54 protein-coding genes (2 of these 54 running past the window's edge) are annotated in these 56,234 nt (G+C 60.1%); 25 read left to right on the top strand and 29 right to left on the bottom strand.

Annotation, left to right across the window (positions count from 1 at the left end; translation table 11 throughout):
- The 5 genes from GLP43_RS08545 to GLP43_RS08565 form a co-directional block, all read right to left on the bottom strand.
- Positions 1 to 1,176, bottom strand: partial view of a pyruvate dehydrogenase complex dihydrolipoamide acetyltransferase gene (locus GLP43_RS08545; RefSeq protein ID WP_237278976.1) — the 5' portion only. 171 nt of this gene lie to the left of the window's left edge; the window shows 1,176 of its 1,347 coding nt (coding positions 1–1,176); it begins with the start codon at positions 1,174 to 1,176; its stop codon lies beyond the left edge, outside the window.
- Between the two features lie 12 nt (positions 1,177 to 1,188).
- The gene (locus GLP43_RS08550) at positions 1,189 to 2,586 is read right to left on the bottom strand and encodes a pyruvate dehydrogenase complex E1 component subunit beta (protein ID WP_237278977.1); all 1,398 of its coding nucleotides are present in this window, start codon (positions 2,584 to 2,586) and stop codon (positions 1,189 to 1,191) included.
- A 3-nt stretch (positions 2,587 to 2,589) separates the two neighbouring features.
- A complete protein-coding gene (pdhA, locus tag GLP43_RS08555; RefSeq protein WP_237278978.1) occupies positions 2,590 to 3,600 on the bottom strand; it encodes a pyruvate dehydrogenase (acetyl-transferring) E1 component subunit alpha in 1,011 nt (336 codons plus the stop codon).
- 177 nt (positions 3,601 to 3,777) lie between these two features.
- Positions 3,778 to 4,077: an FtsB family cell division protein gene (locus tag GLP43_RS08560; RefSeq protein ID WP_237278979.1), complete on the bottom strand. Its 300-nt coding sequence runs from the start codon at positions 4,075 to 4,077 to the stop codon at positions 3,778 to 3,780.
- A 181-nt stretch (positions 4,078 to 4,258) separates the two neighbouring features.
- A complete protein-coding gene (locus GLP43_RS08565; protein ID WP_237278980.1) occupies positions 4,259 to 5,452 on the bottom strand; it encodes a phosphoglycerate kinase in 1,194 nt (397 codons plus the stop codon).
- Positions 5,453 to 5,583: 131 nt separating this feature from the next.
- On the opposite strand from GLP43_RS08565, the gene GLP43_RS08570 reads away from it, so the two are divergent.
- Both GLP43_RS08570 and GLP43_RS08575 read left to right on the top strand, forming a co-directional pair.
- Positions 5,584 to 6,090 carry a peptidylprolyl isomerase gene (locus GLP43_RS08570; RefSeq protein ID WP_009826761.1) on the top strand — a complete coding sequence of 169 codons (507 nt, stop codon included), beginning with the start codon at positions 5,584 to 5,586 and terminating at the stop codon, positions 6,088 to 6,090.
- Entirely contained in the window at positions 6,083 to 6,637 is a 555-nt protein-coding gene (locus tag GLP43_RS08575; RefSeq protein ID WP_237278981.1) for a peptidylprolyl isomerase, read from the top strand. The genes GLP43_RS08570 and GLP43_RS08575 overlap by 8 nt, the downstream gene beginning before the upstream one ends.
- A gap of 139 nt (positions 6,638 to 6,776) precedes the next feature.
- Here GLP43_RS08575 and GLP43_RS08580 read toward each other — a convergent pair whose 3' ends face one another.
- From GLP43_RS08580 to GLP43_RS08595, 4 genes are all read right to left on the bottom strand, one after another.
- Entirely contained in the window at positions 6,777 to 7,277 is a 501-nt protein-coding gene (locus tag GLP43_RS08580; protein WP_005852949.1) for a bactofilin family protein, read from the bottom strand.
- Positions 7,267 to 8,595, bottom strand: coding sequence for a DUF5930 domain-containing protein (locus tag GLP43_RS08585; RefSeq protein ID WP_237278982.1), 1,329 nt, complete (start codon positions 8,593 to 8,595; stop codon positions 7,267 to 7,269). The genes GLP43_RS08580 and GLP43_RS08585 overlap by 11 nt, the downstream gene beginning before the upstream one ends.
- Positions 8,596 to 8,784: 189 nt before the next feature.
- Complete coding sequence (locus GLP43_RS08590; protein ID WP_005852952.1) at positions 8,785 to 9,594, bottom strand: ferritin-like domain-containing protein; 810 nt, start codon at positions 9,592 to 9,594, stop codon at positions 8,785 to 8,787.
- A complete protein-coding gene (locus GLP43_RS08595) occupies positions 9,591 to 10,052 on the bottom strand; it encodes a peroxiredoxin (protein WP_237278983.1) in 462 nt (153 codons plus the stop codon). Before GLP43_RS08595 ends, GLP43_RS08590 begins: the two co-directional genes overlap by 4 nt.
- A gap of 99 nt (positions 10,053 to 10,151) precedes the next feature.
- Between GLP43_RS08595 and GLP43_RS08600 the strand changes: the two genes are divergently transcribed.
- From GLP43_RS08600 to uvrA, 6 genes are all read left to right on the top strand, one after another.
- Complete coding sequence (locus GLP43_RS08600) at positions 10,152 to 13,508, top strand: YhdP family protein (RefSeq protein ID WP_237278984.1); 3,357 nt, start codon at positions 10,152 to 10,154, stop codon at positions 13,506 to 13,508.
- A 9-nt stretch (positions 13,509 to 13,517) separates the two neighbouring features.
- Positions 13,518 to 14,582 carry a tRNA preQ1(34) S-adenosylmethionine ribosyltransferase-isomerase QueA gene (queA, locus tag GLP43_RS08605; RefSeq protein ID WP_237278985.1) on the top strand — a complete coding sequence of 355 codons (1,065 nt, stop codon included), beginning with the start codon at positions 13,518 to 13,520 and terminating at the stop codon, positions 14,580 to 14,582.
- A gap of 74 nt (positions 14,583 to 14,656) precedes the next feature.
- Positions 14,657 to 15,919, top strand: a complete 1,263-nt coding sequence (locus tag GLP43_RS08610; protein ID WP_237278986.1) for an MFS transporter — start codon at positions 14,657 to 14,659, stop codon at positions 15,917 to 15,919.
- Positions 15,920 to 16,001: 82 nt separating this feature from the next.
- On the top strand, positions 16,002 to 16,568 hold the full coding sequence (locus GLP43_RS08615) for a DUF924 family protein (RefSeq protein WP_237278987.1): 567 nt from the start codon (positions 16,002 to 16,004) through the stop codon (positions 16,566 to 16,568).
- Positions 16,569 to 16,675: 107 nt separating this feature from the next.
- Entirely contained in the window at positions 16,676 to 18,070 is a 1,395-nt protein-coding gene (lpdA, locus tag GLP43_RS08620; RefSeq protein ID WP_237278988.1) for a dihydrolipoyl dehydrogenase, read from the top strand.
- Positions 18,071 to 18,259: 189 nt separating this feature from the next.
- On the top strand, positions 18,260 to 21,142 hold the full coding sequence (gene uvrA, locus GLP43_RS08625) for an excinuclease ABC subunit UvrA (RefSeq protein ID WP_037944026.1): 2,883 nt from the start codon (positions 18,260 to 18,262) through the stop codon (positions 21,140 to 21,142).
- 88 nt (positions 21,143 to 21,230) lie between these two features.
- Here the strand turns inward: uvrA and GLP43_RS08630 are convergent, their stop codons facing one another.
- From GLP43_RS08630 to GLP43_RS08650, 5 genes are all read right to left on the bottom strand, one after another.
- Positions 21,231 to 21,671 (bottom strand): hypothetical protein, encoded by a 441-nt coding sequence (locus GLP43_RS08630; RefSeq protein WP_237278989.1) that lies wholly within the window; start codon positions 21,669 to 21,671, stop codon positions 21,231 to 21,233.
- A 98-nt stretch (positions 21,672 to 21,769) separates the two neighbouring features.
- On the bottom strand, positions 21,770 to 22,645 hold the full coding sequence (mmsB, locus tag GLP43_RS08635; protein ID WP_237279945.1) for a 3-hydroxyisobutyrate dehydrogenase: 876 nt from the start codon (positions 22,643 to 22,645) through the stop codon (positions 21,770 to 21,772).
- 2 nt (positions 22,646 to 22,647) lie between these two features.
- Entirely contained in the window at positions 22,648 to 23,691 is a 1,044-nt protein-coding gene (locus GLP43_RS08640) for an enoyl-CoA hydratase/isomerase family protein (protein WP_237278990.1), read from the bottom strand.
- The gene (locus GLP43_RS08645; protein WP_237278991.1) at positions 23,688 to 24,830 is read right to left on the bottom strand and encodes an acyl-CoA dehydrogenase family protein; all 1,143 of its coding nucleotides are present in this window, start codon (positions 24,828 to 24,830) and stop codon (positions 23,688 to 23,690) included. The genes GLP43_RS08640 and GLP43_RS08645 overlap by 4 nt, the downstream gene beginning before the upstream one ends.
- A 117-nt stretch (positions 24,831 to 24,947) precedes the next feature.
- Positions 24,948 to 26,447, bottom strand: a complete 1,500-nt coding sequence (locus GLP43_RS08650) for a CoA-acylating methylmalonate-semialdehyde dehydrogenase (protein ID WP_237278992.1) — start codon at positions 26,445 to 26,447, stop codon at positions 24,948 to 24,950.
- Positions 26,448 to 26,675: 228 nt separating this feature from the next.
- Between GLP43_RS08650 and GLP43_RS08655 the strand changes: the two genes are divergently transcribed.
- From GLP43_RS08655 to coaD, 3 genes are all read left to right on the top strand, one after another.
- Positions 26,676 to 27,572, top strand: a complete 897-nt coding sequence (locus GLP43_RS08655) for a LysR family transcriptional regulator (protein WP_005852976.1) — start codon at positions 26,676 to 26,678, stop codon at positions 27,570 to 27,572.
- A 60-nt stretch (positions 27,573 to 27,632) separates the two neighbouring features.
- The gene (locus GLP43_RS08660; protein ID WP_009826776.1) at positions 27,633 to 28,067 is read left to right on the top strand and encodes a CBS domain-containing protein; all 435 of its coding nucleotides are present in this window, start codon (positions 27,633 to 27,635) and stop codon (positions 28,065 to 28,067) included.
- Positions 28,068 to 28,150: 83 nt separating this feature from the next.
- The gene (gene coaD / locus GLP43_RS08665; protein ID WP_009826777.1) at positions 28,151 to 28,645 is read left to right on the top strand and encodes a pantetheine-phosphate adenylyltransferase; all 495 of its coding nucleotides are present in this window, start codon (positions 28,151 to 28,153) and stop codon (positions 28,643 to 28,645) included.
- Between the two features lie 3 nt (positions 28,646 to 28,648).
- On the opposite strand, the gene gap (GLP43_RS08670) is transcribed toward coaD, so the two are convergent.
- The 3 genes from gap (GLP43_RS08670) to gap (GLP43_RS08680) all read right to left on the bottom strand — a co-directional run bounded on the left by gap (GLP43_RS08670) (position 28,649) and on the right by gap (GLP43_RS08680) (position 30,973).
- Entirely contained in the window at positions 28,649 to 29,650 is a 1,002-nt protein-coding gene (gene gap / locus GLP43_RS08670; protein WP_237278993.1) for a type I glyceraldehyde-3-phosphate dehydrogenase, read from the bottom strand.
- Between the two features lie 113 nt (positions 29,651 to 29,763).
- Positions 29,764 to 29,907: a hypothetical protein gene (locus tag GLP43_RS08675; RefSeq protein WP_005852981.1), complete on the bottom strand. Its 144-nt coding sequence runs from the start codon at positions 29,905 to 29,907 to the stop codon at positions 29,764 to 29,766.
- 64 nt (positions 29,908 to 29,971) lie between these two features.
- Entirely contained in the window at positions 29,972 to 30,973 is a 1,002-nt protein-coding gene (gene gap / locus GLP43_RS08680) for a type I glyceraldehyde-3-phosphate dehydrogenase (RefSeq protein WP_237278994.1), read from the bottom strand.
- A gap of 192 nt (positions 30,974 to 31,165) precedes the next feature.
- On the opposite strand from gap (GLP43_RS08680), the gene GLP43_RS08685 reads away from it, so the two are divergent.
- Both GLP43_RS08685 and GLP43_RS08690 read left to right on the top strand, forming a co-directional pair.
- Positions 31,166 to 32,161: a DUF808 domain-containing protein gene (locus GLP43_RS08685; protein ID WP_237278995.1), complete on the top strand. Its 996-nt coding sequence runs from the start codon at positions 31,166 to 31,168 to the stop codon at positions 32,159 to 32,161.
- Positions 32,162 to 32,453: 292 nt separating this feature from the next.
- Positions 32,454 to 33,488: a transketolase gene (locus tag GLP43_RS08690; protein ID WP_237278996.1), complete on the top strand. Its 1,035-nt coding sequence runs from the start codon at positions 32,454 to 32,456 to the stop codon at positions 33,486 to 33,488.
- Between the two features lie 145 nt (positions 33,489 to 33,633).
- Here the strand turns inward: GLP43_RS08690 and tkt are convergent, their stop codons facing one another.
- On the bottom strand, positions 33,634 to 35,649 hold the full coding sequence (tkt, locus tag GLP43_RS08695; RefSeq protein ID WP_237278997.1) for a transketolase: 2,016 nt from the start codon (positions 35,647 to 35,649) through the stop codon (positions 33,634 to 33,636).
- Between the two features lie 248 nt (positions 35,650 to 35,897).
- Between tkt and GLP43_RS08700 the strand changes: the two genes are divergently transcribed.
- Genes GLP43_RS08700 through GLP43_RS08710 form a run of 3 tightly spaced genes read left to right on the top strand, consistent with a single transcriptional unit; the run spans position 35,898 to position 37,164 of the window.
- Positions 35,898 to 36,398 carry a hypothetical protein gene (locus tag GLP43_RS08700; protein WP_237278998.1) on the top strand — a complete coding sequence of 167 codons (501 nt, stop codon included), beginning with the start codon at positions 35,898 to 35,900 and terminating at the stop codon, positions 36,396 to 36,398.
- Positions 36,398 to 36,811, top strand: a complete 414-nt coding sequence (locus GLP43_RS08705) for a cell division protein ZapA (RefSeq protein ID WP_237278999.1) — start codon at positions 36,398 to 36,400, stop codon at positions 36,809 to 36,811. Before GLP43_RS08700 ends, GLP43_RS08705 begins: the two co-directional genes overlap by 1 nt.
- The gene (locus GLP43_RS08710; RefSeq protein WP_237279000.1) at positions 36,808 to 37,164 is read left to right on the top strand and encodes an MliC family protein; all 357 of its coding nucleotides are present in this window, start codon (positions 36,808 to 36,810) and stop codon (positions 37,162 to 37,164) included. Before GLP43_RS08705 ends, GLP43_RS08710 begins: the two co-directional genes overlap by 4 nt.
- Before the next feature lie 89 nt (positions 37,165 to 37,253).
- On the opposite strand, the gene grxD is transcribed toward GLP43_RS08710, so the two are convergent.
- The 3 genes from grxD to GLP43_RS08725 are packed head-to-tail and all read right to left on the bottom strand — an operon-like array spanning position 37,254 to position 38,099.
- Entirely contained in the window at positions 37,254 to 37,616 is a 363-nt protein-coding gene (gene grxD, locus GLP43_RS08715) for a Grx4 family monothiol glutaredoxin (RefSeq protein WP_237279001.1), read from the bottom strand.
- Positions 37,613 to 37,858, bottom strand: a complete 246-nt coding sequence (locus tag GLP43_RS08720) for a hypothetical protein (RefSeq protein ID WP_009826787.1) — start codon at positions 37,856 to 37,858, stop codon at positions 37,613 to 37,615. Before GLP43_RS08720 ends, grxD begins: the two co-directional genes overlap by 4 nt.
- 4 nt (positions 37,859 to 37,862) lie before the next feature.
- Complete coding sequence (locus GLP43_RS08725; RefSeq protein ID WP_074635070.1) at positions 37,863 to 38,099, bottom strand: BolA/IbaG family iron-sulfur metabolism protein; 237 nt, start codon at positions 38,097 to 38,099, stop codon at positions 37,863 to 37,865.
- A 154-nt stretch (positions 38,100 to 38,253) separates the two neighbouring features.
- On the opposite strand from GLP43_RS08725, the gene GLP43_RS08730 reads away from it, so the two are divergent.
- The 6 genes from GLP43_RS08730 (at position 38,254) to GLP43_RS08755 (ending at position 46,444) form a co-directional block, all read left to right on the top strand.
- Positions 38,254 to 39,222 carry an XdhC family protein gene (locus tag GLP43_RS08730; RefSeq protein WP_237279002.1) on the top strand — a complete coding sequence of 323 codons (969 nt, stop codon included), beginning with the start codon at positions 38,254 to 38,256 and terminating at the stop codon, positions 39,220 to 39,222.
- A complete protein-coding gene (locus tag GLP43_RS08735) occupies positions 39,219 to 40,202 on the top strand; it encodes a molybdopterin-binding protein (RefSeq protein ID WP_237279003.1) in 984 nt (327 codons plus the stop codon). The genes GLP43_RS08730 and GLP43_RS08735 overlap by 4 nt, the downstream gene beginning before the upstream one ends.
- Before the next feature lie 131 nt (positions 40,203 to 40,333).
- Positions 40,334 to 40,819 carry a (2Fe-2S)-binding protein gene (locus GLP43_RS08740; protein WP_237279004.1) on the top strand — a complete coding sequence of 162 codons (486 nt, stop codon included), beginning with the start codon at positions 40,334 to 40,336 and terminating at the stop codon, positions 40,817 to 40,819.
- Between the two features lie 193 nt (positions 40,820 to 41,012).
- Positions 41,013 to 43,376, top strand: coding sequence for a xanthine dehydrogenase family protein molybdopterin-binding subunit (locus GLP43_RS08745; protein WP_237279005.1), 2,364 nt, complete (start codon positions 41,013 to 41,015; stop codon positions 43,374 to 43,376).
- Positions 43,377 to 43,483: 107 nt separating this feature from the next.
- On the top strand, positions 43,484 to 44,275 hold the full coding sequence (locus GLP43_RS08750; RefSeq protein ID WP_237279006.1) for an FAD binding domain-containing protein: 792 nt from the start codon (positions 43,484 to 43,486) through the stop codon (positions 44,273 to 44,275).
- A gap of 162 nt (positions 44,276 to 44,437) precedes the next feature.
- Positions 44,438 to 46,444 carry an OmpA family protein gene (locus GLP43_RS08755; RefSeq protein ID WP_237279007.1) on the top strand — a complete coding sequence of 669 codons (2,007 nt, stop codon included), beginning with the start codon at positions 44,438 to 44,440 and terminating at the stop codon, positions 46,442 to 46,444.
- Between the two features lie 78 nt (positions 46,445 to 46,522).
- Here the strand turns inward: GLP43_RS08755 and infC are convergent, their stop codons facing one another.
- Complete coding sequence (gene infC, locus GLP43_RS08760; protein ID WP_005853012.1) at positions 46,523 to 47,128, bottom strand: translation initiation factor IF-3; 606 nt, start codon at positions 47,126 to 47,128, stop codon at positions 46,523 to 46,525.
- A 160-nt stretch (positions 47,129 to 47,288) separates the two neighbouring features.
- Here infC and GLP43_RS08765 point away from each other — a divergent pair, with 160 nt between their 5' ends.
- A complete protein-coding gene (locus GLP43_RS08765) occupies positions 47,289 to 48,071 on the top strand; it encodes a hypothetical protein (protein WP_237279008.1) in 783 nt (260 codons plus the stop codon).
- A gap of 111 nt (positions 48,072 to 48,182) precedes the next feature.
- Here GLP43_RS08765 and GLP43_RS08770 read toward each other — a convergent pair whose 3' ends face one another.
- From GLP43_RS08770 to cysG, 6 genes are all read right to left on the bottom strand, one after another.
- Entirely contained in the window at positions 48,183 to 49,019 is an 837-nt protein-coding gene (locus GLP43_RS08770; RefSeq protein ID WP_064216053.1) for a ferredoxin--NADP reductase, read from the bottom strand.
- Between the two features lie 88 nt (positions 49,020 to 49,107).
- On the bottom strand, positions 49,108 to 49,521 hold the full coding sequence (locus GLP43_RS08775; RefSeq protein WP_237279009.1) for a DUF934 domain-containing protein: 414 nt from the start codon (positions 49,519 to 49,521) through the stop codon (positions 49,108 to 49,110).
- Positions 49,518 to 50,306, bottom strand: a complete 789-nt coding sequence (locus GLP43_RS08780; protein WP_237279010.1) for a phosphoadenylyl-sulfate reductase — start codon at positions 50,304 to 50,306, stop codon at positions 49,518 to 49,520. The genes GLP43_RS08775 and GLP43_RS08780 overlap by 4 nt, the downstream gene beginning before the upstream one ends.
- Positions 50,296 to 51,960 (bottom strand): nitrite/sulfite reductase, encoded by a 1,665-nt coding sequence (locus GLP43_RS08785; RefSeq protein WP_237279011.1) that lies wholly within the window; start codon positions 51,958 to 51,960, stop codon positions 50,296 to 50,298. The genes GLP43_RS08780 and GLP43_RS08785 overlap by 11 nt, the downstream gene beginning before the upstream one ends.
- Complete coding sequence (locus GLP43_RS08790; protein WP_237279012.1) at positions 51,960 to 52,256, bottom strand: DUF2849 domain-containing protein; 297 nt, start codon at positions 52,254 to 52,256, stop codon at positions 51,960 to 51,962. The genes GLP43_RS08785 and GLP43_RS08790 overlap by 1 nt, the downstream gene beginning before the upstream one ends.
- Positions 52,256 to 53,650 carry a siroheme synthase CysG gene (gene cysG / locus GLP43_RS08795; protein WP_237279013.1) on the bottom strand — a complete coding sequence of 465 codons (1,395 nt, stop codon included), beginning with the start codon at positions 53,648 to 53,650 and terminating at the stop codon, positions 52,256 to 52,258. The genes GLP43_RS08790 and cysG overlap by 1 nt, the downstream gene beginning before the upstream one ends.
- Before the next feature lie 141 nt (positions 53,651 to 53,791).
- On the opposite strand from cysG, the gene GLP43_RS08800 reads away from it, so the two are divergent.
- A complete protein-coding gene (locus GLP43_RS08800) occupies positions 53,792 to 54,253 on the top strand; it encodes an Lrp/AsnC family transcriptional regulator (RefSeq protein ID WP_005853026.1) in 462 nt (153 codons plus the stop codon).
- An 11-nt stretch (positions 54,254 to 54,264) separates the two neighbouring features.
- On the opposite strand, the gene GLP43_RS08805 is transcribed toward GLP43_RS08800, so the two are convergent.
- Entirely contained in the window at positions 54,265 to 55,449 is a 1,185-nt protein-coding gene (locus tag GLP43_RS08805) for a cytochrome P450 (protein WP_237279014.1), read from the bottom strand.
- Positions 55,450 to 55,520: 71 nt separating this feature from the next.
- On the opposite strand from GLP43_RS08805, the gene GLP43_RS08810 reads away from it, so the two are divergent.
- Positions 55,521 to 56,234, top strand: partial view of an ATP-binding protein gene (locus GLP43_RS08810; protein ID WP_237279015.1) — the start only. Its footprint extends 1,053 nt past the window's final position; only the first 714 of its 1,767 coding nucleotides appear in the window; the start codon lies at positions 55,521 to 55,523; its stop codon lies off the right edge, out of view.

The following is a 56,234-nucleotide window of genomic DNA, read 5'->3' on the forward strand; positions in this document are numbered from 1 at the left end:
GACGGCCAAAATCGCGCCGTGGGGTGGATTAATGACCGCATCGAAGTTGTCGATACCGAACATGCCGAGGTTCGAAATGGCGAAGCTGCCGCCCTGATATTCATGCGGCGCAAGCTTTCGGTCGCGTGCACGGGTGGCGAGGTCTTTCATCTCGGCCGAGAGGGTCGAGAGCGATTTCATCTCGGCGTCTTTCAGCACTGGCGTGAACAGGCCGCCCTCGATGGCCACGGCGACGGCCACATCCGAGGGCTTGAGTTTCAGGATGCGGTCACCGGCCCAGACGGCATTGGCGTCGGACACGGTTTGCAGCGCCAGAGCGCAGGCTTTGATGATGAAGTCATTGACAGACAGCTTCACGTCGCGCGCTTCGAGTTGCTTGTTCAGCTCGCCGCGGAACTTCAGCAGCGCGTCGAGTTCGATATCGCGGCGCAGGTAGAAATGCGGGATCGACTGTTTGGCTTCGGTCAGGCGCGCGGCGATGGTCTTGCGCATGCCGTTGAGGGAGATTTCCTCGAACGCGCGGCCTTCGTAGATTTTCATCACGGCGTCGGCGGAAGGGCCGGCGGCGGGGGCCGCTGTGGTTGCGGGTGCGCTGGCGGTTTGCGTGCTTTCGGCCGGTTTGGCTTTGGCGCTACCGGCGGAGGCAGCCTCCACATCTGCTTTGATGATGCGACCATGCGGGCCAGAGCCGGAGAGTTCGGTCAGGTCCACGCCTTTGTCTGCCGCGATGCGACGGGCCAGCGGTGTCACAAACAGCCGTTTGCCGTCACTGCCCTTGGGCGCGGCGGGGGCGGACTTGCCTGTGTCGTTGGCGTCGCTTTCGCCGCGGCCGTAGCCTTTTTCAGGGGCCGCGTCCTGGTCGGGGGCATCTTCCTTGGCGCTGTCCTTGGCATCCGGGGCAGGGGCGCTGGTATCAATGTCTGATGCCTCTTCGCCCTCTTCCAGCAGCACAGCGATGGGGGTGTTTACCTTGACGCCTTCGCTGCCGTCACCGATCAGGATCTTGCCGATGGTGCCTTCGTCGACGGCTTCGAATTCCATCGTGGCCTTGTCGGTTTCAATCTCGCACAGGATATCACCGGAGGAGACGCTATCCCCTTCGGAGACAAGCCATTTCGCCAGCGTGCCTTCTTCCATCGTGGGGCTGAGGGCGGGCATGAGGATTTCTATGGGCATGTGGACCGCTCCTTACTTGTAGGTGACTTTTTTGACCGCCGCGATGACCTCGTCCGTGGTGACAAGCGCCAGTTTTTCGAGGTTTGCGGCATAGGGCATGGGCACATCTTTGCCGGTGCAGTTGATCACCGGAGCATCCAGATAGTCAAAGGCTTCCTGCATGATCACGCTTGAGATGTAGTTCCCGACGGAGCCTTGCGGCCAGCCCTCTTCGACGGTGACAAGGCGGTTGGTCTTCATCACCGACTTGATGATGCTGGCAGTGTCCATCGGACGCAGGGTGCGCAGGTCGATGACTTCGGCGTCGATGCCTTCTTCGGCCAGCTTTTCAGCGGCTTCCAGCGCATAGGTCATGCCGATGCCAAAGCTGACGATCGTGACATCCGTGCCCTCGCGCCAGATGCGGGCTTTGCCGAAGGGGACGGTATAGTCGTCGACATCAGGCACATCGAAGGATTTGCCGTACATGATTTCATTTTCAAGGAAAACAACGGGGTTGGGGTCGCGGATCGCGGTTTTCATCAAGCCTTTAGCATCAGAGGCAGAGTAGGGCATCGCCACCTTGAGGCCGGGGATCTGCATGTACCACGCGGCGTAATCCTGGCTGTGCTGCGCGCCGACGCGGGCAGCAGCACCGTTTGGCCCGCGGAAGACCATTGGCGCGCCCATCTGCCCACCGGACATGTACAGCGTTTTCGCGGCGGAGTTCAGGATGTGGTCGATCGCCTGCATGGCAAAGTTCCAGGTCATGAATTCGACGATGGGGCGCAGCCCGCCAAAGGCAGCACCCACACCGATACCGGCGAACCCGTGTTCGGTGATCGGCGTGTCGATGATCCGCTTGGCCCCGAATTCATCCAGCAAGCCCTGGGAGATTTTATAGGCACCTTCGTATTCGGCGACTTCCTCGCCCATCAGGAACACGTCTTCGTCACGGCGCATTTCTTCGGCCATGGCGTCGCGCAGGGCCTCGCGCACGGTCTGCTGTTTCAGCTTGGTGCCTTCGGGCCAGTCGGGGGTGGTGTCGGTTTCCGGTGCCTTCGGGGCCTCGGCGTCGGGCTTGGCGGCGGCGGGCGCTTTGTCGGATTTCGTCTCGTCGCTGTCGTCGGCTTTGGCCTGTTCTGCCGGTGCGGCGCTGGACGCGCTGTCGATGTCAGAGGCGTCTTCGCCTTCTTCCAGCAGCACGGCAATGGGGGTGTTGACCTTGACGCCTTCGGTGCCCGCGTCGATCAGGATCTTGCCAATGGTTCCTTCGTCGACTGCTTCGAATTCCATCGTGGCCTTGTCGGTTTCGATCTCGGCCATGATGTCACCCGAGGACACGGTGTCGCCCTCTTTGACCAGCCATTTGGCAAGCGTGCCTTCTTCCATTGTGGGGCTCAGTGCGGGCATGAGAATTTCGATTGCCATGGTTCAAGCCTCCTGTGGGACTTCGGTTGCGTAGATATCTGTCCAAAGCTCTTCCGCCGCGGGTTCGGGGCTTTCTTTGGCAAACTCCGCGCTTGCGTTAACGATTTCCTTGATCTCTCTGTCGATCGCTTTCAGATCGTCCTCGCTGGCGTGTTTATGTTCCAGCAGGATGTTGCGCACCTGTTCGATGGGGTCGCGTTCGTCGCGCATTTTCTGCACTTCTTCGCGGGTCCGGTATTTGGCCGGGTCCGACATGGAATGCCCGCGGTAGCGGTATGTCTTGATTTCCAGAATATAGGGGCCGTCGCCCGAGCGGCAGTGTTTCACCGCGCGTTCGCCCGCGTCCTTGACCGCCAGCACATCCATGCCATCCACCGCTTCGCCGGGGATGCCGAACGCCTTGCCGCGTTCCCAGATTTCAGCACTGGAGGTAGAGCGCTGCTGCGAGGTGCCCATGGCATATTGGTTGTTTTCGATGATGAAAATCACCGGCAGTTTCCACAGGGCGGCCATGTTGAACGTCTCGTAGACCTGACCCTGGTTCGCGGCACCATCCCCGAAATAGGTAAAGGTAACGTTGTCGTTGCCTTTATATTTGTCCGCAAAGGCGATGCCCGCGCCAAGGGGGACGTTCGCGCCCACGATACCGTGGCCGCCATAGAATTTCTTCTCTTTCGAGAACATATGCATGGACCCGCCCTTACCGCGGGAATAGCCGCCTTCGCGGCCGGTGAGCTCGGCCATCACCCCGTCGGGGTTCATGCCGCAGGCCAGCATATGCCCGTGGTCGCGGTAGGTGGTGATGCGGCTGTCGCCGTCCTTGGCCGTGGCTTCAAGCCCGACAACCACCGCTTCTTGTCCGATATAAAGGTGGCAAAAACCACCGATCAGCCCCATGCCGTAAAGCTGGCCCGCTTTTTCCTCGAAGCGCCGGATCAGCAGCATATCGCGGTAATAGGCCTTGAGCTCTTCGGCGCTGGCGTTTGTCTTTTTCGTCGGTTTCTGGGCAGCCATGGGGCAATTCCTCCGTACTTTGTCCCGCGCACGCGCAAAATAGTTTAGCGTTAAACTATCTCTTATCGGATTCGAGCAATGATGGCGAGAGGCATTTATAAGTCACGCAATACCCTGCTGGCGGGACGTGAATTTTTTATGACGCCGCGGGGGATTATGCCGGGAGATGCGCGGGTATCAGCGGATCACGATTTCATCGGCACGGATCATCCCCAGCACCTTGCGGGTCTGTTCGTCGAGCAGGTCAAGATCAAGGTATTCGTCAGACAGACGATGGGTCAGGTTTTCCATCCGCGCCACATCAACCTGCACCTGTGCAAGCTGTACCCGCAGATCCTGCGCTTCGGCGACGATCTCGGCGCGGCGGAACAGGCCGTAGTTCCCCTGAATCGCCGCGAAAGCGAAATAGAGGCTCAGCGCGAAGGCGATCGCGAAAAACAAGAGAGTGCCAAAAGCGGGTTTGCTGCTGCGGTTCATGTATCTGCCTTTAATCGTCTCTTAGTGGACGTTCCCCCAGTATGACACAGGTGATTCGCGAAGGGAATCCCCCGTCTTGCGATTGGCAAGAAAATGTTCATCTTTTTAGGGGGTTGGGCAAGGATGTCGCATATCTTTCCCGCCAGTCGCATCGCTGTGGCGCGACTGGCGGGGGAAAAGCTCAGGCGTCCAGCGCGGCGACGCCGGGCAGGGTCTTGCCTTCCATCCATTCAAGGAAAGCACCGCCCGCGGTGGAGATATAGGTGAAATCATCCGCTGCACCCGCCTGGTTCAATGCGGCCACGGTGTCGCCACCGCCCGCCACCGAGATCAGCGCGCCGTCGCGTGTCAGCGCGGCTGCTGCCTTGGCCGCGGCGACAGTTGCGGTGTCGAAGGGGGCGATCTCGAACGCGCCCATGGGGCCGTTCCAAATCAGGGTTTTCAGGCCTTCAAACGCGTCTTTAACCAGGTCAACCGTCTTTGGGCCTGCGTCCAGTACCATCTGGTCCGCTGCCAGCACGGTATCGGCCCCAAGGGCTGCGACCTCATGCGCGGCATGGGCGGCGAATTCCTGCGCGACAAGCCCATCTACGGGCAGCAAGACGCGGCAGCCGGCCTTTTCCGCCTGTGCCAGAATATCCTTGGCGGTGTCGTAAAAATCGGGCTCAGACAGGGACTTGCCCAGATCCGCGCCTTGCGCGCCCAGAAACGTATTGGCCATGCCGCCCCCGATCACCAACAGATCCAGCCGGTTCACGAGGTTTTCCAACAGCTCGATCTTGGTCGATACTTTGGCACCGCCGACCACCGCGCCCACGGGGCGTTTCGGTTTGGCCAGCGCGGCTTCAAGCGCCGAAAGCTCGGCCTGCATCAAACGGCCCGCACAAGAGGGCAAAAGCCGCGCGACCCCTTCGGTCGACGCATGGGCGCGGTGCGCGGCGGAGAAGGCATCATTGCAATAGATATCGCCCAAAGCGGCCAGGCGCTTGGCAAAATCGGGGTCGTTCTCGGTCTCGCCGGGATAGAAACGGATGTTTTCAAGCAGCAGTACATCGGCGGCGTTGATCTCTTCGGTGCCCGCCTCGGCGGCCTCGAGCGTTTCGGCCAGCACGACTTTGCGGCCCAAGGCAGACTCTAGCGCGGGCAGGACGACACGCAGGCTCAGATCCTGCACGCGTTTGCCCTTGGGGCGGCCAAAATGGGCCAGCAACACCGGCGTGCCACCTTGTTCGAGAATGTCGCGCAGGGTGGGGATGATCCGCTGGATGCGGGTGTCGTCCGTTACCTTGCCGTTTTCAACCGGCACGTTGATATCCACGCGCACCAGAACCCGCTTGCCGCGCAGGTCCATGTCATCCAATGCTTTCCAGCCCATCTTGTCCCTCGTGTAAAACCACAATTCCCGTCGTGTTTTGCCGTTATTGCCGTCAGGGTCAATGGACCCGCTTGGCAATTGCGCTTGCACGTCCTAGGTAATTGCCAACGAAATTCTTAAAGGAGACCGGCATGGCCGAGATCAAAGACCCCGAAAACACGATCCTGATGGAACTGAAGGGCGGCACTGTCACCATCCAGCTGTTGCCTGACGTGGCCCCCAAACACGTAGAGCGTATGAAAGAACTGGCCCGCGCTGGTAAATACGACAACGTGGCCTTTCACCGCGTGATCGAAGGGTTCATGGCGCAGACAGGCGACGTGGCCAACGGCAATATGGAAGACAATTTCAACCTGCGCGCCGCGGGGACCGGTGGGTCGGACATGCCGAACCTGCCAGCCGAATTCTCCAAGGTGCCACACGCTCGTGGCAGCATCGGTGCCGCGCGTTCCGCCAACCCCGATAGCGCCAACAGCCAGTTCTTCATCAACTTCAAAGACAACGACTTCTTGAACGGTCAATACACCGTTTACGGTCAGGTCATCTCGGGGATGGAACATGTCGACGCGATCACCCGTGGCGAGCCGCCAGCGAACCCTGATCGGATGATCAGCGTCAAGGTTGCCGCAGATGCGTAATCTGATTGCAGCAGGCGTTGCCTCTGCCGTGATGGCAGGGGCGGCTTTCGCCGATGGTCTGGCGATCACCGTGGATGGCGAAGCGCAAGGCACCATCAAGATCGATCTTGCCGAAGACGTGGCCCCCGCGCATGTGGCACGGCTGAAAGAGCTGGCCGAAGCAGGGGCATACGATGGCGTGGTGTTTCACCGCGTGATCGACGGGTTTATGGCGCAGACCGGTGACGTCGAATTTGGCAAGGCCGGTGGGGACACAGGCCGCGCGGGCATGGGCGGTTCCGACTTGCCCGATCTGCCTGCCGAATTCTCGGACATCCCCTTTGACCGCGGTGTTGTCGGCATGGCCCGCAGCCAAAGCCCGGATTCCGCGAACTCGCAGTTCTTTATCATGTTTGACCAGGGGCACTTCCTGAACGGGCAATACACCGTTGTGGGCAAAGTGACCGAAGGGCTGGACGTGCTCGACACGATCAAGCGCGGGACCGGCGGCAACGGCGCTGTCACCGGCACACCCGACCGTATGGTCGAGGTTAAGGTGACCGAATAATCATCGCGAAGGGCAGGGGTGCTTGCGCCTTTGCCCCGCTTTGGCCGCGCAGCACTTCGCAGTCGAAAATTTTGATATCACAACGAAAAAGGGCGTCGCAACAGTGCGACGCCCTTTCACATTCATCACCCTTGTCCGATCAGGACGCCGGGTTCGGCTTTTGTGCAGGGGCGGATTTCGCGCCGGGGTTCAGCGGGTCGTCCTGACGCTGAACGGAGCCTTCGAAATGCGCACCGGATTCGATGGCGATGGTCTTGTGGATGATGTCGCCTTCGACGCGGGCGGTCGATGTCAGGCGGACTTTCAAACCGCGCACGCGGCCCACGATACGGCCGTTGATCACTACGTCATCGGCGATCACTTCGCCTTTGATGGTCGCGGTTTCGCCGATGGTCAGCAGGTGGGCGCGAATGTCGCCTTCCACGGTGCCTTCAACCTGGATGTCGCCGGTTGTTTTCAGGTTGCCGGTGATGTGCAGATCGGAGGACAGCACAGAGGCAGGTGGTTTTGCCTTGGGCGCGCTGGCCTTGAATTCGCTTTGCTTGGGCGCAGCCGGTGCAGAGGATGACGGTGCAGCGGTGCTGGACGTGTCTGCGTCGGACTTAGGAGCGGGATCATTGATTTTGCTTTTAGAAAACATCGTTTGCAGCCTTGATAAAGATCATTGGATTTACAGCCTTGCCACCGACACGGACTTCGTAATGCAGGTGGACACCAGTAGACCGTCCTGATGTTCCCATATCACCTATCCGCTGTCCGCGCGATACCCTTTGGCCGACTTTTACGCGCAATTTAGACATGTGTGCGTAACGTGTCTCGACCCCGAATTCATGTTGGATTTTAACCAGTCGCCCGTAGCCAGAGCTCCAGCCCGCGTGGGTCACAACCCCTTCGGCGGTGGAGTGGATGGGCGTGCCCATACCGGCGGCGAAATCTGTGCCGCTGTGCATCCGGCGGCCACCCGTCTTTGGATCGCGGCGGTAGCCGAACGGGCTGCTGAAGCGGAAGGAGGATTTCAGCGGGTTCGCAAAGGGCGCTTTTTGCGCGGCAATGCGGTACATGTTCAGCTTGTCCATCTGGCCAAGCAGACGGTTGGCGCGCAGCGTGTCGGGAGAAGGAGCCTCCCCCCGTGTGGAAAAGCTTAACGGCATCAGCGGGCCACCCTGACCGGAATAACCACGGCGCACGGTGGCCAGCATCCGGTCGGTCGGCATGCCCGCGCTGCGGAACATCTTATCAAGCGGCGCAACAGAGACGGTCATCGCCTCTTCAAGCTGGCGGAAAATCGCGTCGTTCTGTTCGCGCATCAAGGCCAGCTTTTGGTTCAGTTCATCCGCCTGGATCAGCGCGTCTTGGGCATCAATCACCACCTGATCGCGTTCGGCGGCGGTACGCTCAAGCGCCTCTGCCAGCAGGGAAATCGGGGCGGAGGATCCATTGGCGGCTGTCTTGGACTTGCCGTCGCCTTCCGCGGCCCCTTCCAGTTCCGCGACCTGGGTGCGCGCAGCTTCGCGGTCTTTCATCGTGTCGCGCAGGGTGCTTTGAATAACTTCGATGCCGGTCTCAAGCTCGCGGCGGCGCGTCTCGGATTGCAGCAGCTCGGACTGCATGACCGAAATCTGCTTCAGCGCGGCGTTAAACCGTTCCTGCGCGGCGACGGCCTCTTCCGCGCGCCCATTGCGCTGCGCTGAAAGATCGCTCAACCGCGCCTGATAGGTGCGTTGGTCGCGTTTTGCTTGTTCGCGAAAATTGCCCGACCCGATGCTGTCCATCAGGATCACGGCGGTGGCGACGATCGACCAGGCCACAAACAAAGAGGCCCCGGTGAATACGAAAAGCTGGGTAACGGGGCGCAGGCGGATAAAGCGTGTGTCGGTATCGGATTTCAGAAAAACGCGGCGTTCGGGAAAAAACCGTTCAAGCGCCGAATGAATTTTGATCGCAAACCTTGTCCGCACGCGTGGTATCCTTGTTCCGTCCCTGTCACAGCACGCAAGGCCCCCACCGCGCGCTGATTGTCACCCGCCGTGCTTAGCCAGTGGGGGTCCGTCGGGCAACCCTTCAGACTTTCCCACCGGCGGTTAATGAAAGTTTAACGACAAATTTGGCAATAAATTGCCGATTCAACGGTTTGGAGGGCGAATATTTTAAACACTCTCGGTCAAGGGCCAGTAGAAATCCGGTGGAATCCCGGCCTCTGCCCGCTTCTCTTCGTTGAACGGGGGCTTGAGAACACCGTGGAAATAGGTGCGCACCAGATCGTGGAATGCCTCTTTCGGGTCAAGCTCGTGGCGCCCGCACAGGAAGTGAAACCACTTTGACCCATAAGCCACATGCGCGACCTCTTCGGCGTAAATCACCTCAAGCGCGTCGACGGCCTGCGTGGCCTTGGCGCTTTTGAACACCTGAATCATATTGGGCGTCACATCGAGCCCGCGCGCCTCAAGCACCATAGGAACAACGGCGAGACGACCCATGAAATCATCCACCGTATCCTCGGCTGCGCGCCACATACCGGCATGGGCGGGCAAGGCCCCGTAGTGGCTACCCAAAGCTTCAAGACAATCGCACATCAGATTGAAATGTTTGGATTCATCGTCAGCGGCGCTGACCCAATCATCGTAAAATCCCATGGGCATTTTGACATCGGTAAAGCGCGCAATAATATCCCAGTGCAGATCAACCGCGTTCAATTCGATATGGGCCACGGCGTGCAGCAAGGCGATGCGCCCTTCGGGCGATCCGGGCTTGCGGTGGGGTACATCGCGGGGCGACAAGAGTTCTGGCTGGTCGGGGCGGGCGGGGCGCAACGGTGGGTTGGACGTGCCGATTTCCGGTGTCTCGCCTGCGGCGCGGGCAGCCCGCCACTCGGCTGCATACTTGTGAGAAAGCGCGGTTTTTTCACGGCCATCCGCAGTGCGCAGCACGTTTTCCGCCATTTGGGCCAGCGCGATCATAGGGCGCGCACCGCGTCCAGTACCTCCTCCACGTGACCGGCGACTTTCACCTTGCGCCAGATGCGGGCGATATTGCCGCTCGCATCAATGAGATAGGTGGCGCGTTCAATGCCCATGGATTTTTTGCCGTACATATTCTTTTCGACCCAGACGCCATAGGCTTCGGTCACGGCCCCATCGATATCGGCCAGCAAGGGAACCGTCAGGTCATGTTTCGCCGCAAAACGGTCGTGTTTCGCCATTGTGTCACGGGACACGCCAAAAACCACGGCACCGGCGTCGGCAAATGCTTCAAGATGTTCTGAGAAGCCCACGGCCTCCTTGGTGCAGCCCGGCGTGTCGTCGCGGGGGTAGAAATACAAAACCACAGCCTTGCCCCGCAGATCGGAGAGCGAAATTTCGCCACCCCCCGTCACAGGAAGCTTAAAGTCTGGTGCAGGTTGGGAAATCTCTGGCATGGGTCACTTTCTTATGTATTGGAAGCCGTTGTCTGCACTGTCATACTAGTCGGGCTTGGCGAAACTTAAACCCCAAGCCGCCCTAAAAACCGGACGCTCATGCCCAACACCAGCGCAGCCCCCCGCACCCCCAAGCGGAGACGACTTTGGCAGGCCACCAAATGGTCTCTGCTGGTTATTTCGCTGATTGTTGCCGCCATCGCGGGGACGGCCATCTATATGATCCGCAGCCCCATTGTCGTCCCAGAATGGCTCGAGACGCGCATTGAAGAGCGGTTTGCCAAAGATATGCCGCTCGCGCGGATCGGGTTCGGCGAGATGGTGTTGATTGTGGACGAAGGGTGGCGCCCGCGCGTTCGGCTGCGCGACGTGAATATCACCAACCCCCAAGGGGTTAGCTTTGCTGCCTTCCGTGAAGTGCGCGCCAGTTTTTCCATCCAAGGCCTGTTGGCGGGTGATGTGCAGCCGCGCGATATTGCGATGTCGGGCGTGGTGGCCAATCTGCGACGCGATAAAGATGGCCGCGTCGCGCTGAGCGCGGCAAGCGGGACCGCCCCGGCAGAGCGGCGGGCGGCCACGATGCCGCAGTTGATCGGCCAGCTTGATACGGTGTTCGAGACGAAGGCGCTGTCGCGTCTGCGATCGATAGAGCTGCGCGCCTTGACCTTGCGCTATACCGATCTGCAGTCCGACAGGATGTGGACGGTGGACGGCGGGCGGCTGTTGCTGGACCGTGAAGGCGATAACCTGCGGATGACGGCCGAGCTCGCCGTTTTGGGCGGGGGGACGGATGTGGCCACGCTTTCCGCCAACTACAGCAGCAAAATCGGCGATACCGCGTCGCAGTTCGGTGTGAATTTCGACGGGGTGAGCGCGGGTGACATCGCGGTGCAGAACCCGGCTTTCGCTTGGTTGAAAGTGCTGCGTGCGTCCATCTCTGGTTCGGTGCGCAGCAGTCTTGACGAGGACGGCACCTTTGAGCCGCTGAACGCTACGCTGCAGATCGGGGCCGGGGTGGTTCAGCCTAATGAACGTGCTACGCCGATTCCATTTGACGGGGCCCGCAGCTATTTCAGCTATGACCCAGATCAGCGTCTGCTGCGTTTTGACGAGCTTTCGGTCGAAAGCAAATGGGTGTCGGGCCGGATCGAGGGGGCCGCAAGTCTGGGTATTGATGACAGCGGCAAACTGAGCGCGCTGGTCGCTCAGCTCCGCCTGCGCGATCTGGTGGCTGACCCTGCCGATATTTATGACGCCCCTGTGTCGATCGAGGGGGCCGATCTGGATGCCAAAATCACGCTCAACCCCTTTCACATGTCCGTCGGACGCATGGATATCGTTGACGGGGGCACGACGCTGAACCTGTCGGGCGATTTGAAGGCAGGCCCGCAAGGGTGGCAAGTAGCGCTGGATGCAGGATTGAACGCGTTGAAACCGGAACGCTTGCTTGAGCTTTGGCCGGAAAACATGAAACCGAAAACCCGTAGGTGGGTCGAGGAAAACGTTTACGCAGGCGCGCTGAGCGACGTTGACCTCGCCTTTCGTTTGACACCGGGAGAGGCACCGCAAACCTACCTCGACTTCGATTTCCGGGGTGCCGAGGTGCGCTTTTTGCGCACTATGCCCAATATTACCAAGGGCAGCGGCCACGCTAGCCTTTCGCGCAATCGTTTCGTCGTCAGCGTCGATGCTGGGAAGATTACACCGCCAAATCAAACGCCTGTGTTGGTTGACGGATCGTCGTTCATCATGCCCGATGTTACCGTTAAAGATGGCCCGCCCGGCATTGTGCGGCTTCAGGCCAATGCCGACGTGACATCTGTTCTGTCGCTGCTGAACCGGCCGCCGTTGCTCGCGATGGACAAGGCCAACCTGCCGGTCGATATCGCCGACGCAACTGCTGATTTGACGGGCACGCTTTCGTTTCCGATGAAGAAAGGGTCCGACCCAAAGCTGACGATCTTTGACATCAAAGGCACACTTTCCGGCGTTGAAAGTGACCGTTTGGTAAAAGGGCGGTCCCTGCGGGTTCCGCAGTTGAGTCTTACGGCTTCCAATAGTGGACTGACCCTTGAAGGCGAGGGGACATTGGATGGCGTGGCGTTCGATGGCGGCTGGACCCAACCGTTTGGCAAACCTGGCGCGGCAAGTAGCGTCAGAGCCGATATTGCACTGAACGCTCAGACGCTGGAAACGTTTAAGATTGCGCTGCCGCCTGAAACGGTTAGCGGCGAAGGCCGCGCATGGTTTGCCCTGGATTTGGTTAAAGGTGAAACGCCAGAGTTTTCCATCACATCCGACCTTCGCGGGCTGCGTGTTAGTGTGCCGCAAATCGGCTGGACGAAACCGGCGCAGCAAGTGGGAAACCTTGAAGTTTCGGGCCAGTTGGGAGCTGTGCCGAAGGTTGAGAGCTTGAGCATTTCGGCGCCTGGGCTTACGGCACGGGGGAACGTGGCGCTGACGCCAAACGGCTCTTTGGATCGCTTGCGGTTTAATCGTTTGTCCGTGGGCGGTTGGCTTGATACACCCGTTGACTTGATCGGGCAGGGGGCGGGTCGACCGGTGCAGGTTGTTGTCCGCGGCGGGACGCTTGATATGCGCAAAGCAAAGCTCGGAAAGACCGAACCAAGCGGCGTTGCCGGCCCACCAATGTTGCTGACTTTGGATCGGTTGCAGGTGACCGATACGATTGCGCTGACCCAGATGAAAGGGGAGTTCGACGTCGCCCGCGGCATGGATGGTCGTTTCTCCGCAACCTTGAATGGCGGCACCGGGGTATCGGGGCGGATCATTCCCAAGGACGGGCGCAATGCTGTGCAGCTGAGCGCGGCGGACGCGGGCGGCGTTCTGCGCTCGGCCAACATCGCGCGTCAGGTCCAGGGGGGCACGCTTTCCCTGACCTTGGTTCCAGTTGGCGACGGTGGTGCGTTTAATGGGCGAGCCGAAATTACAGACGTGAGGATCAAGGATGCGCCAACAATTGCCGCGCTTGTAAATGCTGTGTCTGTGGTCGGTTTGATCAACGAATTGAATGGCGACGGCATTTATTTCGATACTGTTGATGCCGATTTTCGTCTTTCTCCGGATCGGGTCACTTTGACCCAGGCGAGCGCGACTGGTGCATCGCTGGGAATTTCCATGGATGGGGTCTTTGCCACCGATACAGGGCAGATGGCACTGCAGGGGGTTATCTCTCCGGTGTATATGTTGAACGGTATCGCAAGTTTTCTGACCCGAAAGGGCGAGGGCCTTTTGGGATTTAACTACTCCATCGGGGGGACGGTCAAGAATCCGTCGGTATCGGTGAACCCGCTTTCTGGCTTTGTGCCCGGTGCCTTGCGGGATATTTTCCGCAGCGATCCGCCGACGTTGCCCGTGCAGCCAGGGGAACCACAGCCAAACCCCGTGCCACCCGAGCCACAGAAACCAGTTGCTCAACGCTTTGAGGGGCGCTAACCGGCGATTATGAAACTCAGTGATTTTGATTTTGCCTTGCCTGAACGCCTGATCGCGACGCGGCCTGCGGTCCCGCGGACTGCAGCTAAGATGTTGGTGGCGCAAGGGGATTCTATTATAGATAGCACCGTGGCCAATATCGCCGACTGGTTGCGCCCGGGTGATCGGCTTGTGTTGAACGATACCCGCGTTATTCCCGCGCGGCTGACCGGATACCGCAGCCGTGATAGCGCCCAAGGGCATGTTCAGGCGCGTATCGAAGTGACGTTGCTGGAGCCGCGCGGCGGTTCTGATTGGACTGCATTGGTTAAGCCGCTCAAAAAGCTTAAGATTAACGAAACCGTAGTTTTCAGCAGTGACCTTTCCGCGCGACTTGAAGCGATTGAGGACGGTCAGGCCGTCCTGCGGTTCAACTGTACAGGACCTGATTTCGATGCCGCGCTTAATACCGCGGGTGCGATGCCATTGCCGCCGTACATTGCAGGCAAGCGCCCTGCTGACGCGCAGGATTTGACGGACTATCAAACGGTTTTTGCAAAGAATGCCGGTGCCGTCGCGGCACCGACGGCCTCGCTTCACTTTGACCAGCCGCTGCTTGACCGTCTTGCCGAAATGGGGGTGCATTTTAGTCATGTGACCCTCCACGTGGGGGCCGGGACCTTCCTTCCGGTCAAGGTAGACGACATTTCCGACCATAAGATGCACAGCGAATGGGGCCATGTAAGCGCGCAAGCCGCTGCTGAAATCCGCGACACGAAGGCGGCCGGCGGGCGGGTCATACCCGTCGGCACCACGGCCTTGAGGTTGGTTGAAACCGCAGCGCGCCCGGGGGAGATCCAGCCGTGGGAAGGAGATACGGATATCTTCATTACCCCGGGCTTCGAATTTAATGTCGCGGATGCGTTGATGACAAATTTTCATCTTCCAAAATCGACCCTAATGATGCTCGTGTCGGCTTTGATGGGGCAGAAAACTGTACAAAACATTTACGATCATGCGATTGAATCAAATTATCGGTTTTTTTCCTATGGCGACGCATCATTGTTATTTCCTAAGACGCAAATAAGCGCCTGAATGTCGTTCAGGGGGGTGACACCCCCTGCGATCGCGGTCAGGGAGAGATCACGTCGCGTTAAAGGATTCGTAAGATGTTTCAGGTACTGACCAGCGCATGGGCGCTTTTGTTGGGCATGTGTTTGTTGATGGTCGGCAATGGCATGCAAGGCACACTCTTGGGGATTCGCGGCGGGATTGAGGCATTTTCGACATTTGAAATGTCGATCGTTATGTCGGCATATTTCGTGGGCTTTTTGGGCGGCTCGCGTATGGCACCGGGGATGATCCGCCGGGTCGGGCACGTCCGCGTTTTCGCGGCGCTTGCGTCGATGATTTCGGCCGTGATGATCCTATACCCGACCTTCCCGAATGTTGCGGTCTGGTCCGTCGGACGCGTGTTGATTGGATTTTGTTTTTCAGCCGTTTATGTGACAGCTGAAAGTTGGCTAAACAATGCTGCTACAAACGAAAACCGGGGTCAGGCGTTGTCGCTTTATATGATCGTGCAGACGTTCGGGATCGTGATTGCACAGGCGTTGCTTCTGACCGCAGACCCATCGGGCTTTGTGCTGTTCGTTATTCCATCGGTCTTGGTAAGCGTCGCAGTCACACCCATTTTGTTATCGATCAGCCCGACCCCTGCATTTGATACAACAAAACCCATGAGCTTACGCGAACTGGCGGGTTTTTCGCCACTGGGGTGTGTCGGGATGTTCCTGCTGGGCGGGATATTTTCGGCACAGTTCGGCATGGCATCCGTATACGGTGCCGAAGCCGGGCTGACCGTGGCCCAGATTTCTATTTTCGTAGCGACATTCTTCGTCGGGTCGGTCGTGCTGCAATATCCGATCGGATGGATGTCCGACCGGATGGACCGTCGTCTGCTGATCGTGATTACCTCAATTATTGGCGGCATCGGTTCCGTGGTGGGTATGCTGCTTGGTCATAATTTCCCGATACTTCTGATGACCGCTTTTGTGGTGGGCGGCATGTCTAACCCACTGTATTCACTCCTTATTGCACACACGAATGACTTTCTTGAGCATGAAGATATGGCTGCGGCATCTGGTGGTATGATCTTTATTAACGGGCTTGGGGCAATTTTGGGGCCCGTGATCACCGGTTGGATGATGGGTACGGCGCTTGGACCAGGCGGCTTTTACCTGTTCACGGCGGTCCTGTTTTTCGCGCTGTCGATGTACGCATCGTATCGTGCGACCGTGCGCCCTGCCATACCTGCGGATGAAACCGGGAACTATATCCCGATTTACCCTGCCGCGACGACTGTGGCCGTAGAGCTGGCTCAGGAGTATGCCATCGAAAACGAACAAACGATCGAGGCAGAGACGCCCTAGACGTTTCGCCAAATCGATACATCTTATGTCCAATGCAAATCGAAAGGTTTGAACGTATCTGTGGATAAAGGGGCGCAAGAGTATGAAAACAGCAGAAGAGGTCCGTCGGTTTTGGATTGACGATGTCGGCCCCAAAGGTTGGTACGCCGTAGACGATAAGCTGGACGCCACCATCCGCGCGCAGTTTATGGACACGTGGAGCTTGATCGGGACTGGCCGTCTGGACCGGTGGCTGACTGATGCCAAAGGTACATTGGCCTATCTCATCCTTGCAGATCAGTTCCCCCGCAATATGTTTCGCGGTCAGGGGAAGGCGTTTTCCACCGATATTCGTGCTCTGCGCGCGGCGCAGGCAGCGGTGCGTAAAGAATGGGATAGGCTGGTTGACGTCCCAGAGCGGCAGTTTTTTTACCTACCGTTCATGCATTCCGAAAGTCTTGTTGACCAGGATCACTGCGTTCGGCTGCTTTGCGACCGGATGCCTGACGCCAATGACACGCTTTTGCACGCACGTGCGCATCGTCAGGTTATCAGAAGTTTTGGTAGGTTTCCCTATCGCAACACTGCGTTAGAGCGTCGAAACACCCCAGCTGAAGCTGATTATCTTGACGCTGGCGGGTACGCATTTACCCTGCGATCCATGGAGTGATCCGTCCTATGTGCGTCGGGCCAACGACAAGGATTCTCCGAGTTGCTGATGTGCGCGAGATAGTTTACCACTAAACTAAATTTCAATACGTGCTGCGAGGTTGCATAATGGCTGCGAAATCCTTTGATCTGATCGTGATTGGTGCGGGACCGGGGGGCTATGTTGCGGCCATCCGGGGCGCGCAGCTGGGGCTGTCGGTCGCCATTGTAGAGCGGGAACATCTAGGCGGCATTTGTCTTAACTGGGGCTGTATCCCGACCAAAGCTCTGTTGCGGTCGTCGGAAGTGTTCCATCTGATGCAACGCGCGAGCGAATTTGGTCTGAAGGCAGACAATATCGGCTATGATCTGGAGGCAGTTGTCAAACGGTCGCGCAAGGTTGCGGGGCAGCTGTCCGGCGGTATCGGGCATTTGATGAAAAAGAACAAAGTCTCGGTCTTCATGGGCGCGGCGACGTTAGCGGGCAAAGATAAAGTGTCGGTTAAATCGAAAGACGGGGAAGAGACGCTGACGGCCAAGAATATCGTACTGGCGACCGGTGCGAGGGCACGCAACCTGCCTGGGCTGGAAGCAGACGGAAAACGCGTGTGGATGTACAAGGATGCCTTGCAGCCGCCCCATATGCCGAAAAAGCTGCTGGTGATCGGGTCTGGCGCGATCGGTATCGAATTCGCCAGCTTTTACAACACCTTGGGCGCTGATACGACCGTGGTTGAGGTAATGGATCGTATCCTTCCCGTCGAGGATGAAGAGATCAGCAAATTCGCGAAAAAGCAGTTCGAAAAACAGGGCATGAAGATCATGCAGAAGGCCGTCGTCAAGCAGCTGGACCGCGCTGATGACAAGGTCACTGCCCATATCGAAACTGGCGGTAAGGTGAGCAAGCATGAATTCGACACGGTGATCTCGGCCGTGGGTATTGTTGGCAATGTCGAGGATCTTGGGCTGGAAGATCTGGGCGTGAAAATTGATCGGACCCATGTTGTGACCGATGAATATTGCCGGACCGGCGTGGAGGGACTGTATGCCATCGGTGACATCGCCGGTGCCCCTTGGTTGGCGCATAAGGCCTCGCACGAGGGGGTGATGGTCGCCGAACTGATTGCGGGTCAACACGCGCACCCGGTCAAACCGGAATCCATCGCCGGCTGCACCTATTGTCACCCGCAGGTCGCGTCCGTCGGGTATACGGAAGCCAAGGCGAAAGAGCTTGGCTTTGACGTCAAGGTGGGTCGCTTCCCCTTCATCGGGAATGGCAAAGCGATTGCCCTTGGCGAGCCCGAGGGGATGATCAAAACCGTCTTTGACGCTAAAACAGGCGAATTGCTTGGCGCGCATATGGTAGGCGCCGAGGTGACCGAGCTGATCCAGGGCTATGTCGTGGGGCGTCAGCTTGAGACCACCGAAGAAGACCTGATGAACACCGTCTTCCCGCACCCGACCTTGTCAGAAATGATGCATGAATCCGTGCTCGATGCTTACGGCCGCGTTATCCATATGTAGCCTTTGCCCGCGCATAGCGGGGTCCTGATCTTTGCAACGCCCGGTGACATATTCAATGTTGCCGGGCGTTTGCCGTCGTAATGGTAGCCCAAAATGCGTCGCGATAATGTCGTTCCCCTTGTGTTCTAATTTTTCCGTTGGAGAATCCGTAGCACGCACCTATGTACTAAGCGTTAACGGGGGTCCGATATGGCTGAGCTAAAGAACATCGAAGTGCGCGGCGCGCGCGAGCACAATCTAAAGAACATCGACGTGGATATTCCGCGCGACAAGCTGGTTGTGATTACCGGGCTTTCCGGATCGGGTAAATCGAGCCTCGCGTTCGATACGATCTATGCCGAAGGGCAGCGGCGCTATGTGGAATCGCTCAGCGCCTATGCGCGGCAATTCCTCGATATGATGCAGAAACCCGATGTGGATCACATCAGTGGCCTGTCGCCAGCGATTTCAATCGAACAGAAGACCACGTCGAAAAATCCCCGCTCTACCGTGGGGACGGTCACCGAGATCTATGACTATATGCGCCTGCTTTTTGCGCGCGTCGGCACGCCATACTCCCCTGCGACCGGCAAGCCGATCGAGGCGCAGCAGGTGCAGGATATGGTCGACCGTGTGATGACCATGCCTGAAGGGACGCGCGCTTATTTGCTGGCCCCGATCATTCGTGACCGGAAGGGCGAGTACCGCAAAGAGTTCCTTGAACTGCGCAAACAGGGCTTTCAGCGGGTAAAAGTGAATGGCGACTTTTACGAGTTGGACGAGCCGCCCACGCTGGACAAAAAGTTCCGCCATGACATCGACGTGGTTGTCGACCGCATCGTGGTCCGCGAAGGGCTAGAGACGCGCTTGGCGGATTCCCTGCGGACAGCGCTTGATCTGGCCGATGGGATCGCCGTGCTGGAAACCGCCCCGACTGAGGGCGAGCCCGAGCGTCATACCTTCAGCGAAAAATTCGCCTGTCCTGTCAGCGGCTTCACAATCCCCGAGATCGAGCCGCGTCTGTTTTCATTCAACGCTCCTTTCGGTGCCTGTCCGTCCTGTGATGGTCTGGGCAAAGAATTATTTTTTGATGAACGCCTTGTGGTGCCCGACCAGAACCTCAAGGTCTATGACGGTGCGCTGGCACCGTGGCGCAAGGGTAAGTCCCCGTATTTCAAGCAAACTATCGAAGCCATCGCAAAACACTATCAATTTAGCGAAAATACGCGATGGAAAGACCTGCCCGAGAAGGTGCAGCAGGTGTTCCTGCACGGCTCCGGCAAGGAAGAGATCAAGTTCCGCTATGACGAAGGCGGCCGAGTGTACGAGGTCAGCCGCGTTTTCGAAGGGGTGATCCCCAATATGGAGCGCCGCTACCGCGAGACAGATAGCAACTGGATCCGCGAAGAATTCGAACGCTACCAGAACAACCGCCCCTGTGGCACCTGCAACGGCTACCGCCTGCGTCCCGAAGCGCTTGCGGTCAAGATCGGCCCGTCGGATGGCGATAGCGATACGTTGCTGCATGCCGGACAAGTCGTTGAAATGTCTATTCGGGAAGCCTTTGACTGGTGCACCAAAGTGCCCGATTATCTGACCGTTCAGAAGAACGAAATCGCGCGCGCGATCCTCAAGGAAATTCGCGAACGGCTGGGATTCCTGAACAATGTCGGGTTGGAATATCTGACGCTGGCACGCTCTAGCGGGACGCTTAGCGGGGGGGAAAGCCAACGTATTCGGCTTGCGTCGCAGATCGGGTCGGGGCTGACGGGGGTGCTTTACGTGCTTGACGAACCCTCGATCGGGCTGCACCAGCGCGATAATGACCGCTTGCTCCAGACGCTGAAAAACCTGCGGGATCAGGGCAATACGGTCATTGTCGTTGAACATGATGAAGAGGCGATCCGCGAGGCGGATTATGTTTTCGATATCGGGCCGGGGGCCGGTGTGCACGGCGGGCAGGTGGTCAGCCACGGGACATCGCAAGAGGTCGCAAATGATCCGAATTCGCTGACAGGGCAATACCTTACCGGCAAACGCGAGATCGCGGTGCCCGCCAAACGGCGCAAGGGCAACAAAAAGAAAATTCGCGTGGTCAAGGCAACGGGGAACAACCTTCAGAATGTCACGGTCGACTATCCATTGGGCAAATTCGTCTGCGTGACGGGTGTGTCAGGCGGTGGCAAATCGACCCTGACGATCGAGACCTTGTTCAAGACCGCATCGATGAACCTGAACGGGGCGCGCCAGACGCCCGCGCCGTGCGAGACGATTAAGGGGTTGGAGCATCTGGACAAGGTGATCGACATTGACCAGCGCGCCATCGGGCGCACGCCGCGGTCCAACCCGGCGACCTATACCGGTGCCTTCACCCCGATCCGCGACTGGTTCGCCGGTCTGCCCGAAGCCAAGGCGCGCGGGTACAAGCCCGGGCGTTTCAGCTTTAACGTCAAGGGCGGACGCTGCGAGGCCTGTCAGGGCGACGGTGTGATCAAGATCGAGATGCACTTCCTGCCGGATGTCTATGTCGAATGTGAAACCTGCAAAGGCCAGCGCTATAACCGCGAAACGCTTGAGGTGAAGTTCAAGGGCAAGTCCATCGCTGACGTGCTGGATATGACTGTCGAGGACGCGCAGAGCTTCTTCCAGGCGGTCCCCAGCATCCGCGAAAAAATGGATGCACTAATGCGTGTGGGCTTGGGCTACATCAAGGTGGGTCAGCAGGCGACGACGCTGTCGGGCGGGGAGGCGCAGCGCGTCAAATTGTCGAAAGAGCTCAGCAAACGCTCTACGGGGCGGACGTTGTATATCCTGGATGAACCGACCACGGGTCTGCACTTTGAAGACGTGCGCAAACTGCTAGAGGTGCTGCACGAGCTGGTGGATCAGGGCAATACTGTGGTCGTCATTGAACACAACCTCGACGTCATCAAAACCGCGGACCATATCATCGACATTGGCCCAGAAGGCGGCGATGGCGGCGGGCAGGTGGTCGCGACCGGCACGCCTGAACAGGTCGCCGAGGTCGAGGGGAGCTATACCGGCCACTACCTCAAGCCGATGCTCGCTCCGCGTAAGGTTGCTGCCGAATAGCGTTGCCGCCACTGCGGTAGACACAAAAATGCCCCGTCCTATTCAGGTGGGGCATTTTTCATGAAATCTTAGGGTTTCGCAGCGCAGTTTAGTTCAGCAGGCGCGATGCCAGACCGATCAGCGCCAGCACGTCGTTTGTTTGCGGGTCCACGGCATAGACATAGCCGTCGTCCTGAACGTAGCGGTTGTAGCGGGTCAGCCCATGCCGGTGGGGCTGTTCGATCACGACGTAGCGCGTCAGCTTGTCGCCCTTGGCGTGGTGGTGCTTGTCATGCCCTTTGGCCAGATGACGCCCGTTGTCGCTGTGCTGCTTCTCGTGTTTCTTGATCGCTTTTTTGTATTCTTTAACAGCTTTCTTGTGCTGCTTTTGATGCTTTTTGTCATCGTGCTTATCATGCTTGGCCAAGGTCACCTGTGGTGCCGCGACATCGTAATGCCCCGACGCGCCATAGGAGGCAGAGGCCGCCTGAACGGCCGGGCTGAAGGCCAGCACGGCGAAGGCGCTTGCGGCGAGGGTAAGGATTTTCATGCTCGTTCTCCGTTACAGTGTCGATACAGTAACAAACGAACGGCGCGCGGGTTTCCGTCGCTGGGACGAGACGGCGGGAACCCGCTTGCTTTTGCGTATCAGCCGTTGCGGCCGCGGGTTTCGAAACGGGGCAGCATGGCAGAGAAATCTTTGCCGTTGCCGTCTTCGTTCTCGACAAATTGCGCATAGAGCGCGCGGGCAAGCTCTCCCATCGGGGTGTCTGCATCTGCCATCTCTGCTGCCTGCTGCGACAGCCCAAGATCCTTGAGCATCAACTCCGCCGCGAAGCCCGGTGTGTAGCTATTGTCTGCGGGCGAGGTGGGGCCAACACCGGGGGCAGGGCAATAGGCGTTCATCGACCAGCTGTAGCCGGACGAGGTGCTGACCACGTCAAACATCTTCTGCCGGTCCAGCCCCAGTTTATCGGCCAGTGCAAAGGCCTCGCATGTGGCGATCATGGTGACACCGAGGATCATGTTGTTGCAAATCTTTGCCGCTTGCCCCGCACCGGCATCGCCGCAATGCACGGCCTTTTGCCCCATGATGTCGAACAGCGGCTTGGCCTTGGCAAAAGCTTGCGTCGACCCGCCGGCCATAAAGGTCAGCGTGCCGCCAGATGCCCCGCCGATACCGCCAGACACGGGGGCGTCAACGGCCATTATGCCTGCATCTTCAGCAGCTTGCGCGGTGTTCTTCGCGCTTTCCACATCGACGGTCGAACAGTCGATAAACAGCGTGCCCTGCGCCATATGGGGGATCGCCTGCGCCGCCACTTGCCGCAGGATGGACCCGTTGGGCAGCATCGTGATCACCGCGTCCATGCCCGCCACGGCGGCTTCAAGGTTGTCTGCAACGCGCACGCCCTCTGCCGTGGTGCCTGCCACGTCAAAGCCCGCCACGTCGTGGCCTGCTTTGGCGAGGTTGGTCGCCATAGGTGCGCCCATGTTGCCCAACCCGATAAATCCGATTTTCATGCTCATGTGGTTCTCTCCAGTGTCAGGGCGTCCACGGCCAGCGGACGCAGCATCTTGGCTGTCGCGGCAAGGGGGACGTTCATATCGGCATATTGCCAGTTGGGGCTGCGGTCCTTGTCGATGATCGCCGCGCGGATGCCTTCAAGGAAGTCGCCATGCTCCATCGCGCGGAAGGTAAAACGGTATTCCATATCCAACGCCTTCTCGATGCTCAGCGAGGGGCCGCGCAGACGGTGGATGATCTCGACCGTGCAGGCCATCGCCAACGGGCTGCTGCGCTGCATCTTCTTGAGCGTGTCTGCAGCGAATTCGCTGTCGGATGCGCGCAGGGCGTTGAGGATATCCGCCAGCGTTTCGCCGCCAAAGAAGCTGTCGATCTCGGCCGTCTGCGCTTCAATCGCAGAGGCGGGCGGCGTGGTGCTTGCGGTTTCCAGAATGGCCACATCGCCTGAATTCTCAAGCGCGGCTATCACGTCGGGCCAGTTTAGCTCCGCGATGTAAGTGTCTGCGAAGCCCGCGTAAATCGCATCTTCACCCTTCATCCGTGACGCGGTTGTGCCCAGATATTCGCCCACCCGTCCGGGGGCCAGCGCCAGCATCAGGCTGCCGCCCACATCGGGCACCAGACCGATGCCACACTCCGGCATCGCGATCTGGCTGCTTTCTCCCACCACGCGGTGCGAGCCGTGACAGCCGATCCCCACGCCGCCGCCCATGGTGAACCCCTGCAAGAAGGAGACGACGGGCTTGGTATAGGCGAATATCTTGGCGTTTAGCCGGTATTCATCCGCCCAGAACTTGCGCCCGTAGGCATAGTTTCCCTTGGTGCCCGTGGCGTAAAGTTCGGCGATGTCTCCGCCCGAGCAAAAGGCGCGATCCCCTTCGGCGTCAAGGATGATCAGATCGACGTCCGGGTCATGCAGCCAAGCGTCAAAGGCGTCTTCGATGGCCAGACACATGTCGTAGGTCATGGCGTTTAGCGCTTGGGGGCGGGTGAGGGTGATCCGACCCGCGCGCCCTGAAATACGGATGGAGATATCGGTCATCGGTTCTTCAGCATATCCCGCGCCACGATGACGCGCATGATTTCGTTGGTGCCTTCAAGGATCTGGTGGACGCGCAGGTCACGCACCAGCTTTTCGATGCCGTAATCCGCCAGATAGCCATAGCCGCCGTGCAGTTGCAGACATTGATCGACGACCTTGCTGCCTGCCTCTGTCACGAACTTCTTGGCCATGGCGCAGAACTTGGTGGCATCCGGCGCGCCCGTGTCCAGCTTCCACGCGGCTTGTCGCAGGAAGATGCGGGCGGCTTGCAGTTCAATCTCCATCTCGGCGAGGCGGAATTGAAGCCCCTGAAACTGGTCGATGGGTTTGCCGAATGCTTTACGCTCGCCCATATAGGTGAGCGTGGCGTTCAGCGCGGTCTGTGCAGCACCCAAGGAGCAGGCGGCGATGTTCAAACGGCCGCCATCCAGCCCCATCATCGCATATTTGAAACCTTTCCCCTCTTCACCCACCAGATTTCCAGCAGGAATGTTGCAATCGTCAAACTGCACCTGGGACGTGGGTTGGCTGCGCCAGCCCATTTTATCCTCTAGGCCGCCAAAGGACAGCCCCGTGGTCCCGTCTTCCACATAGACGGTGGACACACCCGCCGCCCCATCGTCCGAGGTGCGCACCATTGCGACATAGGCGTCGGAATAGCCGCCGCCCGAGATGAACGCTTTGGTACCGTTCAAAGTATAGCCTTTGTTCGTGCGGGTGCATTTCGTCTTGAGCGCCGCCGCGTCAGAGCCCGATCCGGGTTCCGTCAAACAATAGCTGAGCACGGTGTTCATGCTCAGGATGTCGGGCATGATCCGCGACTTGAGGTCGTCACTGGCAAAGCTGTCCAGCATCTTGGCGCACATGTTATGGATCGACAGAAAGGCCGCGACCGACGGGCAGGCCATGCTGAGCGCTTCGAACACCAGCGTGGCATCAAGCCGCGTCAGGCCAGACCCTCCTGCATCCTCGGACACGTAAAGCCCGCCAAAGCCCAGCTCTGCAATCTTGGGCCAAAGGTCTTTCGGGATTGTTTCGTCTTTCTCCCACTTCTGGGCGAAAGGGGCGATATGTTCCTGGCCAAAGCCATAGGCCATGTCGAAAATCGCGGTTTGCTCTTCTGAAAGTGCGAAATCCATAAACGGTGATCCCTCCCAAGACCGGTCGAATTGAACGTGTGTTTAATTGTAAGCATGCACGTGGGCGTCGCGCAAGCACCCTCCGGCGGGGAAGCCGCCGAAGGGTGAGGATGGGGCTTATTCCATCGGCTTGAAGTTGAACTCGCCGCCTTCTTTGATGCCCGAGGGCCAGCGCGAGGTCACGGTTTTGGTACGTGTGTAGAATTTGAACGCATCCGGCCCGTGCTGGTTCAGGTCGCCAAAGACCGATTTCTTCCAGCCGCCAAAGGTGTGATAGGCGAGCGGCACGGGAATCGGCACGTTGATCCCGATCATGCCGACGTTGACGCGCGCCGCAAAGTCACGCGCGGCATCTCCGTCACGGGTAAAGATCGCGGTACCGTTGCCCATTTCGTGATCCATCGCAAGGCCAAGCGCCTCTTCATAGGTTTTGGCGCGGACGGTAGACAGAACCGGCCCGAAGATCTCGTGCTTGTAGATGTCCATATCGGGGGTGACGTTGTCGAAGAGGTGCGGGCCGACAAAGAAGCCTTCCTCGTAGCCTTGCAGCTTAAAGTCGCGCCCATCGACAACCAGCGTGGCCCCCTGATCGACGCCGGTCTGTACCAACCGTTCGATGTTTGCCTTCGCGGCTGCGGTGACCACGGGGCCGTAATCGACGTCATTGCCCGAGGTATAGGGCCCGACTTTCAGCTTCTCGATGCGCGGCACCAGCTTTTCGATCAGACGGTCGGCGGTTTCCTCGCCCACAGGCACAGCGACCGAGATCGCCATGCAGCGTTCGCCCGCCGCGCCATAGCCCGCGCCGATCAGCGCGTCCGCGGCCTGGTCCATATCGGCGTCCGGCATGATGATCATATGGTTCTTGGCACCGCCAAAGCATTGAACGCGCTTCCCATTCGCGCAGCCCGTGCCATAGATATATTCGGCGATGGGGGTGGAGCCGACAAAGCCCACCGACTGAATGACAGGGTGATGCAGGATCGCGTCAACCGCTTCCTTGTCGCCATTGACGACCTGAATGATTCCTTTGGGCAGGCCCGCTTCTTCCAGCAGTTCGGCCAGCATCAGGGGCACGGATGGATCACGCTCGGACGGTTTGAGGATGAAGGCGTTGCCGCAGACGATGGCGGGGGCGAACATCCACATGGGGATCATGGCGGGGAAGTTGAACGGCGTGATGCCTGCGGACACGCCAAGGGGCTGGCGCATGGAGTACATGTCGATGCCGGGGCCCGCGCTGTCGGTATAGTCGCCTTTCAGCAGCTCTGGTGCGCCGATGCAGTATTCCACCACTTCCAGACCGCGCTGCACGTCACCGGCGGCGTCGGGCAGGGTCTTGCCGTGCTCGCGGCTTAGCGCTTCGGCCAACTTGTCCATATCGCGGTTCAGCAGGTCCACGAACTTCATCATCACCCGCGCCCGACGTTGGGGGTTCACCGCGGCCCATGCAGGTTGAGCCGCCATCGCGTATTTCACGGCCTGATCCATTTCGGACTCGTTGGCCAGCGGTACCTTGGCCTGCACTTCGCCGGTTGCGGGGTTGTACACGTCGGCAAAGCGGCCTGACGTGCCTTTGACGTGGGCACCGTTCAGGTAATGGGTCAACTCTTGCATGGAATGCTCCTTCTGTGCGTTTGGCGGCAGGTTAGGCTTGCAAAAAACAAAGCAAAAGAGGCATGGCGTCAAAATCGTTTTGCAATATTGCAAAGCCTTGCGCGGGCTGAAAGGGTAGTGTGGGGCGCTGCCCCCGTCCTTCGGACGTCCCCGGAGTTTACGGGCAAAATGAAGTGCGGACCGCAATGAAGTCTCAACTGGAATGAAGTTTACAAGGAAGCCTGACCGATGATGGGAAACTGGGACGATCTGCGGCTGTTCCTGGCGGTCGCGCGCGAGCAGAGCCTATCGGGCGCGGGGAAGCTGTTGCGGTTGGACCCGGCGACCTTGGGGCGACGCATGGCACGGTTGGAAAAGACCATGCAGGCGGTATTATTTGTGAAATCGCCCTCGGGCTACGCGCTGACCGAGGCAGGCGTGCAGTTGCTGGCGCGCGCCGAAGCCGCAGAGCAGGCGATGCGGCAGGCCACGGCGGATGTGGTCGTGCCATCAGACCAACTGGCAGGGCAGATCAGGATCGGGGCACCGGACGGCTGCGCCAATTATCTTTTGCCACAGGTCTGCGCCCGTTTGGTGGCGGATAATCCGGGGCTTGATATCCAGATTGTCGCCCTGCCGCGGGTGTTCAACCTGTCGCGGCGCGAGGCGGATATGGCGATCGGGGTCAGCGCGCCCACGGCGGGGCGGCTGGTTGTGCAGAAAATCGCCGACTACCAGCTGCATCTTGCCGCCGCCGATAGCTATCTTGCGGCGCGTCCCGCGATCCGGACCGTTGCAGACCTGCAGGGGCACCGGTTGGTGGGGTATATCCCCGACATGATCTTTGATCGCGAGCTTGATTATCTGGCGGAGCTTGGCATGACGCGGGTGCCTCTGGCCTCTAATTCCGTGTCCGTTCAGGTGAATATGATCCGGCAAGGGGGCGGTGTCGGGATCGTGCATGATTTCTCGCTTCCTGCGACGCCGGGGGTGACGCGCATCCTGACCGGTGACGTGCATCTGAGCCGCGCCTTTTATTTGATTCGCCACGAAGACGACCGTCGCAATCTGCGTCTGAGCCGCTTTGCGGAAGCTCTGGCGCAGGGTGTCCGCGCCGAAGTGGCGAAACTGGAGGCAATTGCTTGACACGCAACAGTATTAAAGGGAACCTGACCTATAGGTAATATTCTTGCGAAGGGGCCGACCATGCTAGTTTCCCAAATCCTGAAAACTAAAGCGGATGACAGTGTTACGACGGTAAAACCGGGCACGCGTATCTCGCAGGCGGCGGCGATGTTGTCGGAAAAGCGGATCGGGACCCTGGTTGTGTCAGCGGACGGCAAAACGCCCGATGGTATCCTGTCGGAGCGTGACATCGTGCGCACCCTTGGCCGCGAGGGCGGCGGCTGTCTGGACGACACCGTAGAGGCGCTGATGACGCGCGATCTGATCACCTGCGCCAAAGATGAAACCGCTGATGATATCCTTGCCAAGATGACCCAAGGCCGCTTTCGCCACATGCCTGTTTTGCAGGATGGGGTTCTGATAGGCCTCATCTCTTTGGGGGATGTGGTCAAGGCCCGCCTAATGGAACTTTCGATGGAGAAAGACGCCCTGGAGGGGATGATCAGGGGCCACTAGCCCACCGAAATTGGCGTTGCATCTTCGCGGTGTAAATGCTTGCTTGCACTTCGAATAACGACTTGAAATGACTGGACTCTCCCATGCGCGTAGGCCTTTACCCCGGCACCTTCGACCCTATTACTTTGGGTCACATCGACATCATCCGGCGGGCGGCGACGCTTGTTGATAAACTGGTGATCGGGGTCGCGATCAATCGGGACAAGGGGCCATTGTTCGAGCTGGAAGAACGTGTCGCCCAGATCGAAGAGGAATGCGGCAAGCTGAACCAGGAGACCGGGACAGAGATTGTGGTGCATCCCTTCGAGAACTTGCTGATCGATTGCGCCCATGATGTGGGGGCACAGATGATCATCCGCGGGCTGCGGGCCGTGGCGGATTTCGAATATGAATATCAGATGGTGGGGATGAACCGTAAGCTGGATGACAGCGTCGAGACGGTCTTCTTGATGGCAGAGGCCGAGCATCAGGCGATTGCCAGCCGTTTGGTCAAGGAAATCGCCCGGCTTGGCGGGGACGTCAGCAAATTCGTGACGCCCGCCGTCAATGCCGAGCTGTTAAAGCGTTTCTCGCAATAACGATCAGAGGGTTTTCGCAACCTCGCGCGAGGTGTCGAGCATACGGTTCGAGAACCCCCATTCGTTGTCATACCAGCCCAGAACCCGCAGCTGTGTCCCGCTTTGGACAGAGGTCTGATCAAGGGCCACGACACAGGAATGTGAATCGTGGTTCAGGTCGATCGACACCAGAGGACGTTCAACCAGTCCAAGGATGCCTTTCAGCGGGCCTTCGGCGGCCGTGCGCAGGATGGCGTTGACCTCCTCCACCGTGGCTTCTTTCGACAGTTCGACCACCAGATCGACACAGGATACATTCGGTGTGGGCACGCGGATCGCGGTGCCGCCGATCAGCCCGTCAAGCTCGGGCAGTACTTTACCCAGCGTCTTGGCCGCACCGGTGGTGGTGGGGATCATCGACAGCGCCGCGGCGCGCGCGCGGTACAGGTCGCTGTGCGCCGTGTCATGCACCGGTTGGTCGCCCGTGTAGCTGTGGATCGTGGTCATATGCCCGTGCTTGATGCCGAAGGCATCATGCAGGGTCTTGGCCAGCGGTGCCATGCAGTTGGTGGTGCAGGAGGCGTTGCTCAGCACCGTGTCTTCAGCGGTGATCAGATCGTGGTTCACACCGTAGACGATTGTTTTCATGGCGTCTTTACCGGGGGCAGAGATGACAACCCGCTTCGATCCATTCGCCAGATGCTTGGCCGCGGCCTCGTGCGTGGTGAAGATGCCGGTGCATTCCAGCACGATGTCCACATCGCCCCAAGGCAGGGCAGCGGGGTCGCGTTCTGCTGTCACGCGGATCGGGCCTTGACCCACATCCATCGTGTTGTCGCCCAGGGTGACCGGACGGCCAAAGCGCCCGTGGACCGAGTCGAATTCGAACAGATGTGCGTTGGTTTCCAGCGGGGCGAGATCGTTGATCGCCACCACCTGCAAATCATCGTCGCCACGCTCCATCAGCGCGCGCAAAACGTTACGACCGATACGGCCAAAGCCATTGATTGCCAATTTGGTAGCCATGGGGCGTCCTCCTGAATTTGATAGCGCTAACATCGACATTTATGACAAAGAGTCAACCTATGCAGGGTAATATTGCGCCGGTAGCGATCAGAGGGAAGGGGTCGACCGTCGGATCAGCGCCAGAACGCCACCCACTCGATCAGGTCGACAAATTTCTTGGTCAGGAAAATCAGATGTTCGCTGCCATAGATCAGCGCATCAATCCCTAGTGCGGTCAGCAGTACAGCAGCGAGAGAGACAGCGATGGGGGTGTCCATGGGGGCGGTGGTCCTTGCCTGCGGGTGGCCCAGATATGACAGGGCAACCCGCGCGTCGCAAGTCTTAGCCCAGTTTGCCCATAGCAACGGCAACATCGGCCATACGAACAGAGAAGGCCCATTCGTTGTCATACCACGCGAGGACACGCACCAGACGGTTGCCAACGACCTTGGTCTGGTCGGGCGCGAAGATCGACGAATGTTCGGTGTGGTTGAAATCGATCGACACTTTCTGTTCCGCGTCATAGGCAAAGACCCGCGACATCGGGCCGTTTGCAGCAACGCGCATGGCCTCGTTCACCTCTTCTACGGTGACATCACGGCTTGCCATAAAGGTCAGGTCAACCGCGCTGACGTTTGGGGTTGGAACGCGCATAGCGGTGCCATCCAGCTTGCCTTTCAGTGCGGGCAGCACTTCGCCCAAGGCTTTCGCCGCACCAGTAGAGGTCGGGATGATCGCCATAGCAGCGGCGCGCGCGCGGTAAAGGTCTTCGTGGCGGCGGTCCAGCGTCGGCTGGTCGCCGGTATAGCTGTGCACGGTGGTCATGATGCCGCTTTCGATGCCGAACGCATCATGCAGTGCCTTGGCCATCGGCGCCAGACAGTTGGTGGTGCACGACCCGTTCGATACCATCGTGTCCGAGGTCTGCAATTCGCCGTCGTTCACGCCGTAGACCACCGTGCGGTCGACGTTCTTGCCCGGTGCCGACAGCAAAACACGTTTCGCGCCCTGATCCAGATGCACCTTTGCCAGCAGCCCGTCGTTGAACTTGCCCGTGCATTCCAGCACGACGTCGCAACCATCCCAGTTCAGCTCGTTCATCTGGTAGGTCGATACGACCTCCATCTCGCCGCGCCCCAGATCCAGCGTGCCATTGCCGACTTTGACCTCGTTCGGAAAGCGCCCGTGGATGGAATCGTATTTGATCAGATGCGCCGCAGTCTCCAGCGGGCCGGTCGCGTTGATGCGCACCACCTCGATGTCATCCCGGCCCGACGCCGCGATATGAGACAGGGTGCAGCGGCCGATGCGGCCAAATCCGTTGATACCGACTTTGATGGTCATGGGGGCGTCCTTTGACAAAGATCTGGAACTTTGCCGGTTCTATATCTGGTGGTCGTGAACAGGGGAAAGGGCTAAAACCCCCTAATTTCCGTATGTTAGCGATAAATATTCGTGTTAGCGATAACCCTCAGATCGGCTTTGCCTTCTGCCTGCGCTGCGCTACCCTTACCCCAACAAATATGGAGAGACTGAATGAGCGGCCTATTAGCCCTGTTGGATGATGTAGCAGCGATTGCAAAAGTGGCCGCGGCCAGCGTGGATGATGTGTTCGGCCAGGCCGCCAAGGCCAGTGCCAAGGCCGCGGGTGCCGTCATCGACGACGCCGCCGTGACCCCGAAATACGTCAGCGGTTTCGAGGCCAACCGCGAGCTGCCAATCATCTGGCGCATCACGAAAGGATCGTTGAAGAACAAGCTGGTTTTCTTGTTGCCCGCCGGATTGCTGCTGTCGAATTTCGCGCCTTGGTTGATCGCGCCATTGTTGATGTTGGGTGGGGCCTACCTGTGTTTTGAAGGCGCTGAAAAGATTGCCCACGCGCTTGGGGTGGGGGGCAAAGGTCACGAGGATCATCCCCCCGGTGCCGATGAAAAGGTGATCAAGGACCCCGCCAAGCTGGAAGAGCAAAAGGCCAAAGGCGCGATCAAGACCGACTTTATCCTCTCGGCCGAGATCATGACCATCGTGCTGTCGAACCTTGAGGTGACGAACTTCTGGATGGAAGCAGGCGCTTTGGCCGCCGCCGCCGTGATCATCACGGTCGCGGTCTATGGCTCCGTCGCGCTGATCGTAAAGATGGATGACGTGGGGCTTTATATGGCCAAGAACGGCAATCTCGGCCTGACCCGTGGTCTGGGACGCGGGATCGTGCGCGGCATGCCGTGGTTCCTCAAGGCGCTGACCATCATCGGGACGGCGGCCATGCTCTGGGTCGGCGGATCGATCATCGTGCACGGTATGGAAGAGCTTGGCTTCGGCGCGCTTGGCCATCTGATCCACGACTACGCCGTCGCCTTCGGCCATATGGTGCCGGTCGCGTATGAAGGTGCCGCCGAATGGATCGCTAAAGCCGCGATGGACGGTGTCTTTGGTCTCGCCCTGGGGCTGGTGCTGATCCCCGTAGGCGAAAAGATCATCACCCCCCTCTGGCGCGCGGTCTTCAACGGCAAGGACGCCGGCGCACACGCGTAATCGGGGCGGATATGACGGAGAGGAAGGGGGCGCAGGTTGCGTCCCCTTTTTTTATGGCTTGCCGGGGTTAATCGTTGGCGCACCTACGAACCTTGCCTATGAAGACAATCCCTAGGTTCGAATGCGGACTGCGGATGGAAAAGCCCTTGAGGCTGTAGTGCAGTGGAACATTTGCCGCGCCTTGTCGGTTAAGCGGTAAGGCATGGGACGCCAAAACGTTCACCCCGACATGTCCATTTTTGAAACTAGGTGCTGGATGCTTGATCCGCCACTCTGATATGGAGGTCTTTTCGTGAAATTCACCCCCCTCGCATGTGCGACCATTCTGGCTTGCGCCGTAGCCCCCGTTCTAAACGCAGGGGTCGCGTTGCCCAGTGCGACAATGTCTTCCCTGACCGTGCCTATGGCGCGGGACTCCCAGATCGTGAAGATCAAAAACGACAAGGAAAAAGGCCCCAAGAAGGCGAAGAAGGAAAAGCATAAGAAGGACAAGCACGCGAAGAAAGAGAAGAAACACAAAAAGAAACACGAGAAGCAGGCCAAGAAGCTTGAAAAGCACGAAAAGGTAAAAGTGAAAGTCAAACGGTCGAAGGAGGATCGTTCGCGTATTTCAAACGAGGTTCTCGAAGTGCGCGCACCTGAAGGTCGTGACATGAGCGTGCTACTTGGTGCCGTGCCACTCGCGCTCTTGGGCTCTCAAATCGCATTTGCTGATGTTCCCGAAGAAAAACTGCTGACCTATCGCAACTGCCCACCGGGCCTTGCAAAAATGGACCCACCTTGCGTACCCCCTGGACTTGCCAAAAAAGGCGTGACCTATGAGGAATGGGTGTCATATGACGATAAGCAGCTTGACGCCATCTACCTTGATCAGCGTACGGAATTCCTCGACCGGGACATTGTCATTGGTGAAGAAAGAGTGCCGGATCGGAACGTGGTTGTCGAAGAAGATGCAAATCGTGACGTCGTCCTTGACGACGATACCCTGTTGCTCAGCTCGGAACAGATTGCATCGCTTTACGATCTTCGCCCCGCACCGGCAGGCAAGCGCTACGCGTTGATCGATGGCCAGCCTGTGTTGCTCACCCAAGAAGATTACACATCGCTACTGCGGATCAATGAATTGGCGCGGGTTGAAAACCTACCAGACGGCGTGCGCATAGCACCTACAGCGGCGTTGACGCAGAACGAATTGCGCCAAACCTACAAATTGCCACAGCTTGAGACCGGCAATAACTATGCTGTTGTGAATGGTGAACTGGTGACGTTGCAGGACAGCGCATTCGAAACATTGCAACTTATCCGGATCGCGCGCGCCATTTTTTGAGGCCACGCTGAAGTTAGACCGAGGGGCATGCGCCACGCCTCTCGCAGCTTTTGCCAGCGTCAGACGGCCCGCAACATTGTGGTACAAAAATAGAAAGGGGGAGCAAAATGCTCCCCCTTTTTGGTTGTGACTGTATCCGTTCAGATCACAGCAGCGCTCTGGCCTTGTCGGCGACGTTCTGCGGGGTGATGTCGAACTTTTCGAACAGCTCTTCCGCGGGGGCGGAGGCACCGAAGCGGTCCATGCCGACGAAATCGGCCTTGTTCCACTTGCCACGCTCACCGGTGAGCCAGCGGTCCCAGCCTTGGCGTACGGCGGCTTCGACGCCGACGCGGACGGGGCCGGCAGGCAGGACGCGGCGGCGGTAGGCTTCGTCTTGGTCGGCGAAGAGCTCCATACAGGGCATGGACACGACGCGAGTGCCGATGCCTTCGGCTTGCAGCAGGTCACGGGCTTTCAGCGCGATCTCAACTTCAGAGCCGGTGGCGATCAGGATCACCTGACGTTTGCCTTCGGCGTCTGCCAGAACATAGGCCCCCTGTTCGGTGAGGTTCTTGTTCTTGTGCTCAAGCCGCACGGTGGGCAGGCCCTGACGGGTCAGCGACAGCACGGAGGGTGTCTTTTTGCTGCTCAGCGCGATTTCCCAGGCCTCTGCGGTTTCAACCGTGTCAGCGGGGCGGAACACATAGGTGTTGGGTGTCGCGCGGCTGATGGCCAGATGCTCGACCGGTTGGTGCGTCGGGCCGTCTTCGCCCAGACCGATGCTGTCGTGGGTCATGACAAACACGCTTGGCACCTGCATCAGCGCGGCGAGGCGCATGGCGGGGCGGGCGTAGTCGGTGAAACACATGAATGTGCCGCCGTAGGGACGGATGCCGCCGTGCAGCGCCATGCCGTTCATCGCGGCGGCCATGCCGTGTTCACGGATCCCCCAGTACACATAGCGCCCACCACGGTTTTCCACGTCAAACACGCCCAGATCAGCGGTCTTTGTGTTGTTCGAACCGGTCAGGTCAGCCGAGCCGCCCACGGTTTCGGTATAGAGCGGGTTCAAAACCTCGAGCGTCTTTTCGCTGCTGGCGCGGGTGGCCAGTTTTGGTGCGTTTTCCGAGGTCTGCTTTTTGAAGGCCTTGATCGTCGCGCTCAGCTTCTTGGGGGCGTCACCGGCCAGCGCGCGGTTGAACTCTTCACGCTTTGTGCGCGACATGGCGTCGAAACGCTCTTCCCAGGCGCGGCGGTCGTCTGCGCCGCGTTTGCCAATCTCTTCCCAGGCGGATTTCACGTCGGCGGGGACTTCGAACGGACCGGTTGTCCAGCCATAGGCGGCTTTGGCGGCGGCCATCTGGTCCGCATCGGTGAGCGCGCCGTGACCTTTCGAGGTATCCTGCGCGGCGTGACCAAGCGCGATATGCGTTTTGCAAGCGATCATCGTGGGCAGGTCGGATTTGCGCGCCTCGGTCAGGGCGGCGTCGATCTCGTCGGGGTTGTGGCCGTCGATCTCGATGACGTGCCAGTCAGCCGCCTTGAACCGCGCGACCTGATCCACTTTGTCGGACAGCGAGACGGGGCCGTCGATGGTGATGTCGTTGTTGTCCCACATCACGATCAGCTTGCTCAGCTTGTGGCGACCGGCAAGGGCAATCGCCTCGTGGCTGATGCCTTCCATCAGGCAGCCGTCACCTGCGATCACATAGGTAAAGTGGTCGACGATCTTCTTGCCGTATTGCGCGCGCTGGATTTCTTCGGCCATGGCAAAACCGACGGAATTTGCGATCCCCTGACCCAGCGGGCCGGTGGTGGTTTCAATCGCATCGGCCAGGAAGTTTTCAGGGTGGCCCGCGGTGCGTGCGCCCATCTGGCGGAAGTTCTTGATCTCTTCGAGCGGGAATTGCTCGTAGCCGGTCAGGTGCAGCAGCGAATAGATCAGCATGGACCCGTGGCCCGCCGAAAGGATAAAACGGTCCCGGTCAGGCCACAGTGGGTTGGACGCGTCGAACTTCAGGTGCTTTTCGAACAAGACAGTGGCGACATCCGCCATGCCCATCGGCATGCCCGAGTGGCCGGAATTGGCGGCGGCGACAGCGTCCAGCGTCAGGGCGCGAATGGCGGTCGCTTTGGACCAATGGGCGGGATGGGCTTTGGCGAGGGCGTTCAGATCCACGGTGCAAGCTTCCTTATAAGGGGGAAAAGGGATTGCGCGGATCAATACCAGCCACCCCGCAAAGATCAAGGGCCAGAGGACACCCCGCGCAGCAGAGCTTTTCCGCCGGGCCAAGGCATTGTTCTTAAAGGGGCAGTATTCCGCCTTTGGTTTCGGTAGGATCAGCGGAAACCACGTTGACCAGCGATTCGATGGTTGGCAAACTGCATTTCACGACTGACATACGACGTTTTACGAGGAACCCTGCGATGAGCGACATAGAACACTTGCAAGGCCGTATTCTGGCGGCGCTTGAAAGGGCATCGCGCGGAGCTGACAAACTGGCCGTCGCCAAGGCAGATGTTCCCGATCTTTCGGAAGAACTGGCCCAGGAACGTGCTGTCAACGCAGAGCTTTCTGAACAGGTCACTGCCCTGAAAAAGCGGCTGGAGGATGAAACCGCGCATCTGCGGGCTGAACTGGCCACAGCACAGGCGCGCAACAACAGTGCGGCCGCGGCACAGGCCCAGACCGAAAAACTTGATCTGGAAATCCAGCGGGTGCGCCGCGCCAATGCGCAGCTGGCCGATGCCTGCGCTGCATTGCGCGAAGCCAATGCTGAAGGGGTGGGGGACGCCGATCTGATCAATGCCGCCTTACAGGCAGAGCTTGACGCGCTGCATGCCGCCCGTCGCGCCGATGTGGCAGAGGCGGACGCGATCCTCTCTGTTCTTACCCCGCTTGTTCCCACTGCCGAGGAGTCTGCCTGATGCCCGAAGTTACTATCTCTATCGGTGGTCGCCAATTCGAAGTCTCCTGCCAGGAGGGCGAGGAAGACTACCTGCACGCCGCTGCCAAGATGCTCGACGATGAAGCGCAGGTGTTGTCGGATCAGGTGGGCCGGATGCCCGAAGCGCGGATGTTGTTGATGGCGGGTCTGCTGTTGGCCGATAAAACCGCCTCCGTCGAGGATAAGATCAAGGAAGCCCGCGCCGAACTGGCAGAGCGTGACGCAGAGCTTGCAAGCCTGCGCAATGTCGTGGTGGAGCCCGAGCGGATCGAGGTGCCTGTCATCCCGCAAAGCGTCACCGACAGCCTTGCCGAAATGGCCGCCCGCGCCGAAGCCTTGGCGAGCGAGATCGAAGACAAGGCTCGAGACACGGCCCAAGATACAGCCCAGTGATCCTGCGGCACACCATCGCATTCGGGGCCGCGGCGGCGTGGTGGCTCGGGGTAGGGGGCAGCGCTTTCGCGCAGGCCATGCCGGTCACCGCCACCTATATCTGCGAGCGCGGGGTCGAGGTGCCGGTTTCCTATGCCACTCCCGAACACGGCGATGCGACGGCTGTGCTTTATGTGGAAAACCGCATGGTTACGCTGGTCCGGACCCGCGCGGCATCAGGGGCGCGCTATGCATGGCCCTCGGACGGTTCTGGCTATGTCTGGTGGAGCAAGGGGGACGCCGCGACCCTATTCTGGCATGATGCGGCGGCGGGTGAAGATGTCACGCTCTACGCGGCGTGTCAGGCACAGTAACACGATCTATGCAGGGCGTGCGCCGACATCCGTGGCGCGGTTCGGGTGCCCCTTGATCCAAGGCGCACCCGTTTCTTATCAGTCGATCGTTAGCCGTTGGCTTCGCGGATCTTGTCGGCGGCTTCTTTGTCAAAGCCGACGCCGTTTTCTTCCAGCAGCGTGTCCAGCTCGCCCGACAGCATCATTTCGGTGATGATGTCACAGCCGCCAACGAATTCGCCTTTGACATAAAGCTGCGGGATGGTGGGCCAGTCGGAGAAATCCTTGATCCCCTGACGCAGCTCTTCGTCGGCCAATACGTTCACGTCGGTGTAGTCGACATTCATATAGTTCAACACGCCAGCCACACGGGACGAGAACCCGCACTGCGGCATTGTTTTGTTGCCTTTCATGAACAGCACAACGTGGTTGGCGGTGATGGTTTCCTGAATTTGCGTTTTTGCGTCGGTCATTTCGATTTGTCCTTTGGTATAAAGCGTTTCGCGTATTCTTGAGGGTCGCGGGGGATGCGGTAGTTGGTCTGATGTCCGCCGCCGCCGCCACCCGAATGATAGGTCGCGTCAATTTCGTGATACCCCTTGCCCGGCTTTGATCCGCGTTCGGTATCGCGTGTGTGTTTCAGCGCCTGTAGGCCGCGCAGAACCGCCACGATCAGCACCAAGACGCTGAGGATCAGGACCAGGATCGGGTCCACCGGATCAATCCGGCGCTTTGGTCGTCAGCGCGAGCGCGTGCAGTTCGCCGTTCGATCCATCCATCCGGCCCTTGAGCGCGGCATAGACGGCACGTTGCTGTTGCACGCGGTTCTGACCACGGAAACTTTCGTCGATGATCATCGCGGCCATATGCACGCCGTCATTGCCTTCGACGGTGATCTTGGCGTTTGGAAAGGTCTCGCGCAGCAGGTCTTCGATTTCGCGGGCTTGCATGGGCATGTGTGGGGCGCTCCGTCTGGCATGTCATTGCCCAAGATGTAGTAGTGTGCAGGGCGGCGTGCAAGTTATCTCCCCGTTATCTGATTGAGCGGGGGCATGGGACGCCCTACATAAGAACAGTCGCCGCCGCGACAAGTTAAGGAGACCACCCGCCATGGAGATTTTCGAGAACGCACCGGAACGCGCTTATGCATGGGCGCAAGCGGGCCGCGGGGCCGCGCTGGCCACGGTGGTGGAGACATGGGGCTCTGCCCCGCGACGGGTGGGCGCGCAGCTGGCCATCGCCGCAGATGGCGAAATGCAGGGCTCTGTCTCGGGCGGTTGTGTCGAGGGGGCTGTGGTGGTCGAGGCGCTTGAGGCGATCGAGGACGGCACGCCGCGTTTGCTGGAATATGGCGTCAGCGACGGCGACGCTTTTGCCGTGGGGCTAGCCTGTGGCGGCAAGATTCGCGTGTTGGTCGAACCTGTGGGCGAAAAGGCGATGCCGTTTGACGTTCTGGGCGAGCTTGTCCGCGCCCGCGCTGCCCGCCAGCCCGTGGCCTATCAGGTGCCGCTTTCGGGCGGGGTGGGGCGCTTGGTAACGGGCGGCTTTGCAGACCGCTTCCGCATGGACCGTTCCGGCGTGGAAGAGGATGGCGAAACATTTGTCGCGATCCACAACCCGCCGCTGCGGCTGGTCATCGTCGGGGCGGTCCACATCGCGCAAGCCTTAGTACCCATGGCGCAGGTCGCGGGCTTTGACGCCGTGGTCATCGACCCGCGCGAGGCCTTTGGATCGCAAGCGCGTTTCCCCGATGCACAGGTGATCAACGATTGGCCGGACGCGGCGATGAACACCGTCGGCGTTGATACCCGCAGCGCCGTTGTGCTGCTGACCCATGACCCCAAGCTGGACGACCCCGCGCTGCATGTAGCACTCCGGTCCGACGCCTTCTATATCGGGGCGCTCGGGTCGAAACGCACCCATGCCTCCCGCGTGGCACGGCTGGAAGAGGCGGGCTTTACCGCGGCCGACATCGCGCGCATCAACGGCCCTGTCGGGCTGGACATCGGGGCCGCCGGCCCGCCCGAGATCGCGGTGTCGATCCTGTCGCAGATGATCCAAGCCCTGAGAAAACCGTGAAGTTTGGCCCCGTCGACACGGCGCAGGCCGAAGGTGCCGTGCTGGCCCATTCCATCGCACTGCCCTCGGGCCGTTTGCGCAAGGGCTTACGGCTAGAGCCCGCGCATCTGGCCGAGCTTCAGGCAGAGGGCATCGACCGCATCATCGTGGCGCAGCTCGCGCCAGGGGATGTGGATGAAAACACCGCCGCGGCACAGGTGGCGCAGGCAGTGCTGGCGGCGCATCCCCATCTGACGATGACACGCGCCTTTACCGGCCGCGTGAACCTGCTGGCCGATGGGCCGGGGGTGGCGCAGCTGGATGTGCGCGCGCTTGAAGCGTTGAACGCCGTGCACCCGATGATCACGCTGGCCACGGTCCCGCCGTTCCAGCAGATGGCAGCGGGGGGCATGGTGGCGACGATCAAGATTATCTCTTACGCCGTTGCGCAAAGCGATCTTGCCGCCGCCTGTGATGCCGGACGCGGCGCGATCCGGCTGGTGCCGCCGCAGATCAAAGACGCGACGCTGATCATCACCGAGATTGACGGCGGCGCGGGCGATAAGGGGAAAAAGGCCATCGCAGACCGGCTCTCTGCGCTGGATGTGGATTTGAAAAAAGTCGTGATGGTCCCGCATGAGGTCACCGCCCTGCGCGATGCCATTGCCGCGGCGGATACGGCGCTGACGCTGATCCTCACCGGCTCTGCCACCTCTGACATTGATGACGTGGCCCCGCAGGCCCTGCGCGCCGCAGGTGGAGAGGTCTCGCGCTTTGGCATGCCGGTTGACCCGGGCAATCTGCTGTTTCTGGGGCAGATGGGCGATACGCCGGTGATCGGCCTGCCAGGCTGCGCGCGCTCTCCTGCGTTGAATGGGGCGGATTGGGTGCTGTCGCGGGTGATCTGCGGCATCGAGGTATCCCCGCGCGATATCGCCCGCATGGGGGTGGGCGGCCTGCTGAAAGAGATCGCCACCCGCCCGCAACCAAGACGCGGCTGACCGACCCTGACGCAAGGCCCGCCGCCGCGCCGCGCCCGCGAAGTTCAACCCATGCGAAAAATTTCTGTTCTCAACGCCCCTTTGGCGTGCTTAACTCGACCCAACACATGACATAAAACGGGAGGAACATCATGACCGAGGTCAAAATGACCGTGAACGGTAAACCTGCATCTGGTGCCGTCGAAGGGCGCACGTTGCTGGCGTCATTCCTGCGCGACAACCTGAGCCTGACCGGCACGCATATCGGCTGCGACACCAGCCAGTGCGGGGCCTGCGTGGTTCATGTCAACGGCGAGGCGGTCAAGGCCTGTACCATGCTCGCGGTCGAAGCGGACGGGGCCGAGGTAAAGACGATCGAATCCATGGCCAACCCCGATGGATCGCTGACGGTGATTCAACAGGCGTTTCAGGACCACCACGGGCTGCAATGCGGCTTTTGTACACCGGGCATGATCATGTCAGCCTCGGCGCTGCTGAAAGACAACCCCAAGCCGACCGAGGCAGAGGTCCGGCACTATCTGGACGGCAACATCTGCCGCTGCACCGGTTACCATAACATCGTCAAAGCGATCATGGCCGCATCCGGCCAGGACGTCAGCGCGCTGGCTGCCGAATAACCACCGTGCGACGTGCGGCCCTGTTGGATGCAGGGTCGGGAGGACACGGCGCACCCATTCTGAAAACCGCGCTTTCCCACGCAAACGGGGAACCGCAGCAACCCATAGATTGACGACATAAGAATAAAGCCAAACGCAAAAGCCACATACGACGGTGCGGACCCGATCCGTGCCCCATAGGGAGGAATTGACCATGCCAAAGGACGGCGGAATTGGTGCCAGCAGCAAGCGGCGCGAGGATATCCGGTTTTTGACCGGTGAGGGGAATTATACCGACGATATCAACCTGCACGGACAGGCGCATGTGTTCTTTCTGCGCTCGGAAATTGCCCATGGGGTGCTGAATTCGGTCGATACATCCGCGGCAGAGGGGATGCCGGGGGTCGTGAAGATCTTTACCGGTGCCGATTTCGCCGAGGTCGGGTCGATCCCCTGCGGCTGGCAGGTCACGGACAAGCATGGCGAGCCCATGCAGGAACCGCGCCACCCCGTGCTGGCAGAGGGCAAGGTGCGACACGTAGGCGAACCCATCGCGGCCGTTGTCGCTGAAACGCTGTCGCAGGCCCGCGACGCGGCAGAGGCGATCGTCGTCGATATCACCGATCTGCCCGCCGTCGTCGATATGAAGCAGGCGGTGCAGGAAGGCGCGCCCAAGGTCCATGACGATCTGACCTCGAACCTCTGCTACGATTGGGGCTTTGTCGAAGAAAACAAAGGCGCGGTGGACAAGGCCTTCGAAGACGCGGCCCATGTCACCACGCTGGAACTGGTCAACAACCGTCTGGTCGCCAACCCGATGGAGCCGCGCGTCGCCGTCGGCGACTATGCACGCGGGACAGGCGATCATACGCTTTACACCACCAGCCAGAACCCTCATGTGATCCGCCTGCTGATGGGGGCTTTTGTTCTGGGCATCCCCGAACACAAGCTGCGCGTCGTGGCCCCCGATGTGGGCGGCGGCTTTGGCACCAAGATTTTCCACTATCAGGAAGAGGCGTTCTGCACCTTTGCCGCCAAAGCCTGTAACCGTCCGGTGAAATGGACCTCCAGCCGGTCCGAGGCCTTCATGTCCGACGCCCACGGGCGCGACCATGTAACCAAGATCCAGATGGCGCTGGACGCAGACAATAACTTTACCGCGCTGCGCACGGATACCTACGCGAATATGGGGGCTTATCTGTCGACCTTCGCGCCGTCGGTGCCCACTTGGCTGCACGGCACCTTGATGGCGGGCAACTACAAAACGCCGCTCATCTATGTGAACGTAAAGGCCGTGTTTACGAATACCGTGCCCGTCGATGCCTATCGCGGCGCGGGCAGGCCAGAGGCGACCTATCAGCTTGAACGGCTGGTGGATAAATGCGCCCATGAGCTTGGGCTCGACCCGATTGCCTTGCGGCGGCAGAATTTCATCACCGAATTCCCCTATGCCACGCCGGTCGCGGTGGAATATGACACGGGTGATTATGTGGCCACGATGGACAAGCTGGAAGAGATCGCCGATTTCGCCGGTTTCGACGCGCGTCGCAAGCAAAGCGAGGCCAAAGGCAAGCTGCGTGGGTTCGGCGTGAACTGCTATATCGAGGCGTGCGGCATCGCGCCCTCGAACCTTGTAGGGCAGCTCGGCGCGCGGGCGGGTCTGTATGAATCCGCCACCGTGCGGGTCAATGCCACGGGCGGTCTGGTCGTGATGACCGGCAGCCACAGCCACGGGCAGGGACACGAGACTGCGTTTCCTCAGGTCATCGCCGAGATGATCGGTATCCCCGAAGAGATGGTCGAGATCGTGCATGGTGACACGGCCAACACGCCGATGGGGATGGGCACCTACGGCTCGCGCTCCCTTGCGGTTGGCGGGTCTGCTATGGTCCGCGCCACAGAAAAGATCATCGCCAAGGCCACCAAGATCGCGTCGCACCTGCTGGAAGCCTCGGAAGGGGATATCGAGCTGAAAGACGGGGCCTTTACCGTGGCGGGGACGGATAAATCCGTTGCTTGGGGGGATGTGACGCTGGCCGCCTATGTGCCGCATAACTACCCGCTGGAGGATATCGAGCCCGGTCTGGAAGAGACGGCTTTCTACGATCCGTCGAACTTTACCTATCCGTCCGGTGCCTATGCCTGCGAGGTCGAGTTGGACCCCGAAACCGGCCATGTGACCATTGACCGTTTTGCGGCGGCAGATGACTTTGGCAATATCGTCAACCCGATGATCGTGAGCGGTCAGGTCCACGGCGGGATTGCACAGGGGATCGGGCAAGCGCTGATGGAGAATTGCACCTATGACAGCGACGGTCAGTTGCTCAGCGCGTCCTACATGGATTACGCGATGCCACGGGCCAGCGATCTGCCGTTCTATACCGTTGACCATTCGTGCCAGACACCCTGTACGCACAACCCCCTGGGCGTGAAAGGCTGCGGTGAGGCAGGGGCCATCGGGTCGCCGCCTGCGGTGGTGAATGCGGTATTGGACGCCATGCGATCGGGCGGTAAGGATGTCGGGCATATCGACATGCCTGTCACACCGGCGCGGGTTTGGGCGGCGATGAACGGATAAGAGGATGAGTCAAGGCGGGGGCCAGCCCCCGCGCCCCCGGAGTTTATTGGCAAAATGAAGAGAGACGTTTGGGGCCGCGGCCCGCTCTCTGACTGGAAGGACGCAAGATGTATGATTTTGATGTAGTGAAACCCGCGACAGTGGCCGAGGCGGTCTCGGCCTTGGGGCAGGACGAGGCGCAACCGCTAAGCGGCGGGCAAACGCTGATCCCCACGCTGAAGGCGCGCTTGGCGATGCCGTCGGTTCTGGTGTCGTTGAGCGGGATCGAGGACATGCGCGGTGTGCGTATGGGCGATGACGGTCGTCTGTGTATCGGTGGGGGCACCGTACATGCGACCGTCGCCAAAGAGGCAGAGGCGCATTACCCCGGGCTGGCAAGTCTGGCCGCGCGGATCGGTGATCCGGCCGTGCGCAACCGTGGCACCATCGGCGGTTCGGTCGCGAATAACGACCCCTCGGCCTGTTATCCGGCAGGGGTGCTTGCCAGCGGTGCGACGATCGTGACCAACGCGCGCGAGATCGCGGCGGATGATTTCTTTGAGGGGATGTTTGCCACCGCGTTGGACGAGGGCGAGATCGTCACCGAAGTGCGTTTCCCGATCCCCGAGAAGGCGCATTACGAAAAATTCATCCAACCTGCTTCGCGCTTCCCGCTGGTGGCCGTATTTGTGGCAAAATTCGCTGACGGTGTGCGGGTCGCGGTAACCGGGGCGTCGGAGGATGGCGTCTTCCGGTGGAGCGATGCAGAAGCCGCGCTGAGCGGGAACTTTGCCGTGGATGCCCTGTCGGGGTTGAGCCTGCCCGGTGACGGTATGATCAGCGATCTGCACGGCAGTGGTGACTACCGTGCGCATCTGGTTGCTGTGATGACAAAACGGGCAGTTGCCGCGCTTACCTAAGCGGCTCGATACTTTAATGAAAACCGCCCCTTGGGAAACCTTGGGGCGGTTTTTTGCTGTCTGGATGATTATCACTTGCGCAGGGTTGGGAACGATTTTGCAGCACCGGTGTTGTGCCGTAACGCTGCCCGAACGGCGTCCATAACCCCGTGAGGATTAGGAATGTATAAACTTTTGAAATCGACGACCTCTTTGACCATGTGTTTGGCGCTGGCTTTGCCCACAGGTGGTTTTGCCCAGACAACAGAAAGCTGCGTGGCCGAAGGGGAGCAAACCGTGTTCCCATGCGTGCTGCCTGACGGCAGTGTCGTGGCGGATGCTGATCAGATGATGACACTGCGTGCCGATGGTGATCTGGCGCAGGCCCTTGGTCTTGAGGCGGAAGCCCAGGCCGACGCGACAGCAGAGCCCGATGCAGAAGCCGCCGCTGAAACCGTAGACGCCGCGGAAGAGCAAGCTGCCGCCGCCGCCGAAGCCGAAGCCGCTGCCACCGCGCAAGCCCAAGCCGCCGCGGAAGAGCAAGCCGCTGCCGACGCAGAGGCCGCCGCCGCTGCAGCCGAAGCAGAAGCCGCTGAAGCGCAAGCTGCCGCTGATGCCGAAGCTGCCGCCGCCGCGCAGGCTGCTGAACAAGAAGCTGCCGAAGCTCAGGCCGCTGCAGATGCGCAAGCCGCAGAGGCCGAGGAAGCTGCTGCCGCCGAAGCGCAGGCCGAAGCAGAGCGTGAGGATGCCGTCGCTGCACAGATCGCCGCAGATGCTGAAGCCAAGGCTGCAGCCGAAGCCGAGGCAGAGCAAGACGCCGCTGCCGCTGCTGAAACCTCGGAAAGCCCCGAAGCGCAGCCTGCCGAGACAGAGGCAGATGCCCCTGCTGCTGAAAGCGATGCTGGCGTAGAAGCAGAGGCGCAAGCTCAGGCCGAGCCGACAGAGGCCGAAACGACCGAGGAGACGCAAGCCGAGTCCGATGTGCCGGAAGACAGTTCTTCTGACACCGAAACTCAGGCACAGGCGGAAACCCAGCAGCAAACGGAAGAGCAGATCGCCGCTGATCTGGCCGCCGAACAAGCTGCCGAGGAAGCACGTCAGGAACAGCGCGCCGCCGATGCAGCTGCTGCTGCCGAAGCCGCCGCCGCTGCTGATAGCGGTGAAGCCAAGGCCGACGTTGTGGTAGAAGAGATCACCGAAGAAGACACGCGCGCCTCGAATGAAGAATTTTCGACGGCCGTCACCGGTGACACCTCCGCTGAAGCAGAAGCTCAAACCGAAGCCAATAACGACGATGACGACGACGGGCTAAGCAAGTTTGAGAAAGCCTTGCTCGTCGGTATCGGTGCTGTGGCTGTCGGGTCGATCCTGAACAACGGCTCGAAGGTCGTGAGCAACTCGGGTGACCGTCTGGTTGTTGAAGATACGAATGGCGATCTGCGCGTGTTGAAAGACGATGACGCGCTTGTGCGTCAGGCCGGTGACGAAGTCCGCCGCGAGACGTTCAACGACGGTTCTTCGCGCACCACGGTGATCAAGCCTAACGGCAGCAAGATCGTGACCATTCTGGGTCGCGACGGCACCGTATTGCGCCGGATCAACGTCGATCCACAAGGCAATGAATATGTGCTGTTCGATGACACCCAAGCTGAAGAACGCATCGTGGTGAACGAGCTGCCTCAGGTCCGTCCGCAGGCCAATACGCTGGCCAGCCAGCAGAACGAGGAAGCGCTGCGTGCCGCGTTGCAAACGCAGCTGCGTGGGGATCAGGCCCAGCGGTATTCGTTGCGTCAGGTGCGCGACGTCCGCCAGGTCCGTGCCTTGGCCCCCGAGATCGAGCTGGACGCCGTGCGCTTTGCGACAGGGTCGGCTGCAATCCAGCCTGAGCAGGCCCGTGCACTGTCCAAGATCGGGACCGCCATCAGCAATGCCATCAAGGATGATCCGCGCACTGTGATCCTTGTGGAAGGGCACACCGATGCGGTCGGCAATGCGGGCTACAACCTTGCGCTGTCTGACCGTCGTGCCGAAACCGTTGCATTGGCCCTGACCGAGTATTTTGACGTGCCGCCAGCCAACCTGATCACCCAGGGCTACGGTGAAAGCACGCTGAAAGTACCGACCGAGACTGCCGAACCCGCCAACCGTCGTGCGGTTGTGCGCAACATCACAGGTCTGCTGCGTCAGTGACAGCGACCTTCAAGACATAGAAAAGCCCCCGCAGGAAACTGCGGGGGCTTTTTGCGTCTCGGACTGTAAGATCCGGAATTATTTGCTTGGCAGCGGCCCGATGAGCATGACCATCTGGCGGCCTTCCATCTTCGGGAAGTTTTCAACGCGGCCAACTTCTTTGGTGTCTTCGGCAACACGTTCAAGCAGCTCGCGGCCAAGGTTCTGGTGGGCCATCTCACGGCCGCGGAACCGCAGCGTGATCTTTACCTTGTCCCCATTGTCGAGGAACTTGAACACGTTACGCATCTTGACGTCATAGTCATTGGTATCGGTGTTCGGGCGGAACTTGACCTCTTTGATCTCGATGATCTTTTGCTTCTTGCGCGCTTCGGCTTCACGCTTTTGCGTCTCATACTTGAATTTGCCAAAGTCCATGATCTTGCACACGGGCGGGTTGGCATTGGGCGAAATCTCGACCAGATCAAGTCCGGCATCAACAGCCATTTCCATGGCGCGATCCGGTGTCACGACGCCGACGTTTTCCCCATCCGCACCGATCAGGCGGATTTCGTTGGCGCGGATGTTTTCGTTGATGCGCGGGCCGGTGTCTCTTTGCGGCGGCGCGTTATGCGGTCTGCGAGCGATGATGGTCGTCCTTTGATTGTTGTACTGATGTCGAGCACGGAAGGTAAACCTGCTCATGGTCTTCTTCAAGTCGCAAAATGGCGCATATACAGGGTAAAAGCGCGTATTTTTGGGGGATTTACCCAAGGGGAAGCAGCGTATCGCGCATTTGACGGTGTGTGTTGGCATATAGTATGTGCAGCAGGGGATTAACAAAGTTCAAAGGAACCACAGCATCATGAAAAACCTCATCTGGATTGTCATCGCAGGGGTGATCGCGATTGGCGCGTACATGTTGTATTCGGGCCGTTCGGTCCAGGAGATTGCGACCGATGCGTCGGATGCCGTCAATGCACCCGCGGCGCTGGAAAGTGCGACCGAAGCTGTGGGCGACGCTGTCGAGGCGACAGAGGGCGCAGTGACCGAGGCGGTAGAAGCCACCACCGAGGCCGCGAATACCGCAGCCGACGCGCTGGCGGAAGCGGCCGAGGATGCGGCCGATGCCGCGGCAGAGGCGGGCGAGGATGCGATGAACGCGGGCAAGCAGATCGCCGAGGATGCAACGCAAGCGGCGAATGATACCGCCGATGACACTGCGGTAGTGTCCACCAGTGCCGACGCCGATGCGATGGCCGCCAGCGATGCGGAAGAAAGCGATGCCGCCAGCACCACACAAGCGGGCACTGCACCCGCCGCCGATCCAGAAGCCGAGGCAGACGCCGCAGCGGTTGAAGAGGAAGAAGCCGCCGCCGTGGCCGCGACAGACGCACAGGCGAGCACAGATGCGGGGGCTGCAGCCGATACAGAAGTTCAGGCCGACGTCACCGCCGATGCCGACACGCCAGAGCAGCTGACCACCGTCGATGGCTTTGATCTGGAGAAGGTGCAAACCATGATCGACACCTCTGATCTGCCCGCCACGCAGAAAGCGCTGCTGAAGCAAGGGCTGGTCACCGCCGGTGAAAACCCCGATGCCCTGCGCGCGATCCTCGCACGGATCCGCGAGGCGCTGGCGCTTTAAGCGCGGCCCACGCAAAGCCGATCCGCCAGACATGAAAAAGCCGCGCCTCGAAAGAGAGCGCGGCTTTTGTTTTATTTGTGGTGCCCCATGCAAGGACACCGCTGCGTCGGATCAGCCGACAAAGGCTTTTTCAACGACGTAGTGTTTCGGGTCGGAGTTCGCCCCTTCCTCGAGCCCGAAACCTTCAAGCACCTCCTTGATGTCCTTGTTGAATTCAAGGCTGCCACAGACCATGCCGCGATCGGTGTCGGCGCTGATCCCGTCGATGCCGAGGTCTTTGAACACCGTGCCGTCCTGCAGCAGATTGGTGATGCGGCCCATCTTGGGGCTTTGTTCACGGGTGGTGGTGGGGTAATAGACCAGCTTGTCGCCGATCATCTCGCCGATCAGGGGATCATCGGCAAGGCTCTCGACCAGCGTGCGGCCATAGTCCAGCTCGGCCACGTCGCGGGTGGTGTGGGTCATGATGATCTGGTCGAATTTCTCGTAGGTTTCCGGTTCGCGCAGCAGCGAGGCAAAGGGCGCAAAGCCTGTGCCGGTCGCAAAAAGCCACAGACGTTTGCCGGGCAGCAGCGCGTCATGCACCAGTGTGCCGACGGGCTTGGGCCGCAGGATGATCTGGTCGCCGGGTTGGATGTGCTGCAGCTTCGAGGTCAGCGGGCCGTCCTGCACTTTGATCGAATAGAACTCCAGCTCTTCGTCCCAGGATGGCGAGGCAATGGAATAGGCGCGCAGCAGCGGCTTTTGCTTGCCGGTCTCGGGGTGCGGGTCGCCCATCAGGCCGATCATCACAAACTCGCCCGAGCGAAAGCGCAAGGACGCAGGGCGGGTCACGCGGAAGGAAAACAGCCGGTCCGTCCAGTGTTTGACAGAAGTCACGGTCTGCGCGTCAGGCAACGTGGGTACGGGTTTGGCGTCGGTTTGGGTCACTACATTCTGCTCGGTCATAATTTCATCTACGCGCGGATCGCGGCACGCAGCCTTTCTCTAGGGGAAGGGAGGGGGCAGGGAAAGCATCTTGGGGCGAAAACCCCGATCAGCCGCGCAAACGCGCCTGATAATTATGCTCTTGCCAGTTTGCACGGGCCAGCCATTGGTCCTGCGGTTGACGGGCGGCCAGATCATCGGGAATCTCGACCTCGTCAAAGCCCGAGCGGCGCGCCATGGTGTATTGGTCCGCAATCACATGCCCATGCGCCCGCAGCCGCCCGGTGTAGCCACGCAACCGCAGCTGGCGCGCGATGGTAAAGCCACGCCCGTCTGCGGAACTGGGGAAGGCCACGCGGATCATTGAGATCGCACCATCAACAGGGATCGTTTCCGGCTGCGCGTCAGAGGGGACGTCAAGGGCGGTCGCACCCGCTTCTACGCCTTCAGCAGCATCGAAGGGGGCGTAGGGCGTGGCGAAATCATCCGCCACAAACCCTTGATCATTGATCAACTGTGTCATGTCTTTGCTCCTGTGCGGACCATCTTGCCATCGACAAAATGGATGCCGCATTCTTCTTTTTCAATGTTTCTCCAGCGGCCGGCGCGGGGGTCTTCGCCCGGTTTCACCTTGGTGGTGCAGGGGGCGCAGCCGATGCTGGGGTAGCCTTGGGCCACCAGCGGGTGCCGGGGGAGGCGGTTTTCGTCGATATAATCCGACACGTCGGAGGCCTGCCAATGAGCCAGCGGGTTTACCTTGATCCGCGCAGGTGCATTGGCGGGGGTTTCGACCTCGAAGAACGGCAGGCTGGCGCGGGTGCCGGACTGGAACCGCTTGCGCCCCGTGATCCAACCGTCGAACCCCTCTAGCGCGTGCTGCAGCGGCACGGTCTTGCGGAAGGCACAGCAGGCGTCCGGGTCGCGCAGATGCAGCGTCCCGTCGGGGTCTTTCTCTGCCACGTCCTGCGCCCGGATCGTCTGCACATTGCGCAGCCCCAACCGTTCGCTCAGCTCTTGCTGATAGACCAGCGTTTCGGCGAACAGCATCTCTGTGTCGATGAACAACACCGGCAGATCACGTTTCACCATAGAGGCAAGGTGCAACAGGGCGACGGATTCCGCCCCGAAGCTTGAGACAAGCGCCAGATTGGGCACGTTGTCGATCGCGGCACGCAGCACGTCGGTGGCGCTGTGATGGCGCAGGCCATCGTTCAGCTTTTCCACCTGACGGGTCAGCGCTGCGACGCGGTCCGGCCCTTCGGGGAGGATTTTTTCCCCATTTGGAAGTGTCAGTTGATCACGCGGCATTGGCTTGTGCTTCCGGGTAGAGGACGGCCTTGAACGGGGCAAGACCGAGGCGACGATAGGTTTGCAAGAAGGTCTCGCCCGCGTCGCTGCGCAGGTCGAGGTAGCCTTTTACCAACCGTTCAATCGCCGGAATAATGTCGTCGGCGGAAAAGCCCGGACCGGCGCGCTCTCCGATGGCGGCGTTTTCGGTGCCGTCACCGCCCAGAGTGATCTGGTAGTTTTCGACACCGGCGCGATCGAGTCCGAGAATCCCGATGTGGCCCACGTGGTGGTGGCCACACGCATTGATGCAGCCCGAGATCTTGATCTTGAGCGGACCGACATCGTGTTCCAGCTTCAGCTCGTCAAAGCGGGTCGCGATTTCCTGGGCAATCGGGATCGAGCGGGCTGTGGCCAGCGCGCAGTAGTCCATGCCGGGGCACGCGATGATATCGCTGATCAGGCCGATATTGGCCGTGGCAAGGCCGACCTCTTTCAACGCCGCGTGCAAGGCGGGCAGGTCGCCGCGGTGCACATGGGGCAGGATCACGTTCTGCTCGTGGCTGATGCGCAGTTCGTCATGGCCGTATTCAGCCGCCAGTTCCGCCATACGGTGCATCTGCTCCGTTGTGGCGTCGCCCGGGGTCTTGCCATGGGCCTTGAGGCTGATCGACACGATCGCGTAGGACGGATCGCGGTGGTCGGTCAGGTTGGTGTCGGCCCAGCTTTTGAACACGGGATCACTGTCATAGGCAGCAGTATAGGCGTCCGTCGGGGCGGTCTTGAACGTCGGGCTGGCGAAATCCGCCTCGATCCGCGACAGCATCTGTTGGTCGACGCCGGTGAACTGCGGACGGATCAGCGCATAGCGGGCGTCCACCCGTGCGCGGATGTCGTCGATGCCGTTCTCATGCACGGTGATTTTGATCCGCGCTTTGTATTTATTATCGCGGCGGCCCAACAGGTTGTAGACCGAGACGATGGCCTCGAGCGTGGGCAGCAGGTCTTCGGAGCTGACGAAGTCATACAGCACCTTGCCGATCATCGGGGTCCGGCCAAGGCCGCCGCCGACGATGACTTGATAGCCGATCTCGCCATCTTTCTCGACGATTTGCAGGCCGATATCATGGGCTTTGATCACCGCACGGTCATGGGGCGCGCCAGAGACAGCGACCTTGAACTTGCGCGGCAGGAACTGGAATTCGGGGTGGTCGGTGGACCACTGCCGGATCAGTTCGGCCACGGGGCGCGGATCGGCGATTTCATCCGCGGCGGCACCGGCGAAATGGTCGGCGGTCACGTTGCGGATGGTATTACCGCTGGTCTGGATGGCGTGCATGTTCACTTCGGCCAGCGCGTCCAGCATATCAGGGACATCACGCAGCTGGGGCCAGTTGTACTGGATGTTCTGGCGCGTGGTAAAATGGCCGTAGCCCTTATCCCATTTGGCAGCAATATCGGCCAGCTTGTGCATCTGGCGGCTGCTGAGCGTGCCATAAGGGATCGCGACGCGCAGCATATAGGCGTGCAGCTGCAGATAGAGCCCGTTCATCAGGCGCAGGGGCTTGAATTCATCCTCGGTCAGGGAGCCGTCGATGCGGCGTTCGACCTGCGCGCGAAACTGTGCGTTGCGTTCGGCGATGAAGGCATCGTCAAATTCGGTGTAGCTGTACATTATTGAACCTCCTGCTTGCCGTGGGTGTAGTTGCTTGGACCCTTGGCGCGGAATGCTTCGCGGAAATGCGATGGCTTGGGTGTGTCGGTGCTGATGTCGACATCGGCCAGATAGGCCCCGACGGTCAGGTCGGCTTGCTGGATCGCATCGATCAGCCGCACGTCGGCGTCAGCCTCGTCGGTCAGGACTTCGGCCTCTTCCAGTTTGCGGGTCCAGCCGGTGGCGGTCTGGTAGATCACATCGCCTTCCAGCAAGGCATTGGCGGTGACGACTTTGGGGGTGAAGGGCTTGGCCATTATGCCATCTCCTCTTGGAAAAATTCGGTTGTGGCACGGGCTGCAGCACGCGGGGCAAGGCCGTAAAAGGTAAGAGCGGGGCCAGCGAGGGCAGCCGCGGCAAGGTCAGTGGGCAAGCGGTCCAGCGTGGTTTCGACGATACGCTGGTTGGCGCGGGAGGCGTTTTCAACCAAGGTGACAGGCGTGCTGCGGTCCGCGCCATGCATCAGCAGGCGGCCTTGGATGAAGCGTGCGGATTTCTTGCCCATATAGATCGCGGCGACCTCGCCGGGACGCGCGAGCGTGGCCCAATCATGATCAGCAAACCCCTTCATATCGTGACCCGTCAGGAACCGGACCGAAGCGTTGCGCCCGCGTTTCGTGAGACTTTGCCCAATAGTGGCCACGGCGGCAGAAGCAGAGGTGATCCCCGGCACGATGTGCCAGCCGATGCCATGGGCGTCCACGGCGTCGATCTCTTCGTCCAGGCGGCCAAAGATAGTGGCATCGCCGGATTTCAGACGCACCACCTGTGCCCCCGTTTGCGCGTGTTCGACCAGCAGATCGTTGATGGTTTCCTGCGCGGTGGAGGGGCCGAAGCCTTCCTTGCCCACGTCGATCATCAGCGCCTCGCGGCGGGCGAGCTCGAGGATCTCGGGGCTGATCAGCCGGTCGTAGATCACCACATCGGCCTCGTCCAATGCGCGGCGCGCCTTGAGGGTCAGCAGCTCGGGGTCACCGGGGCCGCCGCCGACAAAGGCGATGTGGCCGGCGCGTGCAGCTCGGGACTGGTGGTCGGCCAACAGCGTGGTCAGCGCGTTTTCAACGGCGGCCTTGCCATCTGCCACGGCGCGGGGGCCGGCGGCAAAGTAATAGTCACGCCAGAAATCGCGGCGCGGGCGGCCAAAGGGCAGGGCGTCGGCCATCTTGCGAAAACCCTTGCCGATCCGCGCCAGTGTTCCCAGCGTTGTGGGCAGGCGTTCTTCCAGATCAGCCTTGATCGCACGGGCCAGCACGGGGGCGGCGCCTTCGGTGCCGATAGCGATGGTTACGGGGTCACGGTCCACGATGGCGGGGGTGATAAAGGCGCTGTCGTCCAGATTGTCGACGATATTGACCAAGGCCCCTTCGGCACGCGCAATCGCGGCGGTGCGGGCGTCTTCGGTCTCGTCTTCATCGGCAGCGTAGAAGAGTTTCGCACACAGCACATCGCCGTGGCGCAGTGCGCGGGTGTGCAGCGTCAGGCGGCCCGCATCGGCCCATGCCGCGATCTCGGGCGCGGGGGTCGGGGCGAAGACGCTGATCTTGGCTTCGGTCTTGAGCAGCAGGCGCAGCTTGGCCAAAGCCGCTTCGCCACCGCCAGACAAGACGATGCGCTGGCCCTTGGTGGACAGGTAGATTGGGAAATGATCCATGTGGTTCGGTCCTTGCGCTTAGCTTGAGCTCTATATAGGAAATAATTCCAATAAGGCGCTAGGTGTCTGGGGATATAAGGACGCACGTTCCATTCAGCCTTGCAAACAGAACAACAGACCACAGAGTGAAGGAAAAGCAGAATGGATGTTCGGATCGATGACGTGGACCGGAAAATTCTAGCGCAGTTACAACGCGATGCCAGCCAGTCCTTGGACGATATCGCGCGCGAGGTCGGCAGTTCCAAGACCCCTGTGTGGAACCGGATTCGTAAACTGCGCGAGGCAGGGGTGATCGGGCAGCATACGGTTGTGCTGGATGCAGAGGCGCTTGGCTTCGAGGCGTGTTTCTTCGTGTTGATCCGCACGTCGTCCCACGAGGCCGACTGGCAGGCGGCGTTCCTCAAGGCGTTGAAAAACCGTCCCGAAGTGCAAGAGGCGCACCGGCTGGCGGGGGACATCGACTATATCCTGAAGGTCCGCGTCAAGAACGCCCGCGCCTATGATGCCTTTTATCAGGCGCTGATTTCAGAGGTCCGCGTGCACAACGTCACAGCGCTGCTGTCGATGGAAGAGATCAAATCGACCACGATGCTGCCGCTGTAACGCAGGGCCGCTTACAGCGTCACCATCAACCGTTCCAGCTTGTGGAAATGGTAGGTGTTGGCAAAACGCGGGGGCTCGGCCAGTTGCAGGTTCGGCGCATGGTCAAAAAGCGCACGCAACGCGATCTGCATTTCCAGCCGCGCCAGCGGCGCGCCGACGCAGAAATGCAATCCACCGCCAAAGGCCGCATGGGCCTTGGCCGGACGGGTCGGGTCGAACACATCGGGCCGGTCGTAAAGCGCAGGATCACGGCCCGCGGCCCCCAGCACCAGTGCGATTTTGCGGCCCTTTTCCAGCGTGACGTCACCCAGTTCGATATCCTCGTAGGCGAAACGTTCAAAGACATGCAGGGGCGGGTCGTAGCGCAGGATCTCTTCAACCGTGGCGTTGATCGCATCGGGGGCGAGGGCGCTAGCGGGGGTGTTATTTTCCAGCAAGCAGGCGATCCCGTTGCCAAGCGCGTGGACCGTCGCCTCGTGGCCTGCGTTCAGCAGCAGGATACAGGTGCCGATCAGCGCATCCGTGCTTAGTTTTTCGCCGTCTTCTTCGGCGGCGATCAATTGGGTGATCAGATCGTCACGCGGGTCTTGGCGCCGTTCGTCGACATAGCGGCGCAGGAAAGCGGTGAAATCGGCGGCGGCGGTATTGGCGGCCTCTTCGGTCGCGCGGGTCCGGCCGATCTGGTAGACGGCGACCATATCATTGGACCAGCGCAGCAGGTCGGGCCACATATCCTCGGGCACGCCTAGTAGCCGCGCGATGATGCGCACGGGCAGTTGGGTGCAAAAAGCGGGGATCAGGTCAAAGGCTTCGCCCTTGGGCAGGTCGGCCAGCAGGGCTTGGGCGATCTCTTCGATCTCGGGGGCAAGGCCGGCAATCCGGCGCGAGGTAAAGGCGCGCAGAACCAACCCGCGCAGACGGGTGTGGGTCGGCGGCTCAAGCTCGAGCATCGATTGGTCTTCCACCGCATAGAAGTCGCGCATGTGATCGGGCGTGGGCTTGCGCTGGTCTGCTGGGATCTCGCGGCCCAAACGGCGGTCGCGCAGCAGGGCCTGCACCGTCGCCGCATCAAAAGCGGCCATCATCCCGTAGTCTTGCCAGAACAGCACAGGGCCCTCCGCACGCGCACGTGTATAGGCGGCATAGGGGTTTTGGACGAAGTCGGGATCAAGCGGGGAAAGGTTCAGTGTTTTCATGGGGCCTAGCAATAGCTGCGGCTCTGGTCTTTGCAAGCGGGTCTGTGCCAAATAACGCCATGACCTCTGGAATGCGCCGCCGCGTCGCGACCTTTGTTTTGTTTCTGATCACCGTGTCGGTCCTCTCCGGCGGGGTTTGGCGCTATGCCTATCTGCAAGGGCTGGACCAGCTGCGCGCGCGCGGGCAGGCGGATCTGTCGCTGGTGAGCGACCGTCTGGTCGGGCAGCTGCAGCGATACCGTGATCTGGCGGTGTTTCTGGCGGATCACCCGCAGGTGACGCAGGTGCTGGACCGGCGGCCAGCGGTCGAGGCGCAGGCGTTTTTGCAAGAGGTCGCGGATAAGACCACGGCGCTGGATGTGCAGGTGCTTGACCGATCCGGCGATGTGATCGTCGCGGCACTTGGCGCGGAAGCGGTGCGGGTGCCGCGGGCGGATCAGCGCTTTGTCCAGCGGGCGCTGCGCGGGTCGCTTGGTTGGGGGCATGGCCCCGCCGCGCCCTTGACCGACCGCGCCTATTTCCATGCCGCCCCTGTCTTCGCGCCTGATGGGCAGGTGCGCGGTGCCGTGGTCGTTTCGACCGATTTGAACGGCATCGATTATGACTGGCGCGGCAGCAATGCGGCGGCGTTTTTCACCGATACCGACGGGGTCGTCCAGATCGCCAACCGGTCAGAGCTGCTGTTCTGGGCCCGACCAGACGGGGCGCAGGGGTTGGTGCCGCCGGATGGTGCGGCGCGCGATTTCGCGGTGTCTGACGTGCGCGGCCACGAGATCTGGCATATG

It is taken from the genome of Sulfitobacter sp. M39 (assembly GCF_021735935.1).
GTDB lineage: Bacteria > Pseudomonadota > Alphaproteobacteria > Rhodobacterales > Rhodobacteraceae > Sulfitobacter.

Excerpts from the sequence above, each read along its gene's own strand:
- GLP43_RS08755 (WP_237279007.1), top strand. The coding sequence starts at position 44,438 with ATGTATAAACTTTTGAAATCGACGACCTCTTTGACCATGTGTTTGGCG.
- GLP43_RS08790 (WP_237279012.1), bottom strand. The coding sequence starts at position 52,256 with ATGGCCAAGCCCTTCACCCCCAAAGTCGTCACCGCCAATGCCTTGCTG.
- GLP43_RS08780 (WP_237279010.1), bottom strand. The coding sequence starts at position 50,306 with ATGCCGCGTGATCAACTGACACTTCCAAATGGGGAAAAAATCCTCCCC.
- GLP43_RS08610 (WP_237278986.1), top strand. The coding sequence starts at position 14,657 with ATGTTTCAGGTACTGACCAGCGCATGGGCGCTTTTGTTGGGCATGTGT.
- GLP43_RS08765 (WP_237279008.1), top strand. The coding sequence starts at position 47,289 with ATGAAAAACCTCATCTGGATTGTCATCGCAGGGGTGATCGCGATTGGC.
- GLP43_RS08550 (WP_237278977.1), bottom strand. The coding sequence starts at position 2,586 with ATGGCAATCGAAATTCTCATGCCCGCACTGAGCCCCACAATGGAAGAA.
- GLP43_RS08570 (WP_009826761.1), top strand. The coding sequence starts at position 5,584 with ATGGCCGAGATCAAAGACCCCGAAAACACGATCCTGATGGAACTGAAG.
- GLP43_RS08705 (WP_237278999.1), top strand. The coding sequence starts at position 36,398 with ATGCCCGAAGTTACTATCTCTATCGGTGGTCGCCAATTCGAAGTCTCC.
- GLP43_RS08685 (WP_237278995.1), top strand. The coding sequence starts at position 31,166 with ATGAGCGGCCTATTAGCCCTGTTGGATGATGTAGCAGCGATTGCAAAA.
- GLP43_RS08785 (WP_237279011.1), bottom strand. The coding sequence starts at position 51,960 with ATGTACAGCTACACCGAATTTGACGATGCCTTCATCGCCGAACGCAAC.
- GLP43_RS08600 (WP_237278984.1), top strand. The coding sequence starts at position 10,152 with ATGCCCAACACCAGCGCAGCCCCCCGCACCCCCAAGCGGAGACGACTT.
- GLP43_RS08740 (WP_237279004.1), top strand. The coding sequence starts at position 40,334 with ATGACCGAGGTCAAAATGACCGTGAACGGTAAACCTGCATCTGGTGCC.
- lpdA (WP_237278988.1), top strand. The coding sequence starts at position 16,676 with ATGGCTGCGAAATCCTTTGATCTGATCGTGATTGGTGCGGGACCGGGG.
- GLP43_RS08770 (WP_064216053.1), bottom strand. The coding sequence starts at position 49,019 with ATGACCGAGCAGAATGTAGTGACCCAAACCGACGCCAAACCCGTACCC.
- GLP43_RS08650 (WP_237278992.1), bottom strand. The coding sequence starts at position 26,447 with ATGCAAGAGTTGACCCATTACCTGAACGGTGCCCACGTCAAAGGCACG.
- queA (WP_237278985.1), top strand. The coding sequence starts at position 13,518 with ATGAAACTCAGTGATTTTGATTTTGCCTTGCCTGAACGCCTGATCGCG.
- GLP43_RS08590 (WP_005852952.1), bottom strand. The coding sequence starts at position 9,594 with ATGATCGCGCTGGCCCAAATGGCGGAAAACGTGCTGCGCACTGCGGAT.
- GLP43_RS08560 (WP_237278979.1), bottom strand. The coding sequence starts at position 4,077 with ATGAACCGCAGCAGCAAACCCGCTTTTGGCACTCTCTTGTTTTTCGCG.
- coaD (WP_009826777.1), top strand. The coding sequence starts at position 28,151 with ATGCGCGTAGGCCTTTACCCCGGCACCTTCGACCCTATTACTTTGGGT.
- GLP43_RS08745 (WP_237279005.1), top strand. The coding sequence starts at position 41,013 with ATGCCAAAGGACGGCGGAATTGGTGCCAGCAGCAAGCGGCGCGAGGAT.
- GLP43_RS08660 (WP_009826776.1), top strand. The coding sequence starts at position 27,633 with ATGCTAGTTTCCCAAATCCTGAAAACTAAAGCGGATGACAGTGTTACG.
- GLP43_RS08805 (WP_237279014.1), bottom strand. The coding sequence starts at position 55,449 with ATGAAAACACTGAACCTTTCCCCGCTTGATCCCGACTTCGTCCAAAAC.
- GLP43_RS08800 (WP_005853026.1), top strand. The coding sequence starts at position 53,792 with ATGGATGTTCGGATCGATGACGTGGACCGGAAAATTCTAGCGCAGTTA.
- GLP43_RS08775 (WP_237279009.1), bottom strand. The coding sequence starts at position 49,521 with ATGACACAGTTGATCAATGATCAAGGGTTTGTGGCGGATGATTTCGCC.
- cysG (WP_237279013.1), bottom strand. The coding sequence starts at position 53,650 with ATGGATCATTTCCCAATCTACCTGTCCACCAAGGGCCAGCGCATCGTC.
- GLP43_RS08595 (WP_237278983.1), bottom strand. The coding sequence starts at position 10,052 with ATGCCAGAGATTTCCCAACCTGCACCAGACTTTAAGCTTCCTGTGACG.
- GLP43_RS08675 (WP_005852981.1), bottom strand. The coding sequence starts at position 29,907 with ATGGACACCCCCATCGCTGTCTCTCTCGCTGCTGTACTGCTGACCGCA.
- GLP43_RS08630 (WP_237278989.1), bottom strand. The coding sequence starts at position 21,671 with ATGAAAATCCTTACCCTCGCCGCAAGCGCCTTCGCCGTGCTGGCCTTC.
- GLP43_RS08640 (WP_237278990.1), bottom strand. The coding sequence starts at position 23,691 with ATGACCGATATCTCCATCCGTATTTCAGGGCGCGCGGGTCGGATCACC.
- GLP43_RS08615 (WP_237278987.1), top strand. The coding sequence starts at position 16,002 with ATGAAAACAGCAGAAGAGGTCCGTCGGTTTTGGATTGACGATGTCGGC.
- pdhA (WP_237278978.1), bottom strand. The coding sequence starts at position 3,600 with ATGGCTGCCCAGAAACCGACGAAAAAGACAAACGCCAGCGCCGAAGAG.
- GLP43_RS08750 (WP_237279006.1), top strand. The coding sequence starts at position 43,484 with ATGTATGATTTTGATGTAGTGAAACCCGCGACAGTGGCCGAGGCGGTC.
- uvrA (WP_037944026.1), top strand. The coding sequence starts at position 18,260 with ATGGCTGAGCTAAAGAACATCGAAGTGCGCGGCGCGCGCGAGCACAAT.
- GLP43_RS08725 (WP_074635070.1), bottom strand. The coding sequence starts at position 38,099 with ATGCCCATGCAAGCCCGCGAAATCGAAGACCTGCTGCGCGAGACCTTT.
- GLP43_RS08655 (WP_005852976.1), top strand. The coding sequence starts at position 26,676 with ATGATGGGAAACTGGGACGATCTGCGGCTGTTCCTGGCGGTCGCGCGC.
- grxD (WP_237279001.1), bottom strand. The coding sequence starts at position 37,616 with ATGACCGACGCAAAAACGCAAATTCAGGAAACCATCACCGCCAACCAC.
- GLP43_RS08730 (WP_237279002.1), top strand. The coding sequence starts at position 38,254 with ATGGAGATTTTCGAGAACGCACCGGAACGCGCTTATGCATGGGCGCAA.
- mmsB (WP_237279945.1), bottom strand. The coding sequence starts at position 22,645 with ATGAAAATCGGATTTATCGGGTTGGGCAACATGGGCGCACCTATGGCG.
- GLP43_RS08700 (WP_237278998.1), top strand. The coding sequence starts at position 35,898 with ATGAGCGACATAGAACACTTGCAAGGCCGTATTCTGGCGGCGCTTGAA.
- GLP43_RS08580 (WP_005852949.1), bottom strand. The coding sequence starts at position 7,277 with ATGTTTTCTAAAAGCAAAATCAATGATCCCGCTCCTAAGTCCGACGCA.
- infC (WP_005853012.1), bottom strand. The coding sequence starts at position 47,128 with ATGAGCAGGTTTACCTTCCGTGCTCGACATCAGTACAACAATCAAAGG.
- GLP43_RS08565 (WP_237278980.1), bottom strand. The coding sequence starts at position 5,452 with ATGGGCTGGAAAGCATTGGATGACATGGACCTGCGCGGCAAGCGGGTT.
- gap (WP_237278993.1), bottom strand. The coding sequence starts at position 29,650 with ATGGCTACCAAATTGGCAATCAATGGCTTTGGCCGTATCGGTCGTAAC.
- GLP43_RS08575 (WP_237278981.1), top strand. The coding sequence starts at position 6,083 with ATGCGTAATCTGATTGCAGCAGGCGTTGCCTCTGCCGTGATGGCAGGG.
- gap (WP_237278994.1), bottom strand. The coding sequence starts at position 30,973 with ATGACCATCAAAGTCGGTATCAACGGATTTGGCCGCATCGGCCGCTGC.
- GLP43_RS08645 (WP_237278991.1), bottom strand. The coding sequence starts at position 24,830 with ATGGATTTCGCACTTTCAGAAGAGCAAACCGCGATTTTCGACATGGCC.